At 70.4% G+C, this 57,144-nt stretch carries 47 protein-coding genes (2 of these 47 only partly in view); 15 read left to right on the top strand and 32 right to left on the bottom strand.

Annotation, left to right across the window (positions count from 1 at the left end; translation table 11 throughout):
• On the top strand, nt 1-626 hold the final stretch of the coding sequence (locus ACX9TP_RS00900; protein ID WP_482977787.1) for an SWIM zinc finger family protein. Its footprint begins 1,213 nt before the window's first position; the window shows 626 of its 1,839 coding nt (coding positions 1,214-1,839); its start codon lies off the left edge, out of view; the stop codon is at nt 624-626.
• 404 nt (nt 627-1,030) lie between these two features.
• Entirely contained in the window at nt 1,031-2,482 is a 1,452-nt protein-coding gene (locus tag ACX9TP_RS00895) for a reverse transcriptase family protein (protein WP_482977786.1), read from the top strand.
• Nucleotides 2,483-2,577: 95 nt separating this feature from the next.
• On the opposite strand, the gene ACX9TP_RS00890 is transcribed toward ACX9TP_RS00895, so the two are convergent.
• Nucleotides 2,578-3,504, bottom strand: a complete 927-nt coding sequence (locus ACX9TP_RS00890) for an alpha/beta hydrolase (protein WP_482977785.1) — start codon at nt 3,502-3,504, stop codon at nt 2,578-2,580.
• A 147-nt stretch (nt 3,505-3,651) separates the two neighbouring features.
• On the opposite strand from ACX9TP_RS00890, the gene ACX9TP_RS00885 reads away from it, so the two are divergent.
• Nucleotides 3,652-5,163 carry a GMC family oxidoreductase gene (locus ACX9TP_RS00885; protein WP_482977784.1) on the top strand — a complete coding sequence of 504 codons (1,512 nt, stop codon included), beginning with the start codon at nt 3,652-3,654 and terminating at the stop codon, nt 5,161-5,163.
• 68 nt (nt 5,164-5,231) lie between these two features.
• Here the strand turns inward: ACX9TP_RS00885 and lnt are convergent, their stop codons facing one another.
• Together lnt and ACX9TP_RS00875 are read right to left on the bottom strand one after the other, a co-directional pair.
• A complete protein-coding gene (gene lnt, locus ACX9TP_RS00880) occupies nt 5,232-6,791 on the bottom strand; it encodes an apolipoprotein N-acyltransferase (protein WP_482982346.1) in 1,560 nt (519 codons plus the stop codon).
• 68 nt (nt 6,792-6,859) lie between these two features.
• Nucleotides 6,860-7,414, bottom strand: coding sequence for a hypothetical protein (locus ACX9TP_RS00875; protein ID WP_482977783.1), 555 nt, complete (start codon nt 7,412-7,414; stop codon nt 6,860-6,862).
• A 192-nt stretch (nt 7,415-7,606) separates the two neighbouring features.
• Here ACX9TP_RS00875 and ACX9TP_RS00870 point away from each other — a divergent pair, with 192 nt between their 5' ends.
• Nucleotides 7,607-8,539, top strand: a complete 933-nt coding sequence (locus ACX9TP_RS00870; protein ID WP_482977782.1) for a hypothetical protein — start codon at nt 7,607-7,609, stop codon at nt 8,537-8,539.
• Nucleotides 8,540-8,642: 103 nt separating this feature from the next.
• Here the strand turns inward: ACX9TP_RS00870 and ACX9TP_RS00865 are convergent, their stop codons facing one another.
• Nucleotides 8,643-9,731 (bottom strand): SGNH/GDSL hydrolase family protein, encoded by a 1,089-nt coding sequence (locus ACX9TP_RS00865; protein ID WP_482977781.1) that lies wholly within the window; start codon nt 9,729-9,731, stop codon nt 8,643-8,645.
• A gap of 224 nt (nt 9,732-9,955) precedes the next feature.
• Between ACX9TP_RS00865 and ACX9TP_RS00860 the strand changes: the two genes are divergently transcribed.
• Nucleotides 9,956-11,254: a chloride channel protein gene (locus ACX9TP_RS00860; protein WP_482977780.1), complete on the top strand. Its 1,299-nt coding sequence runs from the start codon at nt 9,956-9,958 to the stop codon at nt 11,252-11,254.
• Nucleotides 11,255-11,267: 13 nt separating this feature from the next.
• Here the strand turns inward: ACX9TP_RS00860 and ACX9TP_RS00855 are convergent, their stop codons facing one another.
• From ACX9TP_RS00855 to ACX9TP_RS00835, 5 genes are all read right to left on the bottom strand, one after another.
• Nucleotides 11,268-13,571 (bottom strand): membrane dipeptidase, encoded by a 2,304-nt coding sequence (locus ACX9TP_RS00855; protein WP_482977779.1) that lies wholly within the window; start codon nt 13,569-13,571, stop codon nt 11,268-11,270.
• A gap of 137 nt (nt 13,572-13,708) precedes the next feature.
• Nucleotides 13,709-15,052 carry a CapA family protein gene (locus tag ACX9TP_RS00850; protein WP_482977778.1) on the bottom strand — a complete coding sequence of 448 codons (1,344 nt, stop codon included), beginning with the start codon at nt 15,050-15,052 and terminating at the stop codon, nt 13,709-13,711.
• Between the two features lie 70 nt (nt 15,053-15,122).
• Nucleotides 15,123-15,488, bottom strand: a complete 366-nt coding sequence (locus tag ACX9TP_RS00845; RefSeq protein WP_482977777.1) for a hypothetical protein — start codon at nt 15,486-15,488, stop codon at nt 15,123-15,125.
• A 136-nt stretch (nt 15,489-15,624) separates the two neighbouring features.
• Complete coding sequence (locus ACX9TP_RS00840) at nt 15,625-16,692, bottom strand: site-2 protease family protein (RefSeq protein WP_482977776.1); 1,068 nt, start codon at nt 16,690-16,692, stop codon at nt 15,625-15,627.
• Nucleotides 16,685-17,614, bottom strand: a complete 930-nt coding sequence (locus ACX9TP_RS00835) for a hypothetical protein (protein ID WP_482977775.1) — start codon at nt 17,612-17,614, stop codon at nt 16,685-16,687. Before ACX9TP_RS00835 ends, ACX9TP_RS00840 begins: the two co-directional genes overlap by 8 nt.
• Before the next feature lie 181 nt (nt 17,615-17,795).
• Here ACX9TP_RS00835 and ACX9TP_RS00830 point away from each other — a divergent pair, with 181 nt between their 5' ends.
• Nucleotides 17,796-19,175, top strand: a complete 1,380-nt coding sequence (locus ACX9TP_RS00830) for an RluA family pseudouridine synthase (RefSeq protein WP_482977774.1) — start codon at nt 17,796-17,798, stop codon at nt 19,173-19,175.
• Between the two features lie 3 nt (nt 19,176-19,178).
• Here ACX9TP_RS00830 and ACX9TP_RS00825 read toward each other — a convergent pair whose 3' ends face one another.
• The 9 genes from ACX9TP_RS00825 to ACX9TP_RS00785 all read right to left on the bottom strand — a co-directional run bounded on the left by ACX9TP_RS00825 (nt 19,179) and on the right by ACX9TP_RS00785 (nt 28,575).
• On the bottom strand, nt 19,179-19,709 hold the full coding sequence (locus ACX9TP_RS00825; RefSeq protein WP_482977773.1) for an MXAN_0125 family MYXO-CTERM protein: 531 nt from the start codon (nt 19,707-19,709) through the stop codon (nt 19,179-19,181).
• A gap of 108 nt (nt 19,710-19,817) precedes the next feature.
• A complete protein-coding gene (upp, locus tag ACX9TP_RS00820) occupies nt 19,818-20,453 on the bottom strand; it encodes a uracil phosphoribosyltransferase (RefSeq protein ID WP_482977772.1) in 636 nt (211 codons plus the stop codon).
• A gap of 26 nt (nt 20,454-20,479) precedes the next feature.
• A complete protein-coding gene (locus ACX9TP_RS00815) occupies nt 20,480-21,691 on the bottom strand; it encodes a DUF1688 family protein (RefSeq protein ID WP_482977771.1) in 1,212 nt (403 codons plus the stop codon).
• On the bottom strand, nt 21,684-22,931 hold the full coding sequence (locus ACX9TP_RS00810; protein ID WP_482977770.1) for a GTP cyclohydrolase II: 1,248 nt from the start codon (nt 22,929-22,931) through the stop codon (nt 21,684-21,686). Before ACX9TP_RS00810 ends, ACX9TP_RS00815 begins: the two co-directional genes overlap by 8 nt.
• A 63-nt stretch (nt 22,932-22,994) precedes the next feature.
• Nucleotides 22,995-24,479: a CoA-acylating methylmalonate-semialdehyde dehydrogenase gene (mmsA, locus tag ACX9TP_RS00805; protein WP_482977769.1), complete on the bottom strand. Its 1,485-nt coding sequence runs from the start codon at nt 24,477-24,479 to the stop codon at nt 22,995-22,997.
• A gap of 192 nt (nt 24,480-24,671) precedes the next feature.
• A complete protein-coding gene (locus ACX9TP_RS00800; RefSeq protein ID WP_482977768.1) occupies nt 24,672-25,070 on the bottom strand; it encodes a hypothetical protein in 399 nt (132 codons plus the stop codon).
• Between the two features lie 43 nt (nt 25,071-25,113).
• A complete protein-coding gene (locus ACX9TP_RS00795; RefSeq protein ID WP_482977767.1) occupies nt 25,114-25,788 on the bottom strand; it encodes a hypothetical protein in 675 nt (224 codons plus the stop codon).
• 23 nt (nt 25,789-25,811) lie between these two features.
• Complete coding sequence (locus ACX9TP_RS00790; protein ID WP_482977766.1) at nt 25,812-26,369, bottom strand: hypothetical protein; 558 nt, start codon at nt 26,367-26,369, stop codon at nt 25,812-25,814.
• A 10-nt stretch (nt 26,370-26,379) separates the two neighbouring features.
• Complete coding sequence (locus ACX9TP_RS00785; RefSeq protein WP_482977765.1) at nt 26,380-28,575, bottom strand: type VI secretion system Vgr family protein; 2,196 nt, start codon at nt 28,573-28,575, stop codon at nt 26,380-26,382.
• Between the two features lie 234 nt (nt 28,576-28,809).
• Here ACX9TP_RS00785 and ACX9TP_RS00780 point away from each other — a divergent pair, with 234 nt between their 5' ends.
• Both ACX9TP_RS00780 and ACX9TP_RS00775 read left to right on the top strand, forming a co-directional pair.
• On the top strand, nt 28,810-30,471 hold the full coding sequence (locus tag ACX9TP_RS00780; RefSeq protein WP_482977764.1) for a type VI secretion system contractile sheath domain-containing protein: 1,662 nt from the start codon (nt 28,810-28,812) through the stop codon (nt 30,469-30,471).
• Nucleotides 30,468-30,941, top strand: coding sequence for a hypothetical protein (locus ACX9TP_RS00775; RefSeq protein WP_482977763.1), 474 nt, complete (start codon nt 30,468-30,470; stop codon nt 30,939-30,941). Before ACX9TP_RS00780 ends, ACX9TP_RS00775 begins: the two co-directional genes overlap by 4 nt.
• 1 nt (nt 30,942) lies before the next feature.
• Here ACX9TP_RS00775 and ACX9TP_RS00770 read toward each other — a convergent pair whose 3' ends face one another.
• Nucleotides 30,943-31,770, bottom strand: coding sequence for a helix-turn-helix domain-containing protein (locus tag ACX9TP_RS00770; RefSeq protein WP_482977762.1), 828 nt, complete (start codon nt 31,768-31,770; stop codon nt 30,943-30,945).
• A 102-nt stretch (nt 31,771-31,872) separates the two neighbouring features.
• On the opposite strand from ACX9TP_RS00770, the gene ACX9TP_RS00765 reads away from it, so the two are divergent.
• Nucleotides 31,873-32,856, top strand: coding sequence for a TolB family protein (locus ACX9TP_RS00765; RefSeq protein ID WP_482977761.1), 984 nt, complete (start codon nt 31,873-31,875; stop codon nt 32,854-32,856).
• A gap of 4 nt (nt 32,857-32,860) precedes the next feature.
• Here ACX9TP_RS00765 and ACX9TP_RS00760 read toward each other — a convergent pair whose 3' ends face one another.
• Together ACX9TP_RS00760 and ACX9TP_RS00755 are read right to left on the bottom strand one after the other, a co-directional pair.
• Nucleotides 32,861-33,388 carry a GNAT family N-acetyltransferase gene (locus tag ACX9TP_RS00760; RefSeq protein WP_482977760.1) on the bottom strand — a complete coding sequence of 176 codons (528 nt, stop codon included), beginning with the start codon at nt 33,386-33,388 and terminating at the stop codon, nt 32,861-32,863.
• Nucleotides 33,389-33,435: 47 nt separating this feature from the next.
• A complete protein-coding gene (locus tag ACX9TP_RS00755) occupies nt 33,436-34,683 on the bottom strand; it encodes a phospholipase D-like domain-containing protein (RefSeq protein WP_482977759.1) in 1,248 nt (415 codons plus the stop codon).
• A gap of 205 nt (nt 34,684-34,888) precedes the next feature.
• On the opposite strand from ACX9TP_RS00755, the gene ACX9TP_RS00750 reads away from it, so the two are divergent.
• A complete protein-coding gene (locus ACX9TP_RS00750; RefSeq protein WP_482977758.1) occupies nt 34,889-35,797 on the top strand; it encodes a hypothetical protein in 909 nt (302 codons plus the stop codon).
• A 75-nt stretch (nt 35,798-35,872) separates the two neighbouring features.
• Here the strand turns inward: ACX9TP_RS00750 and ACX9TP_RS00745 are convergent, their stop codons facing one another.
• From ACX9TP_RS00745 to ACX9TP_RS00715, 7 genes are all read right to left on the bottom strand, one after another.
• Nucleotides 35,873-36,769 carry an aspartyl/asparaginyl beta-hydroxylase domain-containing protein gene (locus ACX9TP_RS00745; protein WP_482977757.1) on the bottom strand — a complete coding sequence of 299 codons (897 nt, stop codon included), beginning with the start codon at nt 36,767-36,769 and terminating at the stop codon, nt 35,873-35,875.
• A gap of 51 nt (nt 36,770-36,820) precedes the next feature.
• Entirely contained in the window at nt 36,821-37,390 is a 570-nt protein-coding gene (locus ACX9TP_RS00740; RefSeq protein WP_482977756.1) for a hypothetical protein, read from the bottom strand.
• Nucleotides 37,387-38,004 (bottom strand): hypothetical protein, encoded by a 618-nt coding sequence (locus ACX9TP_RS00735; RefSeq protein ID WP_482977755.1) that lies wholly within the window; start codon nt 38,002-38,004, stop codon nt 37,387-37,389. The genes ACX9TP_RS00740 and ACX9TP_RS00735 overlap by 4 nt, the downstream gene beginning before the upstream one ends.
• A gap of 150 nt (nt 38,005-38,154) precedes the next feature.
• Nucleotides 38,155-39,375 carry an ABC transporter permease gene (locus ACX9TP_RS00730; RefSeq protein ID WP_482977754.1) on the bottom strand — a complete coding sequence of 407 codons (1,221 nt, stop codon included), beginning with the start codon at nt 39,373-39,375 and terminating at the stop codon, nt 38,155-38,157.
• A 15-nt stretch (nt 39,376-39,390) separates the two neighbouring features.
• Nucleotides 39,391-40,617: an ABC transporter permease gene (locus tag ACX9TP_RS00725; protein WP_482977753.1), complete on the bottom strand. Its 1,227-nt coding sequence runs from the start codon at nt 40,615-40,617 to the stop codon at nt 39,391-39,393.
• Nucleotides 40,618-40,863: 246 nt separating this feature from the next.
• Nucleotides 40,864-42,018, bottom strand: coding sequence for a cysteine desulfurase family protein (locus ACX9TP_RS00720; RefSeq protein WP_482977752.1), 1,155 nt, complete (start codon nt 42,016-42,018; stop codon nt 40,864-40,866).
• Nucleotides 42,019-42,198: 180 nt separating this feature from the next.
• Nucleotides 42,199-44,289, bottom strand: coding sequence for a lysyl oxidase family protein (locus tag ACX9TP_RS00715; RefSeq protein ID WP_482977751.1), 2,091 nt, complete (start codon nt 44,287-44,289; stop codon nt 42,199-42,201).
• Nucleotides 44,290-44,615: 326 nt separating this feature from the next.
• Here ACX9TP_RS00715 and ACX9TP_RS00710 point away from each other — a divergent pair, with 326 nt between their 5' ends.
• Complete coding sequence (locus ACX9TP_RS00710) at nt 44,616-46,346, top strand: MDR family MFS transporter (RefSeq protein ID WP_482977750.1); 1,731 nt, start codon at nt 44,616-44,618, stop codon at nt 46,344-46,346.
• Between the two features lies 1 nt (nt 46,347).
• Here ACX9TP_RS00710 and ACX9TP_RS00705 read toward each other — a convergent pair whose 3' ends face one another.
• The 4 genes from ACX9TP_RS00705 to ACX9TP_RS00690 all read right to left on the bottom strand — a co-directional run bounded on the left by ACX9TP_RS00705 (nt 46,348) and on the right by ACX9TP_RS00690 (nt 51,268).
• The gene (locus ACX9TP_RS00705; RefSeq protein ID WP_482977749.1) at nt 46,348-47,562 is read right to left on the bottom strand and encodes an adenylate/guanylate cyclase domain-containing protein; all 1,215 of its coding nucleotides are present in this window, start codon (nt 47,560-47,562) and stop codon (nt 46,348-46,350) included.
• Between the two features lie 205 nt (nt 47,563-47,767).
• Nucleotides 47,768-48,541: a hypothetical protein gene (locus ACX9TP_RS00700; protein ID WP_482977748.1), complete on the bottom strand. Its 774-nt coding sequence runs from the start codon at nt 48,539-48,541 to the stop codon at nt 47,768-47,770.
• Nucleotides 48,538-49,665 carry a hypothetical protein gene (locus tag ACX9TP_RS00695; protein WP_482977747.1) on the bottom strand — a complete coding sequence of 376 codons (1,128 nt, stop codon included), beginning with the start codon at nt 49,663-49,665 and terminating at the stop codon, nt 48,538-48,540. Before ACX9TP_RS00695 ends, ACX9TP_RS00700 begins: the two co-directional genes overlap by 4 nt.
• A gap of 97 nt (nt 49,666-49,762) precedes the next feature.
• Nucleotides 49,763-51,268 (bottom strand): M20/M25/M40 family metallo-hydrolase, encoded by a 1,506-nt coding sequence (locus ACX9TP_RS00690; RefSeq protein ID WP_482977746.1) that lies wholly within the window; start codon nt 51,266-51,268, stop codon nt 49,763-49,765.
• A 472-nt stretch (nt 51,269-51,740) separates the two neighbouring features.
• Between ACX9TP_RS00690 and ACX9TP_RS00685 the strand changes: the two genes are divergently transcribed.
• The 4 genes from ACX9TP_RS00685 to ACX9TP_RS00670 form a co-directional block, all read left to right on the top strand.
• A complete protein-coding gene (locus ACX9TP_RS00685; RefSeq protein ID WP_482977745.1) occupies nt 51,741-53,387 on the top strand; it encodes a DUF262 domain-containing protein in 1,647 nt (548 codons plus the stop codon).
• Between the two features lies 1 nt (nt 53,388).
• Entirely contained in the window at nt 53,389-54,621 is a 1,233-nt protein-coding gene (locus ACX9TP_RS00680; protein ID WP_482977744.1) for a type II toxin-antitoxin system HipA family toxin, read from the top strand.
• Nucleotides 54,618-55,358: a class I SAM-dependent methyltransferase gene (locus tag ACX9TP_RS00675; RefSeq protein ID WP_482977743.1), complete on the top strand. Its 741-nt coding sequence runs from the start codon at nt 54,618-54,620 to the stop codon at nt 55,356-55,358. The genes ACX9TP_RS00680 and ACX9TP_RS00675 overlap by 4 nt, the downstream gene beginning before the upstream one ends.
• 279 nt (nt 55,359-55,637) lie before the next feature.
• Nucleotides 55,638-57,144, top strand: partial view of a PAS domain S-box protein gene (locus tag ACX9TP_RS00670; RefSeq protein WP_482977742.1) — the 5' portion only. 407 nt of this gene lie beyond the right edge of the window; the window shows 1,507 of its 1,914 coding nt (coding positions 1-1,507); it begins with the start codon at nt 55,638-55,640; its stop codon lies beyond the right edge, outside the window.

Below are 57,144 nucleotides of genomic sequence, written 5' to 3'. Positions count from 1 at the left end.
TGGCCCGGGGCGAGTACCGCCCGCGCGAGCTGATGCCCACCCCCGTGGACGAGGCCGTCATCCGCTACGGCAGCGAGCGCGAGGCGCGCGCCCACCGCCTGCTGGAAGGCGCGGGCGAGGTGAAGCTCACCAAGGTGCACGAAGTCGTGGGCGAGGGCACCCGCATCCACGGCGAGGTGGTGGACCGCGAGGCCGTGCGCAGCTTCTTCCCCAGCTTCATGCTGGACGTGGAGGGACGCCTACGCGAGGCCAACTGCGGCTGCCCGCACCACCGCCGCTCCGGCGTGCGCGAGGGCCCCTGCGAGCACCTGCTCGCCCTGCGCCTGGCGTACTCGCGCCGCCGCGCGGAGGAAGAGGCGCTGCGCCAGACGCCGGAGGGCCGCAAGCTCATCCGCGCGGAGACGCGCTCGTACGTGCGCCGCGACGCGGAGAGTGGCCTCGAAACCGTGTACCGCGTGTCGCTGGACGGGCAGGTGGTCGCGGTGGAGTGGGGCCCGCGCACCGGCGAGTCGCGTCACCAGCGGCTCTGGTTCGACTCGGACGCGGAAGCGCGCGGGGCCTATTTCTCGCGCCTGGAGAAGTTGGCGGCTGAAGGCTACATCGACGCAGCCTCCGCATTGGTGTAAACCCTCAACTCACGGCCCGGCTGTGTTGACACACGGCCGGCAGGACTGGAGCGACGGTAACGACGACGAGATGCGCTTCACGCGCGAGCAGCCGAGAGAGGTCTGGAGTGCATCAGCCTGAGCGCCTCGAGCGCGGGAGCGGTGTTGCGCCGCTCCGGTTGGAATGCAGGACACTCTCCGCAAGGTAGCCTGTTCTTGGCTCTCTCCCTCCTAGGCACTGCGCCCGGGGTGGGTAGCTGAGCCAACGACGCGAACGCCGTTTACCCACCCCGGGCGCAGTGCCTAGGAGGGGAGAGCCGGTGAGGCTACCGTGCCCCAGGTAAGATGGTGGTGCTTTCCCGGCCTCCCTCGACTGCTCGCGCCACGTCCCGTCCGATGCCGCCGCGCCCGCCCAAGGTGCTGACATGACCGCCAGGCTGGAGTCGTTCGTCCCCGCAGCTTCGCCGCAGGCCGTCCCCACCCCCGCGCCCTCGGCTCCCGCCGCCAACGCCGTCTCCCAGCGCGAGGTCCGCCGCGCCGCCCACGAAGCGCTCCTCCTTCGCGCCAAGGCGATTGAAGAGTCCGGCGGCGCCGACTCGTGGGTACAGGGCCAGCTCGTCTCCCGCGGCCTCGCCGTGGGGGACCTCGACTTCTCCAAGGCGTCGGAGAAGGAGAAGACGGCCTGGAAGGAGAAGAAGAAGGCCGAGGCCACCGAGCGCCGCGCCCTGGAGCGCCAGGCCCACGAGGCCTGGAAGGCCACCCACGTCGGCCACCTGGGCGCGGGCGTGCACTGGGAAGAGGACGCCGGGGTCGACAAGTTCGACGTCGCGGACCGCGAGGAGCGCGCCAGGGCGAACGGCCTGCCGGAACTGGACTCGGCGGAGGCGCTGGCCAAGGCGCTGGGGCTGAGCGTGTCCAAGCTGCGCTGGTTCGCGTTCCACCGCGAGGTGGACACGGCCACGCACTACATCAGCTGGAAGATTCCGAAGCGCGACGGCGGCTCGCGCACGATTACGTCCCCCAAGCCGGAGCTGAAGGCAGCGCAGCGCTGGGTGCTGTCGAACGTGGTGGAGCGGCTGCCGGTGCACGGCGCCGCGCACGGCTTCATGGCGGGGCGCTCCATCCTCACCAACGCGCTGGCCCACTCGGGCGCGGACGTGGTGGTGAAGGTGGACCTCAAGGACTTCTTCCCCTCCGTGACGTGGCGGCGGGTGAAGGGCCTGTTGCGCAAGGGCGGCCTGCCGGAGAACACCTCCACGCTGCTCGCGCTGATGGCCACCGAGGCCCCGCGCGAGGCGGTGCAGTTCCGCGGCAAGCTGCTGCACGTGGCCAAGGGCCCGCGCGCGCTGCCGCAGGGCGCGCCCACGTCGCCGGGGCTCACCAATGCGCTGTGCCTGCGCCTGGACAAGCGCCTGTCCGCGCTCGCGAAGCGGCTGGGCTTCACGTACACGCGCTACGCGGATGACCTGACCTTCTCCTGGACGAAGGCGAAGCAGCCCAAGGCGAAGCGCTCCCAGCGCCCGCCGGTGGCGGTGCTGCTGTCGCGCGTGCAGACGGTGGTGGAGGGCGAGGGCTTCCGCCTGCACCCGGACAAGACGCGCGTGGCGCGCAAGGGTACGCGGCAGCGGGTGACGGGACTGGTGGTGAACGAGGCGAAGGAAGGCCAGCCCGCGGCGCGAGTGCCGCGCGACGTGGTCCGCCGGCTGCGCGCCGCCATCCACAACCGCGTGAAGGGCAAGCCGTCCCGCGAGGGCGAGTCCCTGGACCAGCTCAAGGGCATGGCCGCCTTCATCCACATGACGGACCCGGCGAAGGGCCGCGCCTTCCTGGAGCAGCTGACGAAGCTGGAAGCGAAGGAGCCCGCTCCGGCGGCGTGACGCTCACGGCGTCGCATGAAGCAGGGGAGCACCCCTCCGCGCCCTGAAACTCAGGGCGTCGCATGAAGCAAAGGAACCCTCCGGCTGCCTGATGCTCAGGGTGTCGTCGGAGCCACGGGAGCCACGGGAGCCACGAGCCCCTCCGGGGCAGTCGCTCCCGCTGGCAGCAGCGCCCCGTCCAGGAAGGCCCGCAGCCGGCGCGGGTACTCCACGGGCTCCGTCGCGGCGAAGTTCCCGTGTCCCGCGCCCTGAATCCGCCACGTCTGCGCGTACTCGCGGACCTTCGCGAACAGCTCATCCGCGAGCGGCTGTCCGGACTCCTCCGTCCCCATGACGATGAGGAGCGGGCGCGGGCGGATGCGCTCCACCGCGTCAATCGTCCGCACCTCTTCCAGCGCAATCCCGCGCCGCCAGAACGGCACCAGCGCTCCGGACTGCGACACGAAGCCGAAGCGCCGGAAGTCATACGCCGCCGCCAGCCACAGCGTGTTGAACGGGGACAGCAGCACCACCGCGCGCACCTTCGGGTCCTTCGCCGCCACCTCCGCCACCGCCGCGGAACCAATCGAGAAGCCGAGCGCCCCCACCCTCTCCGGGTCCACGTCCGGCTGCGCCCGCACGAAGTCCAGCGCGGCCCGCACGTCCTGCCGCTCCTGGTCGCCCCACGTCGACGTCGCGCCCTCGCTCTCGCCATGGGCGCGCAAATCGAACAGCAGCACGCCATACCCCGCGGCCTTCAGGATGCGCGCCTCCGGCAGCAGGTCCACACGCGTCTGGGACAGGCCATGCGCCATCACCACCGCGGCGCCATTGCGGGACGGCACGTACCACCCCCGCAGCACCAGCCCGTCAGCGGTCGCCAGCGTCACGTCCCGGGCCTCCGCCAGGTCCGCCGGCTTCACCGCCCGCGGCTTCGGATAGTGGAAGTACCCCTCCGAGTGCCGCCACGCCCGGCCGAACAAAGCCAGGGCCCCGAGCAGCCCCAGCGCCAGCACTCCACCCACCAGCCACCGCCACTTCATGTCCGCCTGTCCTCCTCGAAGCGGCGCCTGGCCGCCTGTCCGCCCACCGCCAGGGGCTCACATCCGCGTCAGGTCAGCTTACACTCGCTCTTCTTTTCACAGGGCCCCGGCCCTGTTCGCACCAGGGATGCCGTGGGTACGTCCAGGATGAACTTCGATGCGGTGGTGGTGGGCTCGGGCGCATGCGGCGGGTGGGCCGCCAAGCAACTGACGGAGGCCGGGCTGCGCGTGCTGGTGCTCGAGGCCGGCCGCACCGAGCGCGCCGACAAGCTGCTCTGGACGTGGCACCGGCTCCGCCAGAAGTTCCTGCGCTACCGCACGGAGACGGATGCGCGGCGCAAGGAGCGCCAGCCCATCCAGTCCACCACCTTCGCGTGGCCCTTCCACCCCCACGCCTTCGTGGACGACGTGGACAACCCCTACACCACGCCGGACAACCAGCCCTTCACCTGGATTCGCGCGCGGCAGGTGGGCGGGCGCACCTCGGTGAAGGCGCACGGCCGCCAGTTCTACCGGCTGTCCGACTTCAACTTCAAAGCCGGCAGCCGCGACGGGCAGGGGCCGGACTGGCCGCTGTCGCTGGCGGACCTGGTGCCGCACTACGAGACGGTGGAGCGGTGGATGGGGCTGCGCGGCAACACGGACGGGCTGGACACCCTGCCCGACTCCGTCTTCGCCGAGTCCATCCCCATGATTCCCGCGGAGCAGCGCCTCAAGGAGCGCGTGGAGCGCCGCTGGCCCGAGCGCCGCGTCGTCGTGCGCCGCACTGCCGGCGCTCCCGTCACCCTGCCCGCCGCCATGAAGACGGGCCGCCTCACGCTGCGCCCCAATGCGGTGGTGAGCCAGGTCCTCTACGACGCGAAGACGGGCCGCGCCACCGGCGTCACCTTCATCGACGCGGAGACGGGCAAGACGCACGAGGCCCACGGCCGCATCGTCGTCCTCGCGGCGGGAACGATTGAGTCCACGCGCCTCCTGCTCAACTCGCGGAGCAGCGCGTTCCCGGACGGGCTCGCCAACTCGTCGGGGCAGCTCGGCCGCAACCTGATGGACCACACGTACCTGCTCGGCCTGGAGGCGCGGATGAACCTGCCCGCCGAGCAGCAGCGCAACGAGCAGAGCTGGGCGTACATCCCCCAGTTCCGCAACGTCGCCACGCGCGAGCCCGGCTTCGCGCGCGGCTACGGCGTGCAGGTCTTCACCTTCGGGGACAACTGCCACTTCGTCCCCTTCGGGGAGATGGTGCCCGACGCGAACAACCGCGTGACGCTGAGCCCCACCGTGAAGGACCGCTGGGGCATCCCCGCCGCGCACATCGACTGCAAGCACTCGGACAACGAGCTGAAGATGTCTCGGGACGCCGTGGCCACCTGCCAGGAGATGATGAAGGAGGCCGGCTTCACGGTGGAGAAGGTCAACGACACGCTGTCCACGCCGGGCATGGCCATCCACGAGGTGGGCACCGCGCGGATGGGCACCGACGCGAAGACGTCCGTGCTCAACTCCTTCAATCAGAGCTGGGACGTGCCCAACCTCTTCGTCACCGACGGCTCCTGCTTCGTGTCCCAGGGCCCGCAGAACCCCACGCTGACGATGATGGCGCTCACCGTGCGCGCCTGCGACTACATGGTGGGCGAGCTCAAGTCCGGAAGGCTCTGAGCCCCAGCTGCGCCGGGTGCTACCTCCGCGCCCGGTGCCCGTGGAGGGCCCCTCTCCTGACGCGGGCGCTAACGCAGAGTCCGGCGCCCGTGGAGCACCGCGCCCACGAGCAGCACGGCCACCAGCACCAGCGCCACCGGCCCGAGCCAGTTCCCCCACGCCAGCGCGAGTGACGACAGCGGCGCCGTCACGGGCACGCGCATCACGAGCCCGGAGCGCTGGTTGTCATCCACCTCGGCCACCACCGCGCCGGTGGCGTCGATGAGCGCGGACACCCCCGAGTTCGTCACGCGCACCTGGGGCCGCCGCGTCTCGATGCTGCGGAAGGCCGCGTGCGCCAGGTGCAGCCGGGGCGCGGGCGTGCCGGAGAACCACGAGTCGTTGGACAGCGTGAGCAGCAGCTCCGCGCCCTGGCGCACGCTGTCCGCGACGTACGAGGGGAAGATGGACTCGTAGCAGATGAGCGGCGCGACCATGAGCGAGCGTCCGTCGCGCAGCCGGAAGCTCACCGCCTTCGGGCCGGGGCCGCGCTTCCAGCGGCCGGTCCACGGCAGCCACTCGCGCAGCGACGGCGTGTCGATGGCGTCGGGCACCCACTCCGTCAGCGGGAAGAGCATCGTCTTGCGGTACGCCGTGTGCTCCAACCGCTCGCCGCGCGCATCCGGGCCCAGGAACATGGCGGCGTTGAACTCGCGCTCGCCGTCCAAATCGTACGTGCCGAAGACGAGCGGAACACCGCGCTGGGCGACATAGCCGGCAATCTCCGCGTCCAGCTCCGCGCCCGCCTCGCTGCGAGGCGTGCCGAAGGTGGTGGGGTACACCGTCTCCGGCCACACCAGGAAGTCCACGGGCCCCGAGCGCAGCAGCCCGTCGGACAGCTCGTAGTGCGTGTCGAGAATCATCCGCACCACTTCGTACGTGCCGCGCTCGGCCTTCAGCTTCTCGTAGTTGGTGATGTTGGCCTGCACCGCGCCCACCACCAGCCCCGGCTCGCGCCGCGTCGCCTCCGTCACCTGCGCATGGCGGAAGGCCCCATACCCCGTCAGCGCGACCACCAGCGTCACGGCCACCGCCACCGGAACCACCGCGCGCCGACGCCGAGCCGGGACGCGAAGCGACTGGAGCGCCGCGAGCACGCACTCATTCACGAGCAGCAGCACCAGCGTGAGCCCCGGAGCGCCCGCCACGTCCGCGCCCTGCCGCAGCCACTCCTGCGTCACCAGCCCCAGTCCCAGCGAGTCGGCGAAGAGCTTCGGTGCGAACCACTCCACGCCCACGTACACGAGAGCGGTGACCACGGGCGGCAGCCACGCCAGACGCGGACTCGCCTCCACCGCGCGCCGCGCGACATACCGGGCCAGCGCCGCCAGCGGGAACTGGAGCTGCACCACGGGCGACATCAGCAGCAGCACCACCCAGCAGACCCACAGCGGGGCCTGCGAGTACGCCTGCACCGAGCCCGCGAACCAGCCGAACACCGCCGCCGAGAACGCCGCCCCGAGCGCCAGTCCCAGCCCCAGCGCCTCACGAGGAGAACGGGCCCCGTCCACCACCGCGAGCCACGGCACCAGCGCCACCCAGCCCAGCAGCGTCCACGGCATCCGCAGCCCGGAGAACAGCGCCAGCATCCCCGTGGTGGCCACGACACCGAGCAGCGCCACGGCCAGGCGCCGCGCGCGGCCCGCTCTGGCAGCCGTCACGGTGCGGCCCCGGCCTCGGCGCCCTCGGGCAGCTGCAGCATCTGGATGGGCAGACCCGGCGGCGCCATCTCCGCGGGCACCACGCGGTTCTCCGGCAGGGGAATGGGCTCGCCGCGCTCGTCCTTCATCTCGAAGTCGGGATGGAACATCAGGATGGCGGCCACGCGCTCACCGTTGTCGGTGGACTGGTAGTGGCGCACGAAGCCGGGAGGCAGCTCGAAGTCCTCGGGCACGACGATGCCGCGCTTCATGGGCTTGGTGCCGGGCCGGTAGAGCTGCGTGCCCGTGGGCCCGGTGTAAGGCTGCTCCGGTTCCTCCACGGGAGTCAGGTTCCCCGCCAGCTCGGATGGCGGCGTGGCCACGGGCTGCGGGCGCTGAGCGACTGGACGCCGCATGGGAGCCTGGACCGCCATCGGCGGCGGCGCCTGGACGACGGGAGGCGGCACCTCGAGCACCGCCTCCACCTCCACTTCCGAGGAGCTCATCCAGACACTCAGGCCGATGCACGCAACGAGGAAGACGAGCGCGCCGCCCACGAGCCACACGCCCACGCCGCGGCCGGAGCTCGTGGGAGCAACATGCGTGACGCCATCGCTGTCGACGCGTCGTCCAGGAGCTGGGTGCTGCGGCTTCATGCTCGCCCTCGCCCGCGAACCATCGGGCTGCGTATGCTACGGAGCGCCCTCCCCCGAGGCAATGCGGCCCCCACCGGTCGACGCAGCCCGCCACTCTCGCTCGCCCCCATGAGTCCCACGTCCACCGCCACGGCCTCCGGCTCACCCTCGGTCACGACTCCTGACAGCGCACCCGCCCCCGTGCGCTTCACGGTGCACGCCTGGACTCCGCTCGTACGGGGCGTCGGCCTGGCGGCGCGAGGGATGATGCTCGGCTGCCTGCTCTTCTTCAGCGGCTGGCTCATCCTGGACGCCGTCCTCCCGGGCCAATACCCCCTTCCCCCCGGGCCGCTGGTGTGGGGCCTGGGACTCGGAGTGCCGCTACCGTGGCTCCTCTCCACGGTGCTCCGCTGGAGCACCCGAGCGACGGCGGAGGTGGGTGACACCCACCTGGTGCTCACCCTGCGCAGCCGCGCCCGGATGGAGCTTCCCTACGAGGCCGTGGAGTCCGTGCACCCCTGGAAGCTGCCGCTGCCGGGTCCCGGGCTCTCGCTGCGCATGAAGTCGGGGCGCACCTTCAGCCACGGCCTGGAGGTGGAGGACGCGGTGCCGCTGCTCACGGCGCTCGGCTCGCATGCCCCACAGCTGGGCACGGCGCGGGAGCACCCGCTGGTGCGCTACGCCCAGGCGAGGCACACGTTCTGGCGTCGACGCTGGTACCACTTCGTGGGCAAGCTGGTGCTCTACCCCATGCTGCCCACGGGCATCTTCTTCCAGCTCAGCCAGCGCATCACCTTCGGTAGCCCCTTCGGTGAGTACAAGATGTACGGGCTCGCGGCCTGGCTGCGCTCGTTCGGGCGCGACTACTCGCAGGTGTTCGTGAACTTCCTGCTCTTCGCCTGCTTCTTCCGAGCACTGGTGGAGGGGGTGTCCTTCGCGGCGGCCTGGCTCACGCCCTCCTACGCACGAGGCGTGCGGCGCGGCGCCGAGTGGCTGAACCGGTTCGCCTACTACGGGGTGCTGATGGCGCTGCTCGTCGTGCGCATCCTCGTGGGCTACTGAGCGGCACGAAGCCGTCCGTCCGAAAAAGACGAGGCCCCCGACCCGCGTGTGGAAGGTCGGAGGCCCTGTCGAAGCGCTCACCCGCGGTGTGCGGGTGCGGGCATCACGGCGTGGCGGGATTGAACTTCGAGGACTCCCAGCCCATCTTGTCGTGGCCGTTCTTGTTCCACTCGGGGTTCTTGCCGCCGGGCATCTGCGCGTCGGTGAACTGGGGCGCGGCCGTGCCGGAGCCGGTGCCACCGAAGATGCCCACGCTGACGGTGGTGCCGTAGTAGGTCGGGTGCGTGTTGTCCGACTGGATGTAGTCGTAGCTGGTGCTGGAGTTCACGAAGTGCGTGTTCGCATCGCGCAGCGTGGAGCGCAGCGTGGAGGAGATGCGCGTGACGTACGCGTCCTCCGTCTCGCCCGCGCGGTAGCGGAGGGCCTCGGAGTCCACCTGCCCGTCACCGTTGGAGTCGTACTCCGCGCCCATCATCTCCGCGAACGAGTCCGCGCACTGGAAGCCGTAGCGCGCCGCCAGGTTGCAGGTCCGCCAGTTGCTGCGCGCCAGCAGCGGCAGGAACTTGGTCTGCTTGTTGATGGTCTGCCCGGTGACCGAGTCACGGCAGGCGGTCTGCACGTTGTCCGCGGCAAAGCCCGGGTAGTAGATGTTCGAGACGATCTTCACCTTCGCCGTCGTCGCGTACTGGTTGATGGCCTGCATGGCCCGCTCGGTGTACGTGGTGCACGCGGCGAGCGCGCTCTCCAGGCCGGCGTAGCTGCACGTGCCCGTCTGGTCCGTGAAGGCGCTGCGGGCCTGCAGGTAGTCGTTGCCGCACATCTCGAACATCACGACGCGCGTGTTCGTCGCCTGCATGTACGAGCGCTCGGAGACAATCTTGTTGTTGTAGATGTCGTCGGCCCTGGCGCCGGACTTGGTGCGGCGGTAGACCTCGATGTCCGCGTTCCACTTCTGCGCCAGGTACTCGCCCTGCACCGTCGGAGCGGCGCGACGGGCCACGGCGCTGAGGCCGCCGTTGTAGCCGGCGTAGATGGAGTCGCCGTACGCCACCACGCGGTACTTGGTGGTGGCCGTGGACCGGTCGATGGTCCACGAGACGTTCTGGTTGATGGTGCTCGCCATCGCGCTACCACCGACCGTGAAGGCCGCGCACATGGCAATGATGGACTGCCCGCTGAGTCGGAAGGACATGCCCCGCTCCTTTGATTTCTACCCGTGGGGGTTTTTGGGGGGAGCCAGGACGCTACACGCAGTTGATTCGAGAATCACTCCGATTCCGGAATAACGCGCCATGTCAGAAAACACGGGTGAAACCAGACCCCGACGCCAGTCGCGTTCCGCTGTCTCGCAGGCAACGCAGTTCGAGGTTTGACGCAATGTTTCACCCTGTCTCACCGGGCCGTAGAGTGCGCACCGTGAGTCCTTCCCGTGGGGCCCGAGCGCTGGCGCAGTGGCTGCTGCTGGGTGGGGTGGTGGGGTGTGTGTGCGGGGTGGCGTCGGCGGTGTTCCTGTACCTGCTGGACGAGGCCACGCACTTCCGCGAGTCGCACGAGGCGCTCGTCTACGCGCTGCCGGTGGCGGGGCTGGTGCTGGGCGCGGTGTACGGGCGGTGGGGCGGGCCCGTCCGCGGCGGCAACAACCTGGTGCTGGACGCGGTGCACGAGGGCGACGCGCAGGTGCCGCTGCGCATGGCGCCCATGGTGCTGGTGGGCACGGTGCTGACACACCTGTTCGGCGGCAGCGCGGGCCGCGAGGGCACGGCGGTGCAGATGGGCGGCAGCCTCGCGGACGCGGTGGCGCGGCGCCTGGGCGTGGGGCCGGACACGCGGCGGGAGATGCTGGCGGCGGGAATCGCGGGCGGGTTCGGCTCGGTGTTCGGCACGCCGGTGGCGGGCGCCGTCTTCGGGCTGGAGGTCGTGGTGGTGGGACGCCTGGGCTACGAGTCGCTGCTCCCCGCGCTGGTGTCCGCGGTGGTGGGCGACCTGGTGACGCGGGGGCTGGGCATCCACCACACGGTGTACCCGGTGCCCGCGGCGCTGCCGCTCACGGCGTGGGTGCTGGCGAAGTGGCTGGTGTTCGCGGTGGCCGTCGCCGTCGTGGCGGTGGTGTTCGTGGAGTTGACGCACCGGCTGAAGAAGGCGTCGGAGAAGCGCGTGCCGTGGCTGCCGGTGCGGATGGCTCTGGGCGGCGCGGCGGTGGTGGCGCTGTGGAAGCTGTCGGGGACGAGCGCATACCTGGGCCTCGGCGTCCCCGGAATCCTGCGTGCCTTCGTGGACCCGGCGCTGCCCGTGCCGGCCTTCGCGTGGAAGCTCGTCTTCACCGCGGTGACGCTGGGCGCGGGGTTCCTCGGCGGCGAGGTGACGCCGTTGTTCTTCATCGGCGCGGCGCTGGGCAACGTGCTGGCGCGGCTGCTCGGGTTGCCGGTGGACCTGGGCGCGGCGGTGGGGCTCGCGGCCCTGTTCGCGGCGGCGGCCAACACGCCGCTCGCGCTGTCCATCATGGCGGTGGAGCTCATGGGCGCGAGCGTGCTGCCCCACGTGGTGATTGTCGCCACGGTGGCGTACCTGCTCACGGGCCACCGGGGCATCTACCCCGCGCAGCGGATTGCCCGGCTGAAGCACGGCGGGCCGCTGCTGCGCAGGCTGGTGCCGCTGCGCGAGCTGCCCGGAGAGCCCGAGCCTCCCCCCGGGCCACAGGGGCCCGGGAGAGGCTGAAGGGCGCCTCACCTCACTTGCAGGTGAAGGACCAGCGGCACGTCCCGGACAGGCACTCGCGGTCCGCCGAGCATGCCGAGCCCCGGCCCTTCTTGTTCTGGCACTTGCCGGAGTTGAGGCCCCAGCCGCAGTACTGGGTGGTGCCGCAGTGCGAGTCGCTGTCACACAGGCAGCTGCCCGTGGGATTCGCATAGCAGTCCGCGCTGCAGCGGTCCGTGGTGCACTCGCGGTCCGCCTTGCACGTCTGTCCATACGCCTTGGAGCGCGGCGTGTAGCACCAGCCCACCATGTTCGCGCAGCCGCCGCACGCGCCGGACTGGCACTGCCCGTCCCGGCTGCACGAGTCCCAGTTGGCCTTCTTCGCCACGCAGTCGTTGTCGCCCGGGTTGCCCGGAACCTCGTCCTGGCAGTACGCCGCGCCGCCGCAGTCCCCGTCGTCGTTGCACACGCAGCGCCCGTCGAAGGTGTTGCACAGCACGGAGGTGCACTGGTCGCTGATGCACTCGGCGTCGAAGCGGCAGCCCTCGTTGAGCGTCTTGCTGTCCGGGGCGTAGTGCGCGCCGCACACCGTGGGGTACGCCTGCTCGCGGTCCTCCGGCTTCACCCACGCCGCCACGCCGCTGGTGTCGATGTCCAGCGCCGCGTCCGCCATGCCGGTGCGCGGCCCGGACGCGCGCTCCCACATCCGGATGAACGTCTCCGCCGAGCTCTCCAGCGGCGCGGTGTTCGCCCCCAGGTTGCGCACGTCGCGAATCAGGTCCGGCAGCAGGCCCACGTGCGCCAGCCCCTGCTCGTCGAACGCGGTGCCCAGCCGGCCCGGGCCGTACACGTCCTGCTCGTGCTCCTGCGCGTCGGCCTCCGCCTGGAAGCCCGCCGAGCACGCGCCGTTCGGCCCGAAGCGCGGCCGCGTCTGCTGGATGAAGCCGTTGAAGTCCGCGCCGAAGGCCATGGGCACCTTGAGCCCCTGGCGGCCGAACTCGTACGCCTGGGCGAAGGAACGGCTGGAGCCCTGGCAGTTGTTGGCGATGCCGGACTTCGTATACGCGCGCGTCTCGTCGTGCGCGGTGCGCAGGCCGAACATGCCGCCCGTGCGCCGCAGCATCTGCACCACCCACGCGGGCGTCGTCTTCTCGTTCTCCGCCAGCTTGCCGTTCATCACCTCGCGGAAGTGGCCGTGGCTGACGTAGAGCGGGTAGTACTGGCGCTGCTCGGCCACCGCGTAGGCGTCGCGCACGCCCTTCTCGGACAGGTGCGCCAGGTCGATGAGCATCCCCTTGTCCATCATCGCCCCGATGAGCTGCTTCCCCTCCTCCGTGAGGCCGCGCACGTTGCGGCACTGCGAGTCCACGTCGAAGCCCAGGGTGAGCCCGCCCACGGTGAGCCCACAGTCCGAGTCGATGTGACAGTTCTCCAGGAACTGCGCCGCCTGGAAGATGGCGTTGTGCGGCGCCGCGCCGCCGAAGCGGTTGTCCAGCTGGTGCACCGGCTGCAGCGTGCGCACGCCCAGCGCGTGGAAGCGGTTCAGCTCCGCGCGCCAGTCCGCGGCGCCGAAGAGCCGGCTCGTCTCAATCGAGAGCACCATGGCCAGCTTGCCCTCGGAGACGATGCGGCGCGCGTCCGCGGGCGTGAGCGCCAGGTCCACCCAGTCACGGGTGGCGGCGAAGTCGCGCGCCTTCTGGAGCTGCACCTCCACGTCCACCATCTCGTCGCACGGGCGCGTGCGGTTCTGCGGGGGCAGCGCGTCACAGAGGAACTTGTTGCTCACCGCGGACACCACCACCAGCGACATGCCGCCCTGGTGCGCCTGCCGGAGCCAGCCCTCCCACGACTGCTGGTGGGCGATGGTGTCCCAGCGGGGCCACTCGGTGTTGGGGTTGCGGCGGCCGTCGTGCAGGCCGGTGTCGCCCTGCGTGCCCTCAATCTTGCCGAGGAACTCCGAGCCCACCGCGCCGCCGATGCCGAACAGGCCCGCGAGAACCGGCACGCCGCTCAAGTCCACGCCGCCGGAGTTGGGGCACAGGTTGAGCAGCCCGCTCAGGTCCATGCGGACGCGGGCGTGGTCGCTCTCCGGCCACCCGCCGTCGCACCGGGACAGCGCATCCGTGACGGTGCCGTGGAACCAGCCGCCGCCGAAGGCCTCCTCCGCGAACATGTGGTGGTGCAGCTCCGCGAAGCCGCCCACGCCCAGCTCCTGCGCGGTGGCGGCCGTGGGCTCGGGCCGCGCTTCGGCGGGCTCCTCCTGCACGGGGGTACAGCCGAGCGCCAGCGCCAGGGCCAGCGCGGAACAGCGTTTCCAGAGGCGGGGGGGATGGGACACGGGGGCTCCCTTCGAAGGTGAGCCGACCAGTTAGCGTCAGCCCACACCCGGAGTTCAAGCCATGGCGCGTTGAAACGTAACCCCGTTACCGCGGGCGCGAGGCACGCACGGGATGGAGTGCGAAGCCATCCGTCCGCTCACGGCGCGGACTGCGAAGCCATCCGCCCGCTGGGGCCGGACGTCTGGGGCAGCACGCTCGCCTCGCGCTGGCGCAGCTCGGGCGAGGCCACGGCGAAGCCCGTGGGCAGCATGCGCAGGATGCGCTCGCGCCGGTGCTGCGCTCCGGCCAGCCGCCGCTCCAGCAGCGCCTTCTCCGCGCGCGTCGCCTTGTCCAGCGGCGCGGGCCGGGCCGCCAGCGTGGCGAGCCGCTCCGCCACGGCCTCCACTTCCCGGTCGATGAGCACCGGCTGGATGTTGCGGGCCTCCTTGCGCGCGCGGCCCACGGCGTTGTTCTCAATCCACACCGGCAGCACGGCCACGTCCTCCAGGGCCACGGGGGCACCGGGCTCGGGCCGCACCAGTGACACGCGCAGCAGCATGGAGTCGCGCTTGTCTCCCGCCGCGCCCTTCTTGCCGGGCACGTGGCGGTAGAAGCGGTCCTGGTTCGCGACGAGGTTGCCCAGCGAGTACGCGATGAGCCCGCGCCGCCCGTCCGCGGTGGAGTACGCCTCCAGCGGCTGGAGCACGTGCGGGTGGTGGCCGATGACGGCCTTCGCGCCCGCGTCCAGCAGCGCGCGGCCCAGCTTGCGGTCCTCCGGGTGCGGCGAGTCCTTGTACTCGTTGCCCCAGTGCACCAGGACGATGAGCGCGTCACACCGGGCCGCGGCGGCGCGCACGGCCTCCACGGCCTCGTCGGGCTTGAGGCCGCGGTGGTGGCGGTGCACCGGGTACGGCACGAAGGCGACGTGAGGCCCCACTTCGTCCTTCGGGTTGCTGAAGCCGTTGAGCCAGCGGGTGAAGGACAGGAAGCCCAGCCGCATGCCGCGCACGTCCATGAAGACGGGCTCCCACGCGGCGGACTTCGACGGGCCCGTGCCCGCGTGGCGGATGCCCGCCGCGTCCAGGTGGCCCAGCGTCTCCAAGAGGCCGGCGGGGTGCTGGTCCCTCGCGTGATTGTTCGCGGTGGACACCATCTTCACGCCGGCGGAGGCGAGCGCCTGCACCATCGCTGGCGGCGCGTTGAAGAGCAGCTCGCGCGTGACGGCCTTCCGGTTGGCGGTGACGGGAGTCTCCAGATTGATGACGCCCACGTCGGCGGTGCGCAGCACGTCGGTGATGGGCCCGAAGACATGGTCCCAGCCCTCGTGGTTGAGCGACGGGGCGGCGCTTCCGTCCGCCGGCTTCGCGCCCTTGCGCGCGTGCAGCGTGGCCACCTTCTTCACCTCGCCGTGGGGAATCACGTCCCCGCCGAAGACGAGCTCCACGCGGGTGGGCGTGGCGGCGAACAGCACGGGCACGAGCAGCAGCGCGGACAGAGTCACGTGACGGACATTAGTCCAGCCACACGACTCGGACGGAAGCCCCTCCCCTGGGTTGCCGCGGCCCCAGCCCTCAAGGCGAGCTGGACACGGACGCGTCGCAGTCCGGGCCGGTGCACCTGCCGGAGCACGTCACCTGGGCGGGGTACGACTCGAGGATGACGCACTCGGTGCCACCGGAGCAGGAGAGCAATTCCTCGCAGACGGTGGAGTTGTCCACACAGCGTGCCTGGTGCACGCCATCCAGCTTGAAGGAGATGCAGCTCAGGCCCTGCGTGCACTGGGGCAGGTTCACACCGCACTCCGCCGCGTCCGCGAGCGACTGCCCGTCCCGCAGCGACAGCCGCCCCTGCTTCAGCTCCCCCTCGTCGTCCGCCGAGCCACAGGCCCCAAGTCCAAGGACGGCGAGGCAACATCCCAGCATCAGGCTCCAGCGCATCAGTGCTCCTTCACGAGAGTGACACGAGGAGACACGGAGCAAGGCGCGGACCAGGGAATGTGGCCCCACAATCCGCGCACTTGGAGCGGGAGAAAGCCAACGCCCCACTCGGAAATCTGAGAGGGGTGCTGAATCCTCACCTCGCCAGCGCCGCGCCCGTCCACTGCTGCGCGGCCCAGCCCAGCGCACTGAGCGCGGCGACCAGGGCGCCGTACTCCACGGTGGCGCGGGTGTCGCCCTCCTCCGCCCCGGGCGTGGCCACGGCCTGGAACCCGGCGCCGAGCAGCAACAGCACCAGCAGCCCCTCCGCCGTGAGGAACCACGCCGCGCCGATGACGGCCACCGCCAGCCAGCGCTGCTTCCGCGACAGCGCCCGGAAGCCACGGCCTCCGTCGAGCGTCCACAGCGGCAGCAGGTTGAAGAGGTTGAGCCACGCGGCCGCGTGGGCAATGGCGCCCAGGCTCTTCCACCCGGTGAGGAGCGCGGCGGCGAAGAACGCCGCCGCGGCCACGAGCCCCCAGATGGGCCCCGCGAGCCCCACCCGCGCATCCTCGCGCGCATCCACCGGCGACTGCTTGAGGCGCACGAAGGCGCCCAGGCCCGGAATGAACATGGGCGCGCTGGCCTGCATGCCGAAGCGGCGCAGCGCCGCAACGTGTCCCATCTCGTGCACGTAGATGGACGCAATCAGCCCGAGCGCGAACACCCAGCCCCACATCGCCCAGTACACGCTCAGCGCCAGCAGCATGGAGAACAGCGTGCTCGCCTTCGTCAGCCCGAGCAGCAGCAGCTTCCCCTTGCCCAGCAGGAAGACGAGGACGAACTTGAACTTCCACAGCAGCAGGCCGGCCGTCCCCAGCGCGGCGAGCCACTTCGGCAGGCCCGACTTCTGCCGGGCGCGCGTCGCCGCCGCGCTGACCTCGCGAAGCCCGGACGCATCCACCTGCTTGCTCAGCGCCTCCACCCGGGCCGTCACCTGGGCGTGCTGACTGGAGGCCGGAGGCAGCAGGTCCAGCGCCTGGCGCCAGGTCTCCAGCGCCACGGCCGGCTCGCCTCGCGCGGAGGCGGCCTCGGCCTCGGTGGCGAGCCGTTGCAATTCGCGCGCGTGGACCAGCCGGTGACAGGAGGGACAGGTGAGCAGCCGGGGGCCCAGCTCGGTGCCACACCCCTGGCAGCTCGTGACGACGGCGAGGGCTTCAGCCAACGGACTGCTCCCGTGCGCCTTCCTCCGTGGACTCCTGCGCGACGGCGGGAGCGAGCTGGAAGGGGCCGGCGATGTTCAGCTCGGCGCGGGTGTTGCGGCGCCACGCCTCCCACAGGGCGAAGCCGTAGATGAGCAGCGAGATGGGGCTCTCGAAGCCCACGACGAAGGGCGCAACCAGCGAGAAGATCGCCGACACGATGACCAGGACCGCGACGGAGGCCTCTTCCGAGGAAGGCACGTCGGTGTCATCCGCGGCGGCGGCCTCGGGAGCCGGGGCGGCGGCTTCGGGAGCCGCGGCGACGGCTCCAGGGGCCGGGGCGGCGGCTTCAGGAGCCGGGGCGGCAGCTTCAGGAGCCGGGGCGGCGGCTTCGGGGGCCGCGGCGATGGCTCCGGGCGCCGGGGCGACGGCTCCGGGAGCCGGGGCGGCAGCGGCCTCGGGTGCCGGGGCGGAAATCTCGGCATCTGGTGCCGTCAGGCCCTCGTAGACATCCGGTGCGAGCGAGGCGCAGATGGACAGGTACGTCAGGCCCACGGCGAGCAACTGGTAGAACCGGCCCCCGCGCCCATCCGAGCCCTTGCGCACGGCGGTGCCCACCATCCACCCCACGGCGACGGCGATGAGGCCGAGGTTGTAGCCGGTGACCGCGGAGACGCCGAAGTACACCAGTGCGCCCGCCGCCGCCGCGCCCGTACCGAAGGCGAGCGCCCGGAAGAACCGGCCCGACTTCGAGCCACCGGTGAGCGACGCTTCCACCGTGTCCCGGCACGTGGGGCAGAGCAGGTGACCGTTCACCTCGAAGTAGGTGTCGGTGATGGAGCGCTCGCACGACTTGCACTGCGGTGCGGCGCGCGGCTCGGTGAACTCGGCGCGCTCGAACTGGAGCGGCGCGTCCGAGGCGGCCGGAGAAGCAGGGTCTGTCATTGGATAGGGATTGCGGTAGGAGGCCGCTCCGAGCCTAGCCGATCCTCCCCTGCGCACGAAAACCGCCCCCTCCTCGCGAAGCTGGGACGCGGAGCGAAGTGCGGCACACAGGCGAACGCGCTCTCCTCGCCGCTGCCGCTGTATCCGAGCCCAAGGTCAGGCTGGTAGACGGAAGGCCATCGTGAGCGAAGTGCCCCCGCCAGCCGTGACGTACTTCGAGCCTCCGCCGTCACCGGCAGAGATGCCGTCGCGGCTCGCGAGCCCGTTCGACCCGGCCCCTCCGCATCCGCTCGCACGCCGTGCCGCCGAGGAGCTCCAGGCGCTCCTGCGCCGAGGGGACGTGGCGAAGGACGCCGGCCTCGACGCGCCCGGGGGCGGGAAGATGTTCGGGGTGCTGGTCGTCGTCACGGAGGACGGCCGCGTGGGCTACCTCCGCGCCTTCTCCGGCATGCTCGGTGGACGCTGGCACGTCGAGGGTTTCGCGCCACCGCTGTTCGACCCGGTGGCGCGCGACACCTTCTGGCCCGACGGCCAGGAGGCGCTGCGAGCGCTGGAGCTGCGCCACGCGGACCCGAGCGAGCGCGACGAAGTCGAGCACCTGCGCGCCGAGCGCTCACGCCAGCTCTGGCGGCAGCTCACCGACAGCTACGTGCTCCCGAACGCGCGCGGAGAACAACAATCCCTCACGGCCCTGTTCGAGCCCGAGGCGCCTCCCGGCGGCGCGGGTGACTGCGCCGCGCCCAAGCTCTTCGCGTGGGCCTGGCAGCACCGCCTGAAGCCCGTGGCGCTCGCGGAGTTCTGGTGGGGCGCGCCGCCGGTGACGGGCAGGTGGCGCGCGGGTGGGTACCACCCGGCCTGCCAGTCCAAGTGCGGACGGGTGCTGCCGTACATGCTCCAGGGGATGGACGTGGACCCGCCGCCACCGGGGAGCACGGGCCCGGTGCCGCTGGAGGAGCCACGGCTCGTGTTCGAGGACGCGTGGCTGCTCGTCGTGGACAAGCCGCACGGGCTTCCGTCCGCGCCCGGCCGGCATGCGCGGCAGCGGGACTCCGTGCTCTCCCGCTTCCAGCAGCGCAGCTCCTCGAAGCTCTCCGTCGTGTTCGCGCTCGATGCCGAGGCCTCGGGCCTGCTCCTGCTCGCGAAGGACGAGGAGACCCAGGCGGCACTCCGCAGGCAGTTCGCGCGCCGGGAGGCGGACCTCCGCCACGTCGCCTGGCTCGATGGGTCCGTGGCCGGCGACCACGGCCGCGTCGAGCTTCCGCTCCGGACGACCCCGGACGGGCACCTCGTGGACCCCGTCCACGGCAAGCGCGCGGTCTCCGAGTGGCGCGTGGCGGAGCGGACCGGGACGCGGACACGCGTCACCTTCCTGCCCCGCACGCGGCTCGCGCACCAGCTGCAGCTCCACGCAGCGCACCCGCTCGGGCTCGGCGCGCCCATCGTCGGGGACACGCTTCACGGACGTGAGGACACGCGGCTGATGCTCCACGCCGAGGCGCTGACCTTCACGCATCCACAAACCGGCGAAGGGCTCACCTTCGAGAGCCACCCGCCGTTCTGAGAGTCACCGCCGCCGGCGCCACCGTGCCACGGGCACCGTCAGCAGCAGCACGCCCAGGGCCGCCAGTGCGCCGGGAGCGGCGGCACAGCCCTCCTGGTCCTCGTCGAACGAGAGGGACCTGCACGTGACGTCCGAGGAGACGGTGAAGGGCTGTTCCTCTCCGTCGCCAATCTGCACCCGGTAGGAGGCCTCGGGGGTGCTGTGCTCGCCCTGGATGACCGTGCTGTAGAAGTTGAAGCGCGCCTCCTGCCCGGCCGGGAGCACCGCGGTGCACGTCGGGCTGTTGCACACGACGTCCCTGAGGGGCCAGTCCACCAGCCGCACGGGCACGCCGCAGGTGTTCCGCACGATGCTCCCGCCGCAGTAATCACTCATGTCCACGATGAGGCACGAGCCGGCGGGCTCCACGCGCTGGTTCTTGATGGTGCAATCACACGGAGGGCTCTCCGCCCCGGCCGCTCCCGCGAATCCCAGCACTGCCGCCAACCCGAGCCCCGCCGCCCACCCGCGGGCCCGAAGACGCATCCACCGCATGCACAGACTCCCTGCTCCTGGCGCGCCGGCCCTCGCGTAGGGCGCATCCTGCCTCAGCGCCCCGCCGAGCCCAAGTGCCTGCCCCACCAGGAGCCGGCCCCCGCGCGGCTACTTCGTCCCGAACAGCCGGTCGCCCGCGTCGCCCAGGCCGGGGATGATGTACCCGTGCTCATCGAGCTTCTCGTCGATGGCCGCCGTGTACACGTGCACGTCCGGGTGGTGCTCGCGCAGGTTCGTCAGGCCTTCGGGGCTCGCCAGCAGGCACACGAAGCGCACCGAGCCGGGCTTGTTCTTCTTCAGCCGCTGCAGCGCCGCCACCGCCGAGTTGCCCGTGGCCAGCATCGGGTCGCACACCACCACGTCGCGGTCCGCCAGCTGCCCCGGCACCCGGTAGTAGTACTCCACCGCCGCCAGCGTCTCCGGGTCCCGATACAGGCCGATGTGCCCCACGCGCGCGGACGGCACCAGCTGCAGCATGCCGTCGAGGATGCCCTGCCCCGCGCGCATGATGGCCACCAGCACCAGCTTCTTCCCGTCCAGCACCGGCGCCATCATCTTCGCCATCGGCGTCTGGATTTCCTCGTCGCGCAGCTTCAAGTCCCGGAACGCCTCGTACGCAAGCAGCAGCGAGATTTCCTGGAGCAGCGCCCGGAAGGAAGCGGTGCTCGTCTCCGCCCGCCGCATCAGCGTCAGCTTGTGCTTCACCAGCGGATGGTCCACCACCGTGCAGTTCGGGAATTGCATTGCATCCTCCGTCGGGTCAGCCGTTCTCAGAAAACCGTGCCGTCACTGTCCACGCGAATCGGCGGCACGCCGCCGGGCCGCATCTCCGCCGCCACCCGCCGCCCCGCCGTCCACGTCCCCCCTTGCAGCACCTTCCCCAGCGGCAACTCCTCCGCGTTCATCCCCAGCCGGCCGCGCACCAGCGCCGCCACCCGGTCCAGCAGCGCCACCGTCAGCGCGCGCCACTCCACGATGGGCTCGTCACCCGGGTGCAGCGCCACCGTGGTGATTTTCACGTCGCGCGGCACCAGCACGCCCAGGTCCACGAAGAGGCCGCCGTTGCGGTACTCGGGCAGGCCGGTGAGGCCGTCCAGCTCCGTCACCTGCACGCCGGCCTCCGCCAGCGGCTCCACCAGCGAGTACGTCAGCCACTGCGACAGCTTGTGGAAGGGCACCAGCGCGTCCACGCTCTCCACCGGGCCCAGCGCCGAGTGCGGCCACACGTCGCCCAGATTCACCGCGTCCACCATGACGCGGCCCGGCCAGATAGGGCCCAGCACCTCCAGCACCAGACCCAAGAGCTCCGCGGCCCGCACGCTGCGCCGCTGCGCGGTGATGATGTCCAGCAGCGCGCCCGGCCGGGGCAGCACCTTCGCCAGCCCGTGCAAGAGGTGCAGCCGTCCCTCCAGCCCGTCCAGCGGGTTGGACTCCGACACCTGCATGCCCTTCGCGAGCCCCTCGCGCGTCATCCGCCCCAGCGCCTCCGCGTCCGCGCGCAGCGGCCGGTCCGGGTCCGACGAGAAGAGCCCGTCCATGAACATGCGGAAGCTCGCGACGGCCAGGCCCTCCGAGCGGGCCCACGTGCCGCCACCCTGCTCGCGGTAGCGCCACTTCGGCCCGCTGCCCGCGTCCAGCAGCACGCTCACCACCACCAGGTCCAGCTTCGCCCGCGCCCGCTCCTGCGGCGTCGCGTCCTTCAGCCGCTCCTCCAGCTCCTGCACGCGCGCCACGCCGCCCGCGTCGAAGTGGCCCCAGCGGCTGTGCAGGGGAATGTCCAGGTTCGGGTACAGCTCGCGCGTCACGCTCAGCACGGTGTCCACCACCACCGGCAGCCGCGAGGGCTCCACGCGGAAGTGCGGCAGCCTGCCGGCGAGACCCAGGTCCAGCAGCTGATGGCAGCGCTCGCGAATGGCGGCCGGCGTGCGCAGCCAGGCCACGGCGGGGGAGACGTGCGCCCTTGCCAGCTCGCTCTCAGACATCGAGCCCCCGTCCCTTCACCTGGGCCAGCGTGGCCGGGTCCGCCACGGGCCCCTTGGTGAAGTAGCCCGCCGCCTTCTTGGCCTCCATCTCCACCTTGGCGTCGGCGGGGATGAGCTCCTCCGGAATCGGGACGCGCTCCAGGATTTCGATGCCCGAGCGGGTAATCGCGTCGTGCTTCATGTCGCTCATGGACACGAAGCGGTGGATGCGGGTGATGCCCAGCCAGTGCAGCACGTCCGGCATCAGCTCCTGGAAGCGCATGTCCTGCACGCCGGCCACGCACTCGGTGCGCTGGAAGTAGGTGGCCGCCGAGTCGCCGCCCTCCTGCCGCTTGCGCGCGTTGTACACGAGGAACTTCGTCACCTCGCCCAGCGCGCGGCCCTCCTTGCGCAGGTAGACGATGAGGCCCGCGCCGCCGTTCTGCGCGGAGCGCACGCACTCTTCAATCCCGTGCGCCAGGTACGGCCGGCACGTGCAGATGTCGCTGCCGAACACGTCCGAGCCGTTGCACTCGTCGTGCACGCGCACCGCCAGCGGGATGTTCTTGTCCGCCAGCGAGGTGATTTCGCCAAAGACATACAGCGTGAGCCCGCCGATGGGCGGCAGGAAGACGTGCAGGTCCGGGCGGGTAATCAGCTCCGGGAACATGCCGCCCGTCTGCTCGAAGAGGCCGCGGCGCAGCGCGCTCTCCGACAGCCCGAACCGCTTGGCGATGCCCGGCAGGTACCACACCGGGTCCACCGCGGCCTTCGTCACCTTGATGTCGCCGTTGGCCGCGAGCAAATCCCCGTCCGGCTTCAGCCGCCCGGCTTCAATCGCGTCGCGCAATTCCGGCAGGTTGATGTGGGCCTTGGTGACGGCGATGGTGGGCCGGAAGTCGACGTCCTGCTCCGAGTACGCGCGGAAGACCTGCGGCGCCACCGCGCCCCACGGGTCCAGCGAGACGATGCGCTCGGGGTCGCTCCACGACGGGTACGGACCCACCTGCGCGGCGGGCGAGGTGTTCTTCAGGTCCGCCTTGTGGTCCTGCGGCAGCTGGCCCGCGGCCACGGCGAGCGCGCGGTAGACGGCGTACGCCCCGGCGTGCGTGCCGATGACATTGCGGTGCGCGGGCTCGGTGAGCGTGGCCACCACGGGGCCGCGGCGCAGCGGCTCGGCGTCGCCCCAGCGCAGGGCGACGCTCTCGCCATCCGGATGCGAGGTGAGGCGGATGTGGTTGACGGGCTTCTTGTCTGCCATGGGAGCGCCCTCCTTGCGGGCGCGGGGGTAGTTCGAGCGCGAGGAGTGGAAGCGGGAAGCGGATCAGCTCATCCACGAGCCGTCGGTGCGAGCCGACCACTTGCGGGTGACCTTCTTCAGCGCCGTCCAGAAGTCGAGGCTGGAGGGGCCGGTGATGTCGCCGTGTCCGAAGCGCGAGTCACCGGTGCCACCGAAGGAGAAGGGCTCGCGCGGCACGGGGACGCCCACGTTGACGCCCACCATGCCGGCGCGCACGCCCTCCACCACCGCCTGCGCCACCGCGCCGTTGGTGGTGAAGATGGACGCCGCGTTGCCGTACGGCGACGCGTTCTCGATTTCGAGCGCCGCGGACAGCGTGGGCACGCGGATGATGGAGAGCACCGGGCCGAACAACTCGCGCTTCGCGGCCTCCATCTCCGGGCGCACGCCGTCCAGCAGCGTGGGCCCCAGCCAGTTGCCGCCGGTCCACACCTCGCCGGAGGGCCGCTTGCCGCGTCCGTCGAGCACCACCTTCGCGCCCTCGGCTTCCGCGCGGGCGATGGCCGTCTCCAGCCGGTCCACCGCGCCCCGGTCGATGAGCGCGCCCATGCCGGGGCCTGGCTGGAGGCTCGCGGCGCGGCGGGTGATTTCCTTCAGGATGGGCTCCACGTCACCGACAGCGAGCAACACGCTGGCGGCCATGCAGCGCTGGCCCGCGCAGCCGGTGAAGGAGTCCACCACCGCCTGCGGGGTGAGGGCCGGGTCCGCGTCGGGGACGACGATGACGTGATTCTTGGCGCTGCCCAGGGCGAGCACGCGCTTGCCGCGCTTGCAGCCCTCCGCGTACAGGTGCCGCGCCACGGCGGACGAGCCCACGAAGCCGATGGCCGCCACGTCCGGATGCGCCACCAGCGCGTCCACGGCCTCCTTGCCACCGTGGACGACGGAGAAGACACCGGGCGGGAAGCCGGCCTCACACATCAATTCACCGAGCGCGCACGCGGTGAGGGGCACCTTCTCGGACGGCTTGAGGATGAAGGCGTTGCCCAGCGTGACGGCGATGGGGAACATCCACATCGGCACCATGGCCGGGAAGTTGAACGGGGTGATGCCGGCGACGACGCCGAGCGGCTCGCGGCGCAGCTCACAGGTGACGCCGCGGCTGACCTCCATGTGGCCGCCGGTGTCCAGGTTCTGGAGGGACAGGGCGAAGTCGCAGACCTCCATGCCCTTGAGGAGCCCGGCGCGGCCTTCGGCCACCGTCTTGCCGGCCTCGCTCGCGGCGAGGTTGGCGAGCCGGTCCAAATCCCTCTCGAGGAGCGTGCGGAAGCGGTGCAGAAGCTGGGTGCGCTCGCGCAGGGCGGTGTTGCGCCAGAGGGCGGCGGCGGGCTTCGCGGCCTCCACGGCGTGGGCGACTCCCGCGGCCGGCGTCAGCGGAACACGGCCGATGACCGTGCCCGTGTACGGGCTGCGCACGTCGAGCAGGGTGGCACCCACCGGGGACTGCCATTCACCTCCTACCAGGTTGCGACAAGGAACAACGCTCTCAGGAAGCTGGATGAAGGACACGCGCACCCCCCAGGCGTAGCGTGATCGAGGTGCGCCCCATCATAGCCGCGAGCGTGGAGAGAGCGGCAACCCGGGCCCGGTACGGGTCATTCGTGAATCGGTTGACTGTCTCGTGTCCAGGCAGGCGAAGTGCCGGATAGCGGACCAATGCAGAGCGTCATTTCCGGCCGGGAGGGCCCCGCGCGGCGCGGATCAGACGCGGTGCGGCGGCTCCGTGTAGGCACGGAGCCGTGAGACGGTGGCAGTGTCCTCGGCGTCGGGGGTGAGGCCCTGGGCCTGGGCCTCGGCGTACAGCGCGAGGGCGAAGTGGAAGCGGGCGGAGGCGGTGGCCGGGTCGCCCTGCTGCTGGAGCAACTCGCCCTCCTCGGCGACCAGGCGGGCGAGGACCTTCACACGCACGGGACTGCCGAGCAGCCGCGCGGTGGAGGCGGGGTCCGCGAGCAGCAGGGCGCCGTACTCCATGCCGAGCGTGGAGAGGGCCGTGTCCTGGATGAGCTTCTGGGCGTCCGCGAACTTCTGCTCCCGGCGGGCCTTGAGGATGCGGGCGAGCGCGGCGGCGAACTCCTCGATGTAGTCCTTGCGGATGGACATGGCGCCTGGAGGGTAATGGCGGCGCGGGGTGGGTGCACGTGCTTCAGTCCGCCCACCAGTTGCGCCGGGACCAGGTGGAGAGCACGTGGTAGCCCGTGGGCGTCTGGAAGTAGCGAAGCCAGCGACGGTCCTGCTCGTCACGACCGCGAAGGAATGAATCCATTTCGGTGCTGCTCAGGATGTCCTTGGACACCATGTAGAAGCCTCGTGCAGGTCTCTTCGGCAGCCCCTCCTTCTGCCATCTCGCGATGAGCTGGGTCGCATCGAGCGGCGCCATCGAGGACCAGCCCGAACCGCTGGCGCAGGCCTTCACGCCGCAGGTGTTGACGTAGTCGCACATGAAGCGCTCGAACCACTCGCCCTCCGCCATTCCGTTTGGAGTGACGTACGGCACCTGGGTATCCGTTTCCAGGGTCAGACAGGTCACTTCCGCCTGTCGGCAGAATCCCAGGTACAGGCTCGCGCGGATGGACATGACCTCGTACGTGATGGCCACTCCATCCCATGTTCGAGCCAGCTCCAGCGCTTGAGCATCACTCTGGACTGGCTGTTCATTGCCAAAGTCCACGTCGAAACTCTTCGAATCAGGGTCCCATAGAATTTTGAGCGCATGGCGGGCGATGAACCGGTGCGAAGCACGGAGCAACTGGGTCTGGTGGACCGCTTGCTCCAGCGGAAGCCGCACAGCGGACATCTGGAACCATCTCGGTGGGCTCATGACGAGGGCTCCCAATCACACAGCTACGGGAATGCGACGAAGACGACATCGAAACCGGTGTCCTTGAGCATGTCGACCTTCCTATCGGTGCGTTTCGCAGCGGGAACCTTGTACGAGACTTTGTAGCCCCTCTCAGCAAGGCTCCGGTTGTTCATCAACTGCTCGGAGCTATAGGGGCGCTCCTGGTTCTTGCACTCCGTGACCTCTCTCTTGCTCGCGGCATGATCGAGCTCACGGCTCTTGCCGCACTTGATGCAGACGGCACGCACGTGCTGATGGTCTCCCGACAGTCCGGCCTTCAGTTCCTCATCGGTTGCATCCCGGGAAATCTGCCGGCCATGGGTGATGTGCCCCGCTCGAACGTTGTGTTCCGCCGCCGCAATCTCGAATGGATCGTTCCCCGCCTCTTTCATCTTTTCGATGCGCTTGAGCGGATTGGCCTCTGCCGGGTCCACCTCGGGAAAGTAGGTGCGCTCGGCATGCTCACCGGGTGGACAGGAGTTCTCCACGAGAGGCCTCGCGAAGGGCAGCTCGCAGCCGCCCTGAATCAACAGCACCTTCCTGCCCTTGAATCTCCCCATCGGAGCGCTCCTATTCTTCTTCCACGGTGATGTTGCGACCGAAGAACCGGACCCGGCCGGACCTCTCCACCCGGAGAGCCACCCTGCCGTTGACCGCGATGCTGAGCGCGTCCGCGTCGAGCATCAGGTACCTGGCCTGCACGGACTGCGCGCCATCAATGCGGATGTGCAGCCCTTCTCCTGTCTCAATCTTCCAGTCCTTGCCGACACTCAGGCTGGCGGAGCCATCCACCTCCACCCAGTCCTCGTCGCCAACTCGGAACTGCTTGTCGCCAACCACGGTCTCTTGCCGGCTTCCGGCGATGGCTTCGTGCTTGAGCCCCGCCACCTGCTCGCTCTTCGCGCCACCCGTGGCTTCATTGTGGGCCAGCGCCACGTTGACGCTGTAGGCCCCGCCGATGGTGGTGGCCTTCGCCGCGCCCACGTTCTCCACGGTGCCCTGCGACACGGAGACCTCGAGCCCCTGTCCGACGGTCATCGCCTGATGGCCGGCCACTGATTCGTCGTGACTCCCACGCGTGGAGGTGTCGCGCTCCTCCTGCACCAGCAGCGTCTGGTTGCCCTCGATGACGCTGGCATCGTCCAGGGTAACGGCGAGGGACTGGTCCCCCTCCACGGTGCGCTTGCGGTCCTTCTTCACCAGGAGGTCCTCGTACCCGCGCACCTCCTGCTCCTTGTCATTCTCGGTGAGCAGCTCCTCGTCCTTCTGGGCATGGGTGAAGACCTCCTCCTCCCCGGCGACGTCCTCGATGCGCACCTCGTTGAAGCCGTCGCTGCCCAGGCTGGAGGCGCTCTTGCGCGTCGACTTCGTCTTCTCGTCCGGCAGCGCGTACGGCACCGCGTTGGCGCCGTTGTAGACGGCCCCCGCCACCAGCGGCCGGTCCGGGTCTCCCTCCAGGAAGCGCACAATCACTTCCTGGCCGATTCGCGGCAGCCACACGTCGCCCCACGTCGGGCCGCCCCACGGCTGGCCCACGCGCACCCAGCACGAGGACTTCTCGTCCCTCTTGCCCTCGCGGTCCCAGTGGAACTGCACCTTGATGCGCCCGTGCGCGTCGGTGTGGATTTCCTCGCCCGCAGGGCCCGTCACCGTCGCCGTCTGCGGGCCGGCAATCTGCGGCAGCGACGTCAGCCGGCGCGGCCGGAAGGGCACCGCCCTGGGCAAGAGGTGGAACTGGTTTCGGTAGAGCCCCTGTAGCGATTCGCTGCCGCCCGACACGTCCGGCTGCACCCCCGAGTGCACCACCTCGGTGATGAGGTACTCGCCCGCGAAGGTGCCGTCCTCCGGCGCGTCCAATTTCATCAGGAAGCCGGGCGTCAGCCGAGGCGCAATGGCCTCGCCCGCCAGTGTGCGCCGTCCCGCGCCTACCGCCTCCACGCGCGCCTTCGCCGCCGACCTGACCATGCCCGGCGCCACGTAGCCGGCGGGGTAGTCGTAGATTTCGAGCGCCGCCACGCCCTCGGACGCCTTGCCCCTGCCGGAGATGTCCACCGCGGGCTTCTCGAAGTCGAAGTCCTTCAGGTGCACCGCGCCGGGCCGCAGCCGGTGCACCACCTCCAGCGCGTAGATGAACTCCCCGTCCACCGCCTCCTTGCCCATGCGCGGGCGCAGCGGCAGCGTCCCTCCCTGCGGCAGCGGCACATGCGCGGAGGGCTTGTCCCCCAGCACCAACGTGTGCCCGGCGTCCGTGTGCTCGAAGAAGTAGAAGATGCCCTCCCACTCCATCAGCCGGCTGACGAAGGCGAAGTCGCTCTCCCGGTACTGCACGCAGGACTCACGCGCCGCGTAGCTGCCACCGAGCGCCAGCCGCACCTCCACCCCACCCTCGCCAAGCACCGCCTTGAGGATGTCCGGCACGCTCTGGTTCTGGAAGATGCGGCTCCTGTGCACCTGGGACAGCCGCCACAGCCTGGGCACCACGTGGGCCCGGTAGCGCCGCCGGCCCGTCTTCATCCCCAGCGACTCCACCTCGCGCACCACGCCGTGCACGTAGCGCGGGGCACCGTCGCGCACCGACAGCGTCACCAGTGCGTCCCTCCCCACCAGGTCCGCCACCACCAGTGGCTCGCCATCCTTCGTGAAGAAGTCCACCCGGAAGTCGAAGAGCCGGCTGATGGCCTCCCTGCCGGCGAAGCCAGAGAGCGCCAGCCGCTCGGCACCGAGCGCCCCGACCCTCAACGTGAATGCCGGTGGGTTCCACCCCACGGGGAGCCTCTCTGGTGGGTCCCGCCCCGTACCCACCGTGAGGGAATGCTGCCCTACCTTCCCGGACGGCTCCTCCCCGGAGCCCCTCGGGCGTCCTCCAGGACACAGAGGGGAGGTGGGAGGCGAAACGGGACGTGGGTGCGCCTCGCGAGAGGCCAACAGCGTCCCCCTTCCGACAACCACCCCCGGGCGCGGTAACGTAGGCGCCCTTCACGACACAGGTGGGAACCGTCAATGAGTCAGAGCGGAAGCAGTGCAGAGGGTGCGCGCGTGCGGTGGCTGGTGGCGGGAGCCTTCTCCCCCGCTCCCTCCGGCCGGCGCTTCCACATCACCCCCGAGTCCTTCGGCACCGAGCTCGCACGCGTCGCCACCGGCCTGCGCATCACCGTGCCAGACCGCCTCGGCTCCGGTGACACCCGCACTGTCGAGCTGACCTTCGACAAGCTCCGCACCTTCGGCCGCGCCGACCTCATCGCCACCGTCCCCGAGCTGCGCGCCCTCCAGGCCCTCCACGCGGACCTCTCCAACTCCGACCCGCTCCGCCCTCTCTCCGCCGAGGAGGCCTCCTCCCGCATCGCCACCATCACCGGCCCCGGCCGCCTCCCCGACGCCGTCGCCGAGGCCCTCCGCGCCGCCGTGCCGCCCATCCCCACCGTCCCGCCGCCTCCGGAGACGGGCGGCGATGAGCTGGTGGAGGCCCTCCTCAACCGCGCCGACCCGGCCTCCCCCGCCGCCGCGTCCCGCGCCGTGGACGCCTTCCTGCGCGCCATCAACCCCCGCGCCCCGGCCTCCGCGTCCTCCTCGGCTTCGCCTGGCGCCCCCTCGCGCAAGACGGCCAGGGACATCATCGAGGAGGCCCTGCTCGCCACGACCCGCGACATCCTCGCCGCCGAGCCCGTCGCCCGTCTCGAGTCCGGCTGGCGCGGCCTGAAGTGGCTGCTGGACCAGTGCCCGAAGTCCTCCGGCCTCGCCGTGGAGGTGCTCGACGTGGCGCCGCCCGCGCTGCTGGAGTCGCTCCAGGGCGCACTCGCGGGCGAGCCGTTCGACCGCCCCGATGCCGTCTTCATCGTGGACGCGACGGAGGACGTCGGCCTGCTCGGCAAGCTCGCGGCGCTCGGAGAGCGCTCGCAGGTGCCGGTGGTGGCCGCCGTGTCCTCGCGTCTCCTGGGCGTGGCTCCCGAAGAGCTGCCCGTGGCGCTGGAGGAGGAGCGGGAGCAGGTCTCCGAGGCGTGGACGGAGCTGCGCCAGGACGAGTCCTCGCGCTGGCTGTGCGCCGTCCTCAACCGCGTCGTGGTGAACAGCGAGGGACGCGGCGCCGCGCGGCGCACGAGCTTCACCAGCCCCGCGCTCGCCCTGGCGGCGATGCTCGCGGCCAGCTTCCGCGACACCACCGCCTTCGCGCGCATCATGGGCCAGCCCGGCGGCCTGCGCGCTCCGACGACGTGGGAGCTGCCCTCCAGCCGCGACAAGGGCCTGGCCATCCCCACCGAGCTGTTCCTCCCCATCCGCGCGCAGGGGCGCCTGGAGGAGCGGGGCATCCTCGGCCTGGGCAGCGGGCGCAACGCGGACGCGGTGCTGCTGGCCGCCGCGCCCACGGTGTACGGCGGCGGCTACGCGGTGCCGCTGCCCGCGCAGCTGCTCACCGGCCGCATCGTCCGCTTCGCCACCTGGGTGAGAGACCAGCTCCCGCCCGGCTCCGGCAACGAAGAGGTCTCCGCCATCTTCTCCCAGGCCGCCGAGGTCTTCCTCTTCCGCGGCGCCACCGAGAACGGCCAGGTCCGCGCCGAGCTCGTCTCCACCGATGACGGCCGAGGGGTCCACGTCAGCGCCACCGTCCGGCCGGAGCACGCCGGCACGCGGTTCCAGCTCGCCTTCGTGCTGCCGCTGCGAGGATGACCGAGTCGCATCCACAGCCCGTGGTGGACCTGCTCGCGACGTACTTCGTCGGCGGCGCGAGCAGTGCCGAGCTGTCCGACGCGGCGGTCCGCGCGATGGAGGCCGGGCTCGACTCGCCCGCGCTCCGCATGCTGGCGGGGCTGTCCGGCGAGACGAATCCCTGGGAGCTGGAGAGCCTCATCCAGCGCATGCTCCGGGAGCTCGGGCTGCCCATGCCGGACCGCTCCTCGATGGTCCGCATGATGGCGCGCCCGCTCGCCCGCGGGTTCCTCGCGGGCCGAATCACGCCCGATGCGTTCGTCGACGAGCTGTACGCACTGTCACGCCACGACGACCGGGAGGGGCACCACCCGTGGTGCCTGCTCCAGGACGACTGGATGGTCGCGCGCGAGGGAACGGCGGGCGCGGTCGCCGAGGCGACGGCCGCACTCCGCGAGGAAGCCGAACGCCTCGTCGGCCCGCGCAGCTGAGTCAGCCCCCTCCGCGCCCGTGCCGCTTCCGGTACGCGCGCGGCGAGACCCCGAAGGCCCGCGCGAAGCTCGTCGTGAAGTGCGACAGGTCCCCGAAGCCCGCCTCCAGCGCGACCTCGGTGATGGGCGTGCGCGTGGCTCGCAGGAACGTCGCCGCCATTCGCAACCGGGTGGCGATGACCAACTGGCGCGGCGTCTGTCCCGTCATCGCCCGGAAGACGCGCAGGAAGTGGAAGCTGCTCAGGCCCGCGTGCGTGGCCAGCGTGTCGAGGGAACAGTCCTCCGCGCTGTGCGCCTCGACATAGCGCAGCGTCTTCGCGACCCGGCGGGCCTGCGCTGACGTGGGCGCCGTGACGCAGTGGGCTCCGCCCCGGTCCTCCGTCAACGCGACGGAGGCGGCGGTGAGCGCGGCCTCGCGCACTGCCTCCGGCTCGCCCGTGCACAGGGCCCGGTGCGCGAGGACCACCGCATCCGTGGAGGCCGTGGAGGCCGGAATGCTGGCGTGCCCGAAGGCGCGCGTCTCGCGAACCCGGACGCCGAGCGAGCCGCTCACCTCATCGAGAAACGCCTCCGAGTAGTCGAAGACGACGGAGCGGTCCCCTCCGTCATCGACATGTCGGTACGCATACCCGTCAGACACATTCCCGAGCAGCAGCGAGCCCGGGCTCGCGAGCACCTCGCCCCGGCTCGACCGGGCGTGGAAGACCCCCCCGAGGGTGACGCTGATGTGGACGCGGGGGTGCTCACCTTCGGAGACGGTGCTGCGCGCGCCCTTCCCGCAGACGCAATCCCTGGCGCCGAAGGCCTCCTCCTCCAGGAGCGCGTGCATCCCGCACGCCCTGACGGGAAGGCCCGGTACCGCCGCAACATTCCCAAAGTTTCGCGCCACGTCCGGATGCTACTGCAACGAGACACAGGAGGCGTCCGACACATGCTCCAACACGGTTCACGACTGGCACCCTGGCTCACCGCGCTGATGGTGGGCGTACTGCTCACCGGATGCCGCGCATCCTCCCCCCAGACTCCACGCGAAACGCATGCCCCCGAAATCTACGGGGCCGGCCTCTTCACCACCGGCGCGTGGGACTTCTTCATGGCCTTCTCCCCGGACCAGCGGGGCGTGCTCTTCTGCCGCGCCGACGACGGGTTCGTGCAATACGAAATCTACGAGACGCGGCTCGGTGACGACGGGCACTGGTCCACGCCCGTGAAGCCCCGCTTCGCGACCGCGTGGAGCAACGCGGACCCACACATCTCCCCCGACGGCCGGAGCGTGTTCTTCATCTCCAACCGTCCCCACCCGGGGGAGACGGCCGCGCGCGCGACGCACGACATCTGGGTCGCCTCGCTTCAAGCGAACGGCGAGTGGGGCGAGGCCACGCGCCTCCCCGCGCCGGTGAACGACGCGAACACCGACGAGTGGTCCCCCGCCGTGGCCGCCAACGGGAACGTGTACTTCGGCGCCGAGCGCCCCGGGACTCGGGGTGACAGTGACTTGTGGGTCTCCCGCCTCGTGGACGGCGTGTATCAACCTCCGGAGAACCTCGGCGACGCCATCAACACCAGCGGGTCCGAAGTCGAACCGTGGATTGCCCCGGACGAGCGCTACCTCATCTTCAGCGCGCTCCGCCGCGCGGACAGCATCGGCAGCTATGACCTGTTCGTGAGCCGGAGACTTCCGGAGGGTGGCTGGGAGAAGGCCCGGCTGCTCGGTGGCGGCATCAACTCGCCCGCCCGGGACTTCAACCAGAGCGTCTCCCCGGACGGGAAGTGGTTCTACTTCAGCAGCAACCGGCCACATGCCGGAGACGTCGGCACGCGGTTCGACCACCCGAGGAACGACGCCGCACTCGTGGGCATCGGCAAGGGCACGGGTGACATCTACCGCGTGCCCATGAGCGCGCTCGGCCTGTGAGGCGTCACGCCTCGAGGCGCAGCACGTACGCCGTGAGGAACACGGAGGGCAGGTCCATGTCGCCCGCCGGCTCGCGCACGTAGCCACGCTTCATGTACATGCGCGCGACGCCGTCCGCGCCCTTGCGCACGTGGAGGCAAATCGCGTCCATGCCCCACTTGCGCGCCAGGTCCTCGGCCGCGTCGAGCAGTGGCCGCGCCAGCCCGGTGCCGTGGTAGCGCACGGCGGTGGCCAGGCCGCGCAGGTCCGCCGCGTTCGGCAGCCACGCCTCCGAGCCCGGCGCCCCCGGGGGGAACAGGGCCACCGTCCCGGCAATCTCCCCGTCCACCTCCGCCACCAGCACCGAGGCCACCTTCCGGCGCGAGGCCACGTCTCGCAGCTCGCGCTTGCGCTCCTCCGTGTAGACGACGTCCGGCAGCTTCTTCGCGTACTGCGTGATGAAGGCCTCCACCAGCAGCTCGCCTACCGCCGCATCATCCTCGGGCCGCGCCTCGCGGATGACGGCCCGCTCCGCCACGTTCTGGGTCTCCATGCCCCGCGCTCTAACACGCTCCCCGCTCCGCCGCCGCATGCGGGGCGCTAGAGATAGTCGCCGATGAACCAGGGCAGCTGGTCCCCCAGCTTCTGGAGCACCCCGCGCCGCTTCCACCCGCTCCAGTGGATTTCGTACGAGTGGCCCAGGTCCTTCTCGAACGCCGCGGCCAGCCCCGCCGCCAGCCCCGCGTCGTCCACCACCACCGAGCACTCCTCGGAGCTGCCCAGCGCCAGCGGGTCCAGGTTGGTGGAGCCGATGACGGACAGCGAGTCGTCCACGAGCATCGTCTTGGAGTGCATCATCGACAGCTCGTACTCCCAGATGCGCACGCCCCCCTCGAGCAGCCGCGCATACGTGGCCCGCTGCGCCGCGTGCACCGGGGCGATGTCGTGGTGCCGCCCGGGCACCAGCACCCGCACGTCCACGCCCTGCTTCACCTTCTCGATGAGCATGTCGCTGATGGCCTCGGAGGGGATGAAGTACGAGTTCGCAATCCACAGCCGCCGCCGCGCCGAGGCGATGGTGAGCAGCGTCATCCGACGCGCGTCGGACATGAAGCGGTTGTTGGTGCTGGCCACGAAGCCCGCGCGGGCCTCGCCCACGTACAGCCCCGAGGGGAAGTCACTGGCCGGCAGGAAGTCTCCGCCCGCCTCCTGCCAGTTCTGCGCGAAGGCCACCTGCATCTCGCGCACGGCGGGGCCCTCCACGCGCACGGCGATGTCACGCCACGAGTCCGGCCCGTCCGCGTCCCCGAGCCAGCTCTTCCAGATGCCCCAGCCGCCGGTGAGCCCCACCTCGCCGTCGCGCACCACCAGCTTGCGGTGCATGCGCGCCTTGATGCGCTTCGCGTCGAGCGAGGAGATGGCCCCCTGGATGGGCCGGAAGATGCGCACCTCGCAGCCGGCCCTGGCGAGCGTGGGCGACACGGACTCGAAGCTGACGCTGCCCAGCGGGTCCACGAGCACGCGACAGGCGACGCCGGGCTGGCGCTCCTGGATGGCGCGCACCAGTCGGTCCGACGGCTCCCCCGGGCGCCAGATGTAGCTGGCGATGTGGATGCTGGTACGGGCGGCGCGAATCTCCCGCTCGATGGCGTCGAAGATGTGGCCGTTCTCTATCAACTCCACGCGGTGGCCCGGCTCCAGCGCCACGCCGAGCGACTGGTAGAACGCGAGCGAGCGGGTCTCTGCGTCGCCCTCCGGCAGCGCGCGCAGGCGCAGGTCATGACGGTGGTTGGGGTATGGGCACCCGGTGACGAGCAACGCACCGAGCACGAGCCAGGCCAGCTTCACCGTCGGAAGCTAATGGCGCAGAGGCACGAGCGCACCTGCCCTCCATCACGCGCCGGTCGGATGACGGCGTTCAGCCGATGACATCCGGACACTTCGACACTGTGTGCTGGAGGGCCAGAAGGCCGCGGGAGGGTGGAAGCAGAAGCGGGGCGTGCGCACCGTTGTCCCCCACCGTGCTCCAGGCCGGAGGACGTGTGGCCCGTGTATGCCCATGTCTTCTTCCGTGTCCCTGATGTTGCTCGGGTGCCTGCTGGCGCCCCTGGCCCACGCGGCCTCCGATGCGCCACTGCGACAGCGCCCCTTCACCCTCGCGGCCTCGAAGCCGGAGGAGGAAGCAGACGTCGCCGAGGAACCGCACACGGCCGAGGCCCGGGCCATCCAGGAGTCTCGCGAAGCACCGGCTCCGGAGGCACCGGCTCCAGCGGACTGCTCGACAGGTCCCTCTTCGTGTGAAGCACCCATCCCGGCGGCGCACAACACCGGCGCGCCAGCGGAAGCACCGCCCCCCGTCCCGGTGAGCGCGACGCCGGAGCCCGCGTCTTCCGGCCAGGGCGGCACGCGGCTGCCCGGCATGAGCGGCGTGCCCGCGCAGTCGCACGGGGAGGACGTGCCGCTGTCCACCGAGGCCTGGGTGGCGCACGGTGGGTTGACGCTGCTGCCGCTCGGAGGCATCTGGGCCGCGAGTCGCGTGGGGGGAGACACGCGGCTGACCGCCACCGCATCGGAGACCGCGGCGGGCATGCTCCTGGGCTCGGTGCCGGCCCGGCTCCTCTTCTTCCGGCCCGCCACGCCGAGCGGTGGACGCTGGACGGAGTTGGAGGTGACGGCGTTCGGAGCGGGGCTGGTGCTGACGCCGCCGCTGGCCGCGCTCGGCACGTGGGGGCTGGGCGAGCTGGCCTTCGGTGGAAGCAGGGACCGGGGCGACGCGTACCTCGGCGCGCTGGGAGGCGCGGCGGCGGGCGCGCTGCTGGGCGTGGCCGTCCACGGCGTGTTGATGAAGCTGGCCGGGCCGAGCGCCCGCTTGAAGACCGAGCGTCAGCTCATCTCACTGGGCATCATCGGCGCGGGAGCGACGCTGGGCTACCAGTGGGCCGGCGGCGGCCCGCGCCCGTAGCCGTCCGGTACGCGCACCGAAGCGTCCGAGGCCCCTTTCGCTCCACGCGGAAGGGGCCTCTTCGCATGTTGCGGTTCACATGCGCCAGAAGCGGCGCACCCGCGCGTCGGTCAGCTCGGCCTGCGCGAAGCGGAGCAGCAGTTGCTGGGCCATGGGCTCGGGGGCGCGCAGCTGCGCGAGCATGGCGCGCACCTCGAACTTGCGCGTCAGGGCCAGCAGGGCCTCGCGCTCGGGCATGGTGAGGCCGGGGTGCCAGCAGTCGACGATGAGCACCACGCGGCGCTGCTGGCTGCGGTTCCACGTCTCGTGCTCGAACGAGTCATGGAAGGCGAGCACGCGGCCCTCCTCCCAGTGACGCGACTCGGTGCCGACGCGGATGCCGCAGTCCTCCGGAATCCGCAGGCCCAGGTGCAGGCGCATGCGGAAGCCGTCCCAGCTGCAGTGGGGCGTCAGCGTGGTGCCCGGCGCGTGCGAGGAGAAGAGCACGTCCGCCAGGGGGAAGGCCGTGCACTCGCCGTCCAGCGACTGCACGGCGGCGGCGGTCTCCTCCATCTCCAGGCCGGGGAAGAAGAGGCGGTCCAGGCGCTCACCGGCGAAGAAGACGGGGTGCACGGACCAGCGGCCCGTGCCGACGATGCCGGAGTCGTAGTGCAGCAGGTCGGCGTTCTCCAGGCGCGCGAGGTCCTTCTCCACGGCGGCGCGGCAGCCTTCGAGCGCGGTGGCGGCGGGGAGGGGAAGCTCGCGCCAGGGCCGCTCCTCCAGGCCGGGGAGCGGCGGGAAGATGGTGGGCGCCTGGCCCGGCATCGGCGGAGGCAGGGGCGCCTGGCCCGCCAGCATGCGGAAGTACTCCGCCAGGCGGGCCAGCTCGGGGCCGGCGCGCTGGACGGTGTCGACGAACCCGCCCTGCGTGGCCAGCTCGACGATTTTCTGGCGCACCTGCGCGGTGAGCTGCTGGGTGGACTCGTCGGACATGGCGGCTCCTTGGAAGGAAGCCATAGCGCGTCCCCGCTGGGAGCGTCCAGGTCATGGGGCGCGTGAAGGCGTGCCTCCGTCCAACCATCCCGGCGGAATGGAAGGCGAAGGCTCTCCCCAGGTAGAGCCCACGGGTGGCGTCAGCGCCGGCCCGCCTGCGTCGGCGGGCTCGCCCGCATCAGGAATCACCACACCTGACCGTGCGACAGGTTCACCATCGAAGACGCGCCGGAGGATGCGTCCGTCCGCACGGATGGCGTATTCCACGCCCGAGTCCAGGGGGAGCGCCCTGGGGTCGCAAGCCGCCAGGTCCACATCAATCCGGACAAAGATGAGGTCCTCCCTGCGGATGACCCGGTAACGGTGCGCTGTCCGCCTTTGCCAACACGCTCCCTCCTGGATGTCCGAGGGGAGGAAGTCGTCCGCGGCAATCCTGATGGCTCGCAGGGTCACCCCATCCAGCTCGGAGATGACGGGGGACTCGCCCACTTTCTGTGCGAACCGCTCGAAGAACTCGGGAAAGACAATCGACCGGTCCTCTTCCAGCACCGCCACGCGAGGCGCCGGGTTCCTGGGGCACCCCACGGCGAACAGCGCCACGACGAAGAGCCACCTCTTCATGGTGCACCCCCGAAGCAGGGCGCCGTGGCGGGCTCGACGTAGAAGTCCGTTGCGTCCTCGTTCCACACCACCCGCCCCGTCTGCTCACAGCTCCACTGGCCTCGTGTCTGGCTCCAGCTCATGAGCTGCCCCGTCACGGGAACGTACTGATGGAATCCATCGCAGGTCGGCTTCGCCGCATCATGGGAGAAGAACGCGACGATGGAGAGTCGGACAGCGCCCTTCCGGCTCTGGAACTCGAAGCCATGCATGGCTCCCTCCGCGACGATGAACCGGATGTCCCCCTTCGACAGGGTGCTGCCGTAGGGGTGGTTGTGAAGGGCGTACACATACTTGATGTCGGCGGCGGGATGGTGCGCATCCTCGACCTCTGATGGAAGCACGCAGGTCTTGCTCCGCTGCAGCGGATCAACCTCGGACTGGTCCGTCAGCTTGCTCACCCGGTATTGGCCGTCGGGCGTGTAGTAGACCCAGGCACAGTATTCACTGGAGACCCGCCAGAACGTGCCGGACTCCTGGTGGCCCAGGCGTCCCGCGCTCGAACGCGGCTTCGAGAGAATCTTCGAGCACGCCGCGAGCAGCGCATCCGCGTAGGAATCGAATGGCCCGAGCATCGGCCCCGGCAGCTTTTCGAGGAAGGGCTGCCCGGGACCAGGCCTGACGATATCGGGGTCCACGGTTCGAGGTGTCGAGCACCCCAGAGCGGCCAGAGGACAGCAGCGCTTCCAGGCGGCCGGCATGGAGCCAGTCTAGCAACGGGCCTCCTACTCCGTCCGCATCGCCTCCACGGGGTCCAGCTTCGCCGCGCGCGCGGCGGGGTAGATGCCGAAGGCCAGCCCCACGCCGCAGCTCATCGCGAGTGACAGCGCCACCGCCCAGAAGGGCACCTCCGTGGGCAGCCGCATCACCCACCTCGCCAGGTGCGCCAGCCCCACGCCCATCGCCACGCCGAGCACCCCGCCCGTCAGCGACAGCACCACCGCCTCCGTGGCGAACTGCGCGAGGATGCGCCGCTTCTTCGCGCCCAGCGCCTTGCGGATGCCAATCTCCCGCGTCCGCTCCGTCACGGCCACCAGCATGATGTTCAGGATGCCGATGCCGCCCACCAGCAGCGACAGCAGGCACACGCCGAAGCTCGCCACCGAGATGACCTGCGAGATGTTGTTGAACATCTCCGTGGCGCTCTCGTTGGAGAACACGAAGAAGTCATCCTCCTCCATCGGCTTCAGCCCGTGGCGCCGCCGCATCAGCAGCGTCACCTCGTCCTGCGCGCGCTGCACCACCTCCGCCGAATGCGCCTGGATGCTCACCCGGAAGTCCCGCACGCCGAACAACTGGCGGAACACCGTCAGCGGCATCATCACGTTGTTGTCCTGGCTGCCTCCGCCCAGGAAGCCGCCCTTGCGCTTGAGCGTCCCAATCACCAGGAAGCTGCGCCCCTGCATGCGGAGGGTCTGCCCCAGCGGATCCAGGCCGGGAAACAGCGTGTCCGCCAGGTCCTGGCCAATCACCACCACGCGCCGCTGGTCCAGGAACTCCGTGTCCGTGAAGGCCCGTCCGGAGTGGAGGGACACCGAGTTCGTCTGGAAGTACTCCGGCGTGCCCGCCCAGACGCTCACGTTCGGTCGCGACTCGCGCAGCGACGTGGACACCTTGAACCCGCCCTTCGAGTCCTCCCCCGCCGCCGTCAGCACCGACGGCAGCTCACGGATGGCCTCCAGGTCCGCGTCGGTGAACCGCGGCCGCTTCGCCAGCTGCGCCGGGGTGAGCTGACCGCCGAAGGGCAGCCGCTGCACCTGGAAGCAGTTGGTGCCCAGCTCGGACAGGCTCTCGTTCACCTGGTTCCGCAGTCCCTCGATGAGCCCCATCATCGCCACCACCGTGGTGGCTCCGATGACGATGCCCAGGAGCGTCAGGAAGGAGCGCAGCGGATTCGAGACGAACGTCCCGAATGCCAGCCGCAGGGTGTCCCAGATTGCGTTCATCGCCGCCCTCTCCCGTCACTCGTGGCGGAGCGCTTCCACCGGGTCCAGGTTCGCCGCCCGCGCCGCCGGCCAGATGCCGAACAGCAACCCCACCGTGGCCGCGAAGCCCACGCCGAACACCACCGTGAGCGGCTGCACCGCCGCCGCCAGCGGCGTAATCATGGACACCGTGTACGCCAGCCCCAGCCCCGCCAGCGTGCCAATGGTGCCACCCAGCGCGGACACGCTCGAGGCCTCCATCAGGAACTGGAGGATGATGGTGCGCTTGCGCGCGCCCAGCGCCCGCCGCACGCCAATCTCCCGCGTCCGCTCGCGCACCGACACCAGCATGATGTTCATGATGCCGATGCCGCCCACCAGCAGCGTGATGAAGCCCACGCCCGTGGCCGCGCCGTAGAGCGCGCCGGTGAGCTGCTTGTACATGTTGGCCAGCTGCTCCGGCCGGTTGATGGCGAAGTCGTCACCCAGCTCCGGAGGCGTGTTGCGCTCACGGCGCAGCACGGGGGTAATCGCGTCCTGCACGTCGAGCACGTGCTCCGGCGAGTCCACCGCCACCGCGATGTTGGGCGACTGCCGCTTGCCGAAGTGCGAGAGGAAGGTGCGGTAGGGCACCATCACCACCAGGTCCTGGTTCTCCCCGAGGATGGTGCCCTTGGCCTCCAGCGTCCCCACCACGCGGTAGGGCTTGCCCTCCAGGAGGATGCGGTGGCCGATGGGGTTGATGCTGGGGAAGAGCGCGCGCACGACCTCCGCGCCGATGACGGCCACCGAGGAGCGCTGGTCCAGGTCCGCGTCGGTGAGGAAGCGCCCGCTGTCCACGACGAAGGAGGACACGGTGGAGTAGTCCGGCGTGGTGCCGACAATCGTCACCGCGGCCATCTTCCGGTCCATGAAGCGGCCCTCCACGCGGTCGAAGTAGATGGGCGCGGCGGCGAGCACGTGCTCGGACGCGGCGAGGATGGGGCCCACCAGGTCCGCGGACAGGTCCTTGCGGTTGCGGTACTCCCACCAGTTGCCGCCCATGGTCCAGGGGAACTTGGAGACCTGCAGCGTGTTGGCGCCAATCTGCGAGAGCTGGTCGTCGAAGGAGCGGTTGATGCCCTGGATGATGCCGACGATGGCCAGCAGCGTGCACACGCCCACGCCGATTCCCACCGTCGTCAGCACCGTCCGCAGGCGGTTGGAACGGAGCGAGAACAGGGCAATCCGCCCGCCCTCCCACACATCGACCCGGAAGCTCACGTGTTGACCTCTCCGCCGGTGCACCGTTGCGCCCCGAGCACAAACCCCCGGCGGGCACCCTGGCTACGCGCCAGCGAACGAGTGATTGCACGCGGCATTCCCCAGGGCAAATGCCCCGGGTCCGGATCCTGTTCACACGGAGGAGGATTCCCGGGGTAGGCCCTCCGGCCCCTGGCGTCCGGCCACCTTCCGCCACACGGCCGTCACCCGGCCCACCGGCGCTCCAGGGATGTCCGGCCCCGGGACTCAGCGTCCGGCCACCTTCCGCCACGCGGCCGCCAGCGCCGCCGCCGCCCGGTCCACCTGCTCGCCGGAGGTGTCGGGCCCCAGGGACAGGCGCACCGCGCCCAGGGCCTCGGGCTCGGACAGGCCCATGGCGCGCAGCACCGGCGAGGCGGACTCGCCGCCCTCGTGGCAGGCCGAGCCGGTGGACGCCGCCACCTCCGGCGCCGCCGCCAGCACGTCACTGCCCCGCACACCCGGGAAGCGCACGTTGAGGGTGTTGGGCAGCCGCTCGGTGGGATGGCCGTTCAGCGCCAGCCCGGGCACCTCCGCGAGCAGCCGCTCCCACAGCCGCTCGCGCAGCGCCACCTGCGCCGCGGTGCCCCGCGCCAGCCGGACGCGGGCCAGCTCACACGCGGTGCCCAGGGCCACGGCGTAGGGCACGTTCTCCGTCCCCGGCCGGAGGCCCCGCTCCTGGCCGCCGCCGAGCACGAAGGGCCGCAGCGGCGTGCCCGGCCGCACGTACAGCGCGCCCACGCCCTTGGGGGCGCGCAGCTTGTGGCCCACCAGCGTCAGCAGGTCCACGCCGAGCGCCTCCACGTCCACCGGCACCTTGCCCACCGACTGCGCCGCATCCGTGTGCACGGTGGCGCCGTGTCGGTGGGCCAGGGCGGCGACCTCGGCCACCGGCTGGAGGACCCCCGTCTCGTTGTTGGCGTGCATCAGCGTCACCAGCGCGGTGTCCGCGCCCGCCGCTTCCAGGGCGCGCGCCGCGTCCTCCACGCGCACGCGCCCGTCCGCGTCCACCGGCAGCCACGTCACGCGCAAGCCCCGCCACTCCAGCGTGTCGCAGGGCAGCTTCGTGGCGGGGTGCTCAATCACGGAGGTGAGGACGTGCCGCCGCTCCGCGCGGGCCTCGGTGGTGCCGCGGATGGCGAGGTTGTTGGCCTCGGTGCCGCCGGAGGTGAAGAGGAGGTCCCCGGGCTTCGCGCCGATGAGGGCCGCCACCTTCGCGCGGGCATCCTCCAGCGCGGCGCGGGCCCGGCGTCCGTAGGGGTGCCCGCTGGAGGGGTTGCCGAACTCCTCGCGAAGGTACGGCAGCATCGCGTCCACCACCTCCGCGTCGATGGGAGTGGTGGCGTTGTGGTCCAGGTACAGCGGGCGCTCGGGAGGGCTCATACGCCCCGCAGGATGGCGGAAGGACGGTGGCCGTGTCTCCCTGCAGCGACCCGAGGACGAGCACTTCGTCGGGAGGAAACGCTTTGCGCCTCGCCGAAGGTGACTGCCGGTGGACCGGAGCGGAGGGGACGCTCCGGTCCACCGGGCAGGCGGGGCGCGGCGTGAGGCGCCACCGGAGGCTCAGGGGAGCACGGAGACGGAGTCTCCCTGGATGCGGACCTCGAGCTTCGCCTCGTTGGAGTGGGCGGTGCCCTCCTCGATGATGTCCTGCTCGTCCACGCCCACGCGGAGCGTGTACGTGCCGTCGGTGAGGTCGGTGATGTCAATCCACTGGCAGGGGATGTCCGCGAGGTAGATGTCCGACCAGCCGGGGGAGATGCTCATCCGCGCGGAGGCGAGGAGGAAGGGCGCGGCGTCCGAGCACTGGCGGTGGTAGTCCACCAGGTAGAAGCCCTGCTTGCGGCCCTCGACGACGTCGTTGCCTTGCGCGTCGCGCAGCGCGTACCCCGCGAAGTTCGTCAGGTGGTCGTGCCCGTGGCACGCGTCGTAGACGTAGAGGTCCGGCTGCTCGTCCACGTTGGGCACGCTGGCGAGCGCGCTGCCCAGGTTGACGATGGAGGTGCTGAAGCGCAGCAGGCGGCGCTCACCGCCGGCCGCCACGCAGCCCTCCTGCACCTCGCACGCATCCGCCGCGAAGGTGCGCCGCTCCACGTACAGCGAGCGCGCCAGCACGTCCGCGTCCACGGTGAGGTCCGGCTTGCCGTTCTCCGGGTCCAGCTGGAGGCCACACGCCGACACCGCGGGCAGGTGCGGCGGTGCCGTGGGCGCGGCGGGCACCGCGCCACCGCCGAAGACGGCCACGCGTCCGGCGGGGCCCGCGACGAGGCCAGCCGGCGGGGCCGCGCCCACCACCAGGTCATCGAAGCCGTCCTGCTCCAGGTCGCCCGGTGCCAGCACGGCGAAGCGGTGGAAGCCCTCGTACCCGGAGGGAAGGCTGTCCGCGCGAGGCCAGGCCCACACGGGCTTCAGCTCGGCGGAGACCCCCTCCGCCGGGGAGAAGAAGTAGAGCTTGCCGTCCGAGCCCATCACGAAGTCGTTGCGCTGGCCGTCTCCGTCCATGTCCCCCACCGACACGGTGGCCGAGACCAGGCCGAGATTCGAGAAGACCGGGTCCGCCATCGCCGACCAGATGGGCGTGGCTGCGTAAGCCCCCTGCGCCTGCGCGTCCGACAGGTGGAGGTTCATCGAGCCACCGCCCGGGCTCTGGAAGCGCTCCGGCTGCCCGTCGCCGTTCATGTCGGACAGGAGGGACATGGTCCGGGACACCACGAACCAGGTGGGCCCCGTCGAGAGGGAGCCATCACACGCGTACGTGCTGTCCGCCTTGCACCCGAGGAAGAGGCCGTAGGTGTCCCCGCTGATGAGGATGAGGTCCGCCGCGCCGTCGCCGCTGAGGTCGCCCGCGCGCCGCACGCTGGAGGAGAAGAGGTTGCGCGTGCGGGTCTGCAGGGTGAAGGGCCCCGTCTCCGCACCGGGCGTGGCGCGGAACACGGACACCAGGGTCTGCCGCAGACTCACCACATCGTCGAGCCCGTCCCCGTTGACGTCCGCGAGCACGGCGTTGTTGTAGACACCGCCGCCCGGCACCACGAACAGCGGCTCCGCGAAGACCTGTGACAGGTCCGCCCGGCCCTTGAAGACGAGCGCGCCGTACTGGCCGGAGACGAGCACGTCCGCGTATGCGTCCCCATCCACGTTGCCGGTGGACACCACCATCTGGTTGCCCCGGGTGGCCGAGCTGGTGTTGCGCCAGTTCATCACCGTGGTGAGGGCCTGCTTCGTGAAGTACGGCGCCTCGCCGGCGAAGATGGACAGGCGGCCCGGGTCTCTCGTGGTGGTGAGGCACGGCGGCGCGGCGACCACCAGGTCCTTCTGGCCGTCGCCATTCAGGTCCCCCAGCGCGACGGAGCGGCCGAAGCAGCCCGTCGTGTAGCCGGGGTCGAACTTCACCTCCCACCGGGGCACCTCGGAGAGCACGGGGCCCGCATCCCCGGGCCCCGCGTCAGGCTCACCGGCGTCGGGCTCGCCAGCGTCGGGCTCACCGGCATCCGGCGCACCGGCGTCGGGCTCACCGGCATCCGGCGTGCCGGCGTCATCGGGGATGCCGGCATCCGTTCCGGCGTCGGGAGTGGGCTCGTCGGGGTCATCCGGGCAGCCACTGAGCGCCACCGCCAGGAACGAAGAGAGGATGAGTGTCCGAAAAGGTCGCATGGAAGCTGTCCTCGAGAGTCGTGGGGAGGACGTCGCACGAAGCCCGGCCGTGCTGGTACGACGTGTGCGGCAAGTTACGCGCACGAGAGACTGTCCCTTCCAGATGCTTGCCGTATGACAGGCATCCGCTCGCACCAAAGCCTTTCGTGCGACATGCGCCGCGGTCACTCGTACGCCGGGCCCGTCATACCCCGGCTGCGAGGGTGAAGAACCGCACAGGCTGGAGGCAGCAACCAGGCAGTCGGACAGCCGGGGTGATTGGCCTCGGCCGGGAGCATCCCCACCTTTGCTCCCGGCGCCCGTGTCCCGGGCGTCCCTCGCGCCACATGGCTCCGTCCGCCGCCACAGCCTCCGCCGACGCCCTGTCCGCCGCGCTCCCCGCGTTCACCCGCGCACAGAAGGTCTTCACGATGCTGGGGGCGCTGCTCGGCCTCCTGCTCGCCGCGTTGGATCAGACGATTGTCGCGACGGCGGGGCCGTCCATCCAGGCGGACCTGCACATCCCCGCGTCGCTCTACGCGTGGCTCACCACGTCATACATGGTGGCGTCCACGATGATGGTGCCGGTGTGGGGGAAGCTGTCGGATTTGCTGGGCCGGCGCGCGGTGCTGGCGGTGGGCATCCTCATCTTCCTCGCAGGCAGCTTCCTGTGCGGGGTGGCCCGGTCCACGGTGGCGCTCATCGTCTTCCGCGCGGTGCAGGGGCTGGGCAGCGCGGCGCTCTTCACCGCGGCGCTGGCGGTGGTGGCGGACCTCTTCGAGCCTCGCGAGCGCGGGAAGTACCAGGGCCTCTTCGGCGCGGTGTTCGGCCTGTCCAGCGTGGTGGGCCCGCTGGTGGGCGGCTTCATCACCGACCACTTCGGCTGGCACTGGGTGTTCTTCATCAACCTGCCGGTGGGCGTGGTGGCGCTGGCGCTCGTGCTGCTGCGCATGCCGAAGCTGCGGCCTCCGGGCGTGGCGCGCGGAGGGCTGGACCTGCCCGGCGCAGTCTCGCTCGCGCTGGCGGTGGTGCCGCTGCTGCTGGCACTGAGCCTGGGGCAGGGTGATGGCGGCGACCAGGCATGGAGCTCGTGGCGGGTGCTGGGCCTGTTCGCGCTGGCCGTGGTGGGGACGGCGCTGTTCCTCTGGGTGGAGACGCGCGCGAAGGAGCCGCTGCTCGACCTGAAGCTGTTCCGCCTGAGGGCCTTCAGCACGGCGAACGTGGCGGTGTTCATCATCGGCGCGGCGTTCCTGTCGGGCGTCGTCTTCCTGCCCCTGTTCATGGTGAACGTGGTGGGGCTGTCGGCGACGCGCTCGGGGCTGACCATCATGCCGCTGACGCTGGGGGTGGTGGCGGGCAACGTGCTCAGCGGGCAGCTGGTGGCGAAGCTGGGACGGTACAAGGTGCTGCTGCTCGGCTCGCTCGGGCTGCTGATGGTGGGCTTCGCGGTGATGGGCTTCACGCTGACGCCCGAGTCCACCCAGGCCGAGGTGACGGCGAAGATGGTGCTGGTGGGCCTGGGCCTGGGGCCGTCGATTCCGCTCTACACGATGGCCATCCAGAACGCGGTGCCTCCGCAGCGCATCGGCGTGGCCACGTCGGCGGCGACGTTCTTCCGGCAGCTCGGGATGACGCTGGGCGTGGCGCTGCTGGGCACGGTGTTCGCGGCCACGCTGTCACGCGAGCTGGGCACGCGTCTGCCCGAGGCGACGGCGGGACTGCCGGAGTCCGTGCGGGCCCAGGTCGCGGTGACGGTTCCAGGCGCGAGCAATGAGGGCAACGCCCCCACAGAGGGCTTCCAGGGCGAGGCCGTGAAGGCACGCCTGCGCACGGAGTTCGACGCCGAACGCCGCCGGGTGGGCGCGGAGGAGCGCGCACGGGTGGATGCGGAGGAGGCCCGCGCGCTGGAGTCGGTGGACCGGGCCCACCAGGCGGTGAAGGAGTCCTTCACGCGCGGCGTGTCGGCGGTGTACCGCGTCGCCATCCTCATCGCGCTGCTGACGTTCCTGGTGACGCTCTTCCTGCCGGAGCAGCCCTTGCGGCGGGGACGCGGGCCCGCGCCTGCGGCAGGGGAGTGACTCAGGCGGCGGTGAGCGCCTGGGAGCCGGCGGCGGCCTCGAGCGAGTAGATGCGCACGGGCATCCCCACACCCTTGAGCGCGTGCTGGCCCAGGTCGCGCGTGCCGCCCCGGAAGTTCGAGACGAAGGCCTCGGACAGGAGCACGGTCTCATTGAGCGCGGCGCACAGCCCGCCGATGCGGCTGGCGAGATTCACCGCCGGGCCGATGACGGTGAAGTCCAGCCGGTCCGACGCGCCGATGTTGCCGTACATGACGTCGCCCACGTGGAGCGCGGCGCCGAACTCATAGGCGGGCAGGCCCTTGCGGCGACGCTCGGCGTTGTCTCGGGTGCTGGCGGCCATGGCCTCGCGAATGGTGCGCGCGGCGGCCTCGCAGCGCTCCTCCACCGGCGAGTCCGCGTCGATGCGGAAGATGGCGAGCACCGCGTCGCCCATGAACTTGAGCACCTCCGCGCCGTGCGCGTGGAAGGCGCCCACCATGGTCTCGAAGTACGCGTTGAGCAGCTCCAGCACCATGTCGCGCGGGAGCGCGTCCGACAGTGCGGTGAAGCTGCGCAAGTCACTCAGGCAGATGACAGCGGAGGTCGTCTCGCCGTCGCCGCGGCGAATCTGCCCCTGGAGGATGCGCCGGCCCGTGTCGCGGCCCAGGTACGTGTCCAGCAGCACGCCCGTCATGTCCTTGCGCGCGAGGACTTCCAGCACGAGCGTCAGCAGCGGGTGCAACCCGTGGAGCAGCGCGAGGTGCGCGTCCGTGAAGCCGCCGGGCACGGAGGTGGCCCAGGAGACGGCGTGCCGCGCGCCGTCGCTGAAGCACACCGGCAGCGCGAGGTAGTCGGTGAGGCCATCCGCGCGCAGCTCGGCGAACATCGGGAAGTCGTCCGGCGCGGGCGGTTCCTCCAGGCGGCGGTGGATGCCGGGCGAGCCGTCGAGCAGCGACTTGAAGGGACTGAGCGCGAAGCCGGGCAGGTGCTGGAGGCCGTGCGGGTGCATGTCCGTGGTGGCCCGCTGTCCGGGGCGCCAACGGTGGCTGCGGGCATGCAGCAGCGGGTGCAGGGTGAAGAGGGAAATGGAGGCGCGGGCCACCGGGACGCCCTGCGCGAGCAGGCGCTGGCAGAGGCCCTCGAGCAGCGAGGCCGGGCTGTCCACGCTCCGCGCTTCCGACACGAGCCATCCCGCGACGTCCGGGCCCGTCAGGGCCTGCTGTCCGCGCATCATCCGCGAGTCTCCGGCATTCACTGTCACGGTGGCCCCTGCCCGACGGGAGCCGCCGCCAGAACCGCGTCATTGTTCCACCGAACCCACCCGGGCGCGAGCGATGCGGGCCGGCGCATAGGGGCCAGGCAGGCAGGGGCATTCCAGGTCGTACGGAAGTTCAGGGAAAACGGCGAGTAGAACCGCCACGCAAGGCACTTGCAGCTCGTCAAAGCTCGGAGAACAGATCCACCGCTGCCTGGGCGAGGAGCTCCCGGTCTGCCTGTTCGAGGCTGGAGGCATTGGCCATGACGTCCTGTACACCCGGCGCGGTGTCGCTCCAGAAGAGGTTCCTCAGCCTGTCCCGGAGCAGGCGGCCTTCCGGACCAGCCTGCTCCAACGAGGCTTTCACGGACTCCGGGCCGATGAGCTTCACGTACGCGAAGATGTCGAAGCAGTCCTTGGTCGCGGAGGGCCGATGCTCGCGCTTGGCCCGTTCCTTCATGGCGAGAAAGCCCACGGCGTCCGGCAGCAGGATGCTCAAGGGAGTGCCTCCCACAGTCAGGGACACTCGCTGACTCCGGCGGACCGCCAACGAGGCATCCGGAAGCGGCGTCATGGGAGTCGGAAGCTGCGACCGATCGACGTCCGCGGGCGCAAAAAGGTCGAGGTGCATCTCCCCGCCTTGCAGCATCTTTGACCAGCGGAAGTCCCGCGTCCTCCGCGAGTAGCCCCTCAGCTTGAGAACCTCGGGCAGACGCTCCGCCATGAACTCAGTGCCATCCAGGTCGAAGAGCAGGTCCGGCTCGAAGGAGAACCCCCGGTCGACCTCCGTACCCGTGTCCGTCTTGATGGCGATGACCCCTGGACCTCCACGCCGAAGTGACTCCAATGCGAGCACCTGACCGCCGATGAGCACGGCCTTCGACGAGAGGTCTGCCAAGTGGAGCAACAGCTCGCCCAGCTCGCGGAGGATCTCCTCGAACTTCTCTGCATCCGTCATGGGGCCTCGGCCGATATCGGAAGCTCCCGAGCAAAGCGCTGGACCAGCTCTTCCGACTGCTCCGCGCCCCGGCCACCGATGCGCTGGAAGTCCACGGCCAACTGGGGGAGCGCCACACCGGGTCCATGAGGCAGCTGCCGTGGGGCGTAGTAGATGCCGCCAGCTTCAGTTTCGGCGGCGACCTCCGCACGAAGCACCCAGAAGTTGTGCGGTGTCATGCGCCGCAATCCGAATGCGGCAATGGCCGCATCAATGGAGCCCGCGAGGTACAGACCGTGCGGAAGCCCCGACACGAACCGCTCCTCGGGTAGCAATGCACTAGCCAGCGTGTAGATGCATTGAACTCCCTGAGACTTCAGTGCCGAGTACCCCTTGAGGAGTGATTCAGGCTCGGTGGAGCGGGCATTGAAACCGTCCACGGTGATGGCGGTCTTCTCGCCGCTCCGCAGCCAGGCTCGCAGCAGGCCCACCGGGTCGCGGAGCCGGAACCCGGCCCTCCTGTTCACATGCTCGACATACCCATCCAGGACGAGCCTGTGGACCACTCCGTGTGCATAGGCGTAGCTGGTCTGCGTCTGCTCCGAAAGCGCGCGGACCGTCCTGGCGTCCCCTGGAGACTGAAGAAGGACTCGGACAACCCTGGCACCCTTGCCATGGAAGAGGGGCTCGCGAGGACGCCGCTTCGACGGCTCGTGCCCCTGAACCTTGATGAAGGTGCTGCCGGCGCGGAGAAAGAACGTCCCCCGCTGGTCGAGCAAGGCGACATCCTCGCGCTCACAGGCCTCGATTACCTGGGATGACGCGGAGTCCGTGACGATCATCGGCACCCGAAACGCCGGCAGGAGCCGAGCCGTCCCACCGCTCAGCCGCAGCTTCTCGTCCGCGGCGATAAGCCGCTCACGAACCAACCGCACATCCGTCGGGAACAAGGGCGCGCGATAGGCCATCACCACCGGCACGCGGACCTGGGGCAGCCGGACCTCGGCGATGTCGTAGACGGACTGCCCCCCCGGTCCGGGTCGGGGAACCATGAAGGTGTCCTGAAGAAGCAGCTCTACGCCACGTGGCAGCGAAAAGCCGGTTCTCAAGAAAATCTCGCGAAGATCGGCGGCTTCTGAGTTCATCTAATTATGTCGATACTAACGATTCAGCGGACAAAAAGGGGGGTTTTTGTCCGCCGCCCCCTGAGTATCGACATAATTAATACTCCACGCGTGGAACTCAGTGCGCCGAGGCCTTCGGCGGCACGGCCGCGGGTGCACCAGAGGGCGGCGCGGGCGGCTCCGGGCGCAGGAGCGTGCCCGGCATCTCCGCGAGCGCGTACGTCAGCCACGCCACGGCGGCGGTGCTGCGCGCCAGGTCCTGCGGGTCCACCTTGTCCAGCGTGTCCGCCATGGTGTGGTGCACGTCGAAGTAGCGGCTGCTGTCCACCTCCACGCCGAAGAAGGGCACTCGCGCGGGGAGCAGGGGGCTGATGTCCGCGCCACCCGCCTCGCGCGCGGAGAAGTTGGACGCGCCCAGCGCCACCAGCGGCTTCAGCCACGGGCGCACCAGGTCCTGGCCCCCCGCGCCCGCGCGCAGGCTGACGCCCATGGGCCGGCCTCCGCCGGAGTCCATCTCCATCGCGCCCACATGCTTGGGCAGCTCCGCGGCGTGGGCCTCCGCATACGCGCGCCCGCCGCGCAGGCCGTTCTCCTCGTTCATGAAGAGCACCACGCGCACGGTGCGGCTCGGCGCCTTGGGCAGCTTCGCGATGAGGCGCGCGGCCTCCATCACCATCACCACGCCGGCGCCGTCGTCATGCGCGCCGGTGCCCACGTCCCACGAGTCCAGGTGCGCGCCGATGAGCACGATTTCCTGCGGCTTCTCGCGGCCGCGAATCTCGGCGATGACGTTGGAGGAATCCGCGTCGGGCAGCTCGGAGCAGCCGAGCACCACCTTCACCCGCACCGGCCCGCCAGCGAGCATGCGGTGGAGCATGTCCGCGTCCTCGGTGGTGATGGAGGCGGCGGGGATGCTCGGCTCGCCGTCCTCGAAGCGCGTGGAGCCGGTGTGCGGCGTGCGCAGCGACGCGGTGGCCAGCGAGCGCACCAGCGCGCCCACGGCGCCGGCCTTCGCGGCGACGGCGGGCCCACGGCCTCGCAGCCCGGCGAAGCGGCCGTAGTCGGCGGCCACGGACATGCTGTGGTTGAAGAAGACAATCTTCCCCTTCACGGAGCTACCGAGCGCGGCCAGCGCGTCGAGCGACGTCACCTCCACCACCTCGGCGGTGAGGCCGCCGGGGGCGGTGGGCGGGCTGCCGCCCAGGGCGAGCAGCGTGAGCGGGTGTCCGCGCGTGCGCTCCGAGGCGAGCACCTCGCCGCGCTCCTCGCCGCGCACCCAGCGCGGCACCTTGACGGGCTCGGTCCACACCTTGACGCCGTCTTCCTTGAAGCTGCGCACGGCCCACTGCACGGCGGCCTCGGCGGCCTCGGTGCCGGACAGCCGCGGGCCGATGCCGTCGGTGAGCTCCGCGAGGCGCGCGTAGGCATGGCCTTCCGTGAGCGCGGGGCCGATGAGCTGGTCGGCGGTGGCCTGCGAGTACACGGGCGCGGCGGGCTTCTTGATGAAGGCGGCCGGGGGCCGCGTGGGAGGCGGGAGGGTGGGCTTCGCGGCAACGGCCGGCGCGGCGCCCGAGAGGAGCTGGAGCGCGAGGGAGGCAGGCAGGACGAAGGAAGCGACTGGCAAGAGGACCTCCAAAGGAGGCGCCCACTCTCCGCAAGTCACCGGGTGCTCGCAAGCGAGATGGCCTTCGCGCACGGTGTGCGTCCATGACGGCTGGCCGGGAGGCGTGGGTGCGAGGAGCTGGGGAATCCCAGGGGCCACCGCGCGCCGAGAGGGGGAACGCGGCGCGCGGGGCTCAACTGGGACTTCCACGGCGGTGCTGCTTTTGGGGGAGGCATTCACCGCCGCCGCGTCTCACTCCGAAGAGGAAACGTGTCAGGCACTCTGAAGGCCCTTCGAGCGAGCGTCAAGCACCCTCCCCCTCCAGGCGCACAAACGAACAGTTCTGGTTCCAAATTGCGGGAACTTTACACTTCTGGTGTTTGCGGGCCCGCAGATCACGGCTTTCCCGGGGTTCAGCAGCCCCGTCAACGCGACAGGACACGAAACGGGAGCCATGTCGGGGGCCGTGTTACAGCCCGTCCGTAGGTGAGCCATGCCCTCGACCCTGACGCGGCGGCCGCAAGCGACGGCCTTCAGCATTGAGGACCTGCTGGACCGGGTCCGGCGCGGAGAGGTGCGCATCCCCGACTTCCAGCGCCCGCTGAAGTGGACGGCGGAGGATGTGAGGGACCTGTTCGACAGCGTGTACCGGGGCTATCCCATCGGCACGCTGCTCTTCTGGAAGCGTGAGGCGCCTGCGGCGAGCGTCACGTTTGGCCCTGTACGCATCGACGCGCCATCCACGAGTCAGGCGCTCTGGGTGGTGGACGGGCAGCAGCGCATCACCGCGTTGACTCGTGTGCTGCTCCATCCCGCGGACGCGGCACCCGATGGATTCGCCCTCTTCTACGACCTGGAAACGGAAGAGGTCGTGCCCTACGCCAACAGTGAGGTCCCCCCGCACTGGCTGCCGCTGAGGGTCGTTCTGGACAGTGAGTTGTTGCTGGAGTGGCTGGACCGCTATCCCGGACGCGCGCAGAACCCGGAGCACACGCGGCGGGCCATCCGCATCGGCAAGGCCATCCGCGAGTACCAGGTTCCCGCCTACGTCGTCGAAGACGCGGAAGAGAAATCCCTTCGCATCATCTTCAAGCGTCTGAATACGGCGGGGCATCCTCTCAGCCAGACCGAGGTCTTCAATGCGTTGTATGGAGGCACGGCGGGTTCGCGCCCCACTTCGCTGAAAGGACTTGCGGAAGACCTGCGAGCACTCGGCTTTGGAACGCTGACCGAGTCCATGATGCTCCGCTCGGTGCTCGCGGTGCAGGGACTCGACTTCACCCAGGACTTCCAGGGGCAGTTCCGTGAGGAAGATGACCTGACGGAAACGCTTCAGGCCACGCAGCGGGCGCTCCAGAGCACCATCGTCTTCCTCAAGCGTGACGCAGGCATTCCGCACCTCCTGCTCCTGCCCGAAATCATCTCCTTCTATCTGCTTGCCCGGTTCTTCCACCTGCACCCCGAGCCCTCGCCGCGCTCGCGCGAGCTGCTGGGCCGCTGGCTCTGGCGGCGAACCATTGCATTCATCAGCAATCTCCTCGTCCCTGAAAGCGTCGCCATCTCGTTCGACGCCTCGGACGAAGAGCTCGCTGTCCAGCAACTCCTGGCGCAGGTCCCCACGCTGCCACGGCCTTTGGAGCAACAGCTCCCGAGCTTTCGATTCTTCACCCTCGACAGCGTCATCGGAATCGTCGACGCGAATGCGCTGCTCTCGCTTCACCCCAGGCACCTGTTGACGGGGGCGCCGTTGGACGTGGCAGCCATGCTCGAGCAAGCAGGGCGGTCCGCCTTCCATCCCATCCTCCCCAACGTGTTGACGCTCCAGCCGCAACAAACCGTGTCGATGCCGTTCGTGCAGTTGACGGTGGCCAACTTCATCTTCCACCCTCCCATGCCAGACACTGACGCCAGGGGCGCAATCCAGACCGCACACACGCCAGGACCGGAGGCCCTCGCCAGCCACGCCCTCACCCTGGAAGGCATCAGGCTCCTCCAGGAGGGTCAGCATCGAGACTTCCTGCTCATGCGACTGGATGCCTTGAACGCGGTCACCGTTTCCTTCCTGAAGGCACGCGCACGCTGGGACGAATCGGACCGCCCCTCCCTCCAATCGATGATCATCAACGACGAGGAGGACTGACGTGGACCCCGCGAGCGCCCCAGCCGGAGTTCTCGACGTCCAGCTCGGTGACGTCCACGTCGGCACGCTGACGCTGCTCGCGGACGAGCGCATCGAGTTCGCCATCTCCGAGGAGTACCGGCAGCACTACCCCCGCCCCGTGCTGGGCCAGTCCTTCGAGGACGACCTCACGCGCCGCCATGTCAGCCGGATGCGGCTGCCGCACTTCTTCTCCAACCTCCTGCCCGAAGGCCCCCTGCGCGAGCTCATCGCCGAGCGCGAGCACGTCTCCCGCCAGCGCGAGTTCTTCCTCATCGCCAGGCTGGGCGAGGACCTGCCCGGCGCCATCGTCGTCCGTCCCTCCGGTGTGCTCTCCCTCGTGGAGCCGGGCCCCATCGAGGAGCCACTGTCGTCCGGAGGCGCCACGGAGGAGGAACACCTCCGCTTCTCGCTCGCGGGCGTGCAGCTCAAGTTCTCCATGCTGCGCAAGGACCGTGGGATGACGCTCCCCACGGAAGGACGCGGCGGAGATTGGATCGTCAAGCTCCCGGACAATCGCTACGACCACGTCCCGGAGAACGAATACTCGATGATGACGTGGGCCCGCGCCGTCGGCATCACCGTTCCGGAGATGCGGCTGGTGAAGGTGACTGAAGTCGAAGGGCTCCCCGAGGGTATCCCCCTCCGCGAGGACCTCGCCTACGCCATCCGCCGCTTCGACCGCCCCGAGCCCGGCCGCCGCGTCCACATGGAGGACATGGCCCAGGTGCTCGGCCTGTACTCCGACGAGAAGTACAAGAAGTACAACTACGAGACCGTCGCCAACGTCATCCTCAAGGTCGCCGGCCTGGAAGCGCTGCACGAGTTCCTGCGCCGGCTCGTGTTCATCGTCGCCATCGGCAACGCGGACGCCCACCACAAGAACTGGTCGCTGCTCTACCCGGATGGCACGCACGCGGTGCTGTCACCGGCCTACGACCTCGTCTCCACCATCCAGTACATCCCCAACGACGTGCTCGCGCTGAACCTCGCGAAGTCCAAGCGCTTCGAGGACGTGTCCCTCGAAAGCTTCGAGCGACTCGCCCGGAAGCTGGGGCTCTCCCCCGACGACGTGCTGCCCGTGGTGAAGTCCACCGTGAGCGCCACGCTCGACACGTGGTCCACCCTCCACCCCAGCCTCCCCCTCTCCGCCGACAGCAAGCAGCGCATCGAAGCGCACTGGAAGCGAGTCCCCCTGCTTCAGGGCACGCCATGAACCTCGAGGCCTTCTTCACCCTCTACAGCGACCTGCCCCAATTCGGCCCCGGCAGTGCCGCGTGCACCCTCGAAGCGCTGAAGCGGCTTCCCACCCTGCCCTCCTCCCCCCGCGTGGTGGACGTCGGCTGCGGCGCCGGAAGACAGACGCTCGTGCTCGCAGAGGCGCTGCGCACCCGCATCCTCGCGGTGGACCTGCACCGTCCGTATCTCGACCAGCTCGAACGCGACGCCCGCGCCCGCGGGCTGGACGCCTTCATCGAGACACGCCAGGCGGACATGGCCGCGCTCGATTTGCCCGCGGGCTCCGTGGACCTGCTCTGGTCCGAGGGCGCCATCTACCACCTGGGCTTCGGCCCGGGCCTGCGCCGCTTCCGCCCGCTGCTCGCGCCCGGCGGACTCGCGGCCATCACCGAGTGCACCTGGCTCACCGACACCCGCCCCGCCGAAGCGGCCCGCTTCTGGACCGAGGGCTACCCCTCCATGGGCACCACGCCGGAGAACCGCGCCACCGCCGAGGCCGAGGGCTACGAGGTGCTCGACACCTTCACGCTCCCCCACTCCGCGTGGTGGGACTACTACACGCCGTTGCTCCAGCGCATGGAGCGCCTCCGCCCCACCGCGGACGCCGCCCTGCGAGAGGTCTTCACCGTCACGGAGGAGGAAGTCGACCTCTTCCGCCGCCACGGCGACAGCTACGGCTACGTGTTCTACCTGCTGCGCAACCGCACCGCCTGAGCCCTCCGCGCCCTCGCGCAAGTCCAGACGTCAGGGTTTCCCGCATTCCCATACTCAGTCACGAACGCCCCAGGGCCTCGCGGCCTCATGTGGTGCACGGGCGCTCCCCTGCGCACAAACCCCGCCATCACCGGGAGCCCATGAATTCTGGACATGCAAATTTTCCAGAAATGGTGTCTATGTCCTGACCCAGAACAGTTGCAATCCCACTACACCTCGTTAGCCATGATCCGGGAGTTCCCCCCGCCGGACGTGGTGCCTCTCCCCCTAAAGGGACGCATGTCGATAGCGCATCGAGCTCAACGCTTCTTCGAGCTCTCACCCGAGCCCCTCGTCGTGCTCGCTTCCGACGGGCAGTTGCTCGAGGCGAACGCGGCCTGGTGCCGCCTCGTGGGCTGGTCCCTCGAAGCCCTGACCCACCAGCCCACCCGCGGCTTCATCCACCCCGACGACGTCGAAGCCCTGGACTCCCGCCTGAAGGCACTCATCGCCGCCGGAGGCCATGCCGACCTCACCTGCCGCTGGCGCTGCCAGGGCGGCACCTGGAAATCATTGTCATGGAGCATGGCCGCCAGCGCGGGAGGGGCCGAGGTGTACTGCGTCGTCCGCCCGCCGACGTCGCCGCCCTCGGTGGAGGAGGCGCTCCATCGCTCGGAGCAGAACTTCCGCACGCTCATCGACACCGCGCCCGAGGGCATCTTCGTCCACCGCGACAACCGCTTCATCTACGCCAACCCCACCCTGCTCCAGGCGCTCGGCTATGCGAATGCGAGCGAGCTCATCGGCCAGCCCATCTGGAGCATCGTCCACCCGGATGACCTGGACCTGGTGCGCCAGCGTGTGAATACCGCCGTCGGCGGCAAGCTGGCCCCGCTGCGGGAGATTCGCTACCAGCGCAAGGACGGCACCTCGTATGACGCGGAGAGCGTGGGCATCCCCGTCGAGTTCGACGGCGAGAAGGCCGTGGTGGTGATGTCCCGCGACGTCACCGAGCGCAAGCGCGCCCAGACGCAGCTGCTCCAGAACGACCGCATGGTGCTGGCGGGCACCCTCGCCGCCGGCGTGGGCCACGAAATCAACAACCCGCTCACCTACGTCATGGCCAACCTGGACTCGGCCATGGAGGCCATGGCCCGGCTCGGCGGCGAGCTGGCGCAGTCCGTCCCCTACGGCCCCGGCACCGTGGCCTGGAGCACGACGCTGCGCGAGACGGAGGCGCTGCTCAAGGAGGCCCAGGAGGGCGCCACGCGCGTGCGCAACATCGTCCGGGACCTCAAGTTCATCTCCCGCCAGGACGCCGAGCGGCGCGAGCCGGTGGACGTGCGCGAGCCGCTCGACTTCTCCCTCAACATGGCGTCCAGCGCGCTGCGCCACCGCGCCCGGCTCATCAAGAAGTACGAGCCCGTGTCCACCGTGTACGCCGACGCGTCCCGCCTGGGGCAGGTCTTCCTCAACCTGCTCGTCAACGCCGCGCAGGCCCTGCCCGACGGCAGCGCCGAGGACCACCACATCACCGTCTGGGTCCGCCCCGGGCCCACCGGGATGGTGGCCGTGGACGTGAGCGACTCGGGCAGCGGCATTGCTCCCAACGTGCTGCCGCGCATCTTCGACCCGTTCTTCACCACCAAGCCCGTGGGCCAGGGCACGGGGCTGGGGCTGTCCATCTGCCACAGCCTCATCCGCAACCTCGGCGGTGACATCACCGTCCACAGCGAGCTGGGCAAGGGGACCACCTTCACCGTCCTCCTGCCCACCGCGCCCGAGAGTCCCCGCCCCGCCGCGAAGC

The sequence above is a fragment of the Pyxidicoccus sp. M15 genome (assembly GCF_056858435.1).
Note: the sequence above shows the minus strand (reverse complement) of the source record. Positions and strands in the feature narration are given on the sequence as shown.

What these genes read in the sequence shown, in the direction of transcription:
- ACX9TP_RS00835 (WP_482977775.1), bottom strand. Translation starts at nt 17,614, where the DNA reads ATGACAGACCCTGCTTCTCCGGCCGCCTCGGACGCGCCGCTCCAGTTC.
- ACX9TP_RS00745 (WP_482977757.1), bottom strand. Translation starts at nt 36,769, where the DNA reads ATGTCCGACGAGTCCACCCAGCAGCTCACCGCGCAGGTGCGCCAGAAA.
- upp (WP_482977772.1), bottom strand. Translation starts at nt 20,453, where the DNA reads ATGCAATTCCCGAACTGCACGGTGGTGGACCATCCGCTGGTGAAGCAC.
- ACX9TP_RS00810 (WP_482977770.1), bottom strand. Translation starts at nt 22,931, where the DNA reads ATGGCAGACAAGAAGCCCGTCAACCACATCCGCCTCACCTCGCATCCG.
- ACX9TP_RS00770 (WP_482977762.1), bottom strand. Translation starts at nt 31,770, where the DNA reads ATGCACGCGCTCCTGGAGGAGGAGGCCTTCGGCGCCAGGGATTGCGTC.
- ACX9TP_RS00815 (WP_482977771.1), bottom strand. Translation starts at nt 21,691, where the DNA reads ATGTCTGAGAGCGAGCTGGCAAGGGCGCACGTCTCCCCCGCCGTGGCC.
- ACX9TP_RS00730 (WP_482977754.1), bottom strand. Translation starts at nt 39,375, where the DNA reads ATGAACGCAATCTGGGACACCCTGCGGCTGGCATTCGGGACGTTCGTC.
- ACX9TP_RS00895 (WP_482977786.1), top strand. Translation starts at nt 1,031, where the DNA reads ATGACCGCCAGGCTGGAGTCGTTCGTCCCCGCAGCTTCGCCGCAGGCC.
- ACX9TP_RS00885 (WP_482977784.1), top strand. Translation starts at nt 3,652, where the DNA reads ATGAACTTCGATGCGGTGGTGGTGGGCTCGGGCGCATGCGGCGGGTGG.
- ACX9TP_RS00865 (WP_482977781.1), bottom strand. Translation starts at nt 9,731, where the DNA reads ATGTCCTTCCGACTCAGCGGGCAGTCCATCATTGCCATGTGCGCGGCC.
- ACX9TP_RS00675 (WP_482977743.1), top strand. Translation starts at nt 54,618, where the DNA reads ATGAACCTCGAGGCCTTCTTCACCCTCTACAGCGACCTGCCCCAATTC.
- ACX9TP_RS00800 (WP_482977768.1), bottom strand. Translation starts at nt 25,070, where the DNA reads ATGTCCATCCGCAAGGACTACATCGAGGAGTTCGCCGCCGCGCTCGCC.
- ACX9TP_RS00750 (WP_482977758.1), top strand. Translation starts at nt 34,889, where the DNA reads ATGCCCATGTCTTCTTCCGTGTCCCTGATGTTGCTCGGGTGCCTGCTG.
- ACX9TP_RS00760 (WP_482977760.1), bottom strand. Translation starts at nt 33,388, where the DNA reads ATGGAGACCCAGAACGTGGCGGAGCGGGCCGTCATCCGCGAGGCGCGG.
- ACX9TP_RS00710 (WP_482977750.1), top strand. Translation starts at nt 44,616, where the DNA reads ATGGCTCCGTCCGCCGCCACAGCCTCCGCCGACGCCCTGTCCGCCGCG.
- ACX9TP_RS00790 (WP_482977766.1), bottom strand. Translation starts at nt 26,369, where the DNA reads ATGGGGAGATTCAAGGGCAGGAAGGTGCTGTTGATTCAGGGCGGCTGC.
- ACX9TP_RS00740 (WP_482977756.1), bottom strand. Translation starts at nt 37,390, where the DNA reads ATGAAGAGGTGGCTCTTCGTCGTGGCGCTGTTCGCCGTGGGGTGCCCC.
- ACX9TP_RS00765 (WP_482977761.1), top strand. Translation starts at nt 31,873, where the DNA reads ATGCTCCAACACGGTTCACGACTGGCACCCTGGCTCACCGCGCTGATG.
- ACX9TP_RS00715 (WP_482977751.1), bottom strand. Translation starts at nt 44,289, where the DNA reads ATGCGACCTTTTCGGACACTCATCCTCTCTTCGTTCCTGGCGGTGGCG.
- ACX9TP_RS00705 (WP_482977749.1), bottom strand. Translation starts at nt 47,562, where the DNA reads ATGATGCGCGGACAGCAGGCCCTGACGGGCCCGGACGTCGCGGGATGG.
- ACX9TP_RS00700 (WP_482977748.1), bottom strand. Translation starts at nt 48,541, where the DNA reads ATGACGGATGCAGAGAAGTTCGAGGAGATCCTCCGCGAGCTGGGCGAG.
- ACX9TP_RS00890 (WP_482977785.1), bottom strand. Translation starts at nt 3,504, where the DNA reads ATGAAGTGGCGGTGGCTGGTGGGTGGAGTGCTGGCGCTGGGGCTGCTC.
- ACX9TP_RS00870 (WP_482977782.1), top strand. Translation starts at nt 7,607, where the DNA reads ATGAGTCCCACGTCCACCGCCACGGCCTCCGGCTCACCCTCGGTCACG.
- ACX9TP_RS00845 (WP_482977777.1), bottom strand. Translation starts at nt 15,488, where the DNA reads ATGCGCTGGAGCCTGATGCTGGGATGTTGCCTCGCCGTCCTTGGACTT.
- ACX9TP_RS00695 (WP_482977747.1), bottom strand. Translation starts at nt 49,665, where the DNA reads ATGAACTCAGAAGCCGCCGATCTTCGCGAGATTTTCTTGAGAACCGGC.
- ACX9TP_RS00775 (WP_482977763.1), top strand. Translation starts at nt 30,468, where the DNA reads ATGACCGAGTCGCATCCACAGCCCGTGGTGGACCTGCTCGCGACGTAC.
- ACX9TP_RS00735 (WP_482977755.1), bottom strand. Translation starts at nt 38,004, where the DNA reads ATGCTCGGGCCATTCGATTCCTACGCGGATGCGCTGCTCGCGGCGTGC.
- ACX9TP_RS00780 (WP_482977764.1), top strand. Translation starts at nt 28,810, where the DNA reads ATGAGTCAGAGCGGAAGCAGTGCAGAGGGTGCGCGCGTGCGGTGGCTG.
- ACX9TP_RS00685 (WP_482977745.1), top strand. Translation starts at nt 51,741, where the DNA reads ATGCCCTCGACCCTGACGCGGCGGCCGCAAGCGACGGCCTTCAGCATT.
- ACX9TP_RS00825 (WP_482977773.1), bottom strand. Translation starts at nt 19,709, where the DNA reads ATGCGGTGGATGCGTCTTCGGGCCCGCGGGTGGGCGGCGGGGCTCGGG.
- lnt (WP_482982346.1), bottom strand. Translation starts at nt 6,791, where the DNA reads ATGCTGGCGCTGTTCTCCGGGCTGCGGATGCCGTGGACGCTGCTGGGC.
- ACX9TP_RS00720 (WP_482977752.1), bottom strand. Translation starts at nt 42,018, where the DNA reads ATGAGCCCTCCCGAGCGCCCGCTGTACCTGGACCACAACGCCACCACT.
- ACX9TP_RS00795 (WP_482977767.1), bottom strand. Translation starts at nt 25,788, where the DNA reads ATGAGCCCACCGAGATGGTTCCAGATGTCCGCTGTGCGGCTTCCGCTG.